General features: G+C 65.3%; 43 protein-coding genes and 2 tRNA genes. 10 read left to right on the top strand and 35 right to left on the bottom strand.

What is annotated here, in order from left to right:
* Positions 1–126: 126 nt before the first annotated feature.
* Positions 127–948, bottom strand: a complete 822-nt coding sequence (locus JDO7802_RS17995; protein WP_144430601.1) for a hypothetical protein — start codon at positions 946–948, stop codon at positions 127–129.
* On the bottom strand, positions 945–2,903 hold the full coding sequence (parE, locus tag JDO7802_RS11545) for a DNA topoisomerase IV subunit B (RefSeq protein ID WP_055085716.1): 1,959 nt from the start codon (positions 2,901–2,903) through the stop codon (positions 945–947). Before parE ends, JDO7802_RS17995 begins: the two co-directional genes overlap by 4 nt.
* A 186-nt stretch (positions 2,904–3,089) precedes the next feature.
* Between parE and galE the strand changes: the two genes are divergently transcribed.
* Entirely contained in the window at positions 3,090–4,106 is a 1,017-nt protein-coding gene (galE, locus tag JDO7802_RS11550; RefSeq protein WP_055085718.1) for a UDP-glucose 4-epimerase GalE, read from the top strand.
* Positions 4,107–4,189: 83 nt separating this feature from the next.
* Here the strand turns inward: galE and JDO7802_RS11555 are convergent, their stop codons facing one another.
* From JDO7802_RS11555 to JDO7802_RS11575, 6 genes are read right to left on the bottom strand one after another with little or no spacing between them, the layout of a single operon-like run.
* On the bottom strand, positions 4,190–4,714 hold the full coding sequence (locus JDO7802_RS11555; protein ID WP_055085720.1) for a DsbE family thiol:disulfide interchange protein: 525 nt from the start codon (positions 4,712–4,714) through the stop codon (positions 4,190–4,192).
* Positions 4,711–4,845: a heme exporter protein CcmD gene (gene ccmD, locus JDO7802_RS17660; RefSeq protein WP_083481135.1), complete on the bottom strand. Its 135-nt coding sequence runs from the start codon at positions 4,843–4,845 to the stop codon at positions 4,711–4,713. Before ccmD ends, JDO7802_RS11555 begins: the two co-directional genes overlap by 4 nt.
* Positions 4,842–5,570, bottom strand: a complete 729-nt coding sequence (gene ccmC, locus JDO7802_RS11560) for a heme ABC transporter permease CcmC (RefSeq protein WP_055085722.1) — start codon at positions 5,568–5,570, stop codon at positions 4,842–4,844. The genes ccmD and ccmC overlap by 4 nt, the downstream gene beginning before the upstream one ends.
* Positions 5,571–5,610: 40 nt before the next feature.
* Positions 5,611–6,267 (bottom strand): heme exporter protein CcmB, encoded by a 657-nt coding sequence (gene ccmB / locus JDO7802_RS11565; RefSeq protein ID WP_055085723.1) that lies wholly within the window; start codon positions 6,265–6,267, stop codon positions 5,611–5,613.
* Entirely contained in the window at positions 6,264–6,884 is a 621-nt protein-coding gene (gene ccmA, locus JDO7802_RS11570) for a heme ABC exporter ATP-binding protein CcmA (RefSeq protein ID WP_055085725.1), read from the bottom strand. Before ccmA ends, ccmB begins: the two co-directional genes overlap by 4 nt.
* Positions 6,885–6,908: 24 nt before the next feature.
* Complete coding sequence (locus tag JDO7802_RS11575) at positions 6,909–7,781, bottom strand: MBL fold metallo-hydrolase (protein WP_055085727.1); 873 nt, start codon at positions 7,779–7,781, stop codon at positions 6,909–6,911.
* Positions 7,782–7,984: 203 nt separating this feature from the next.
* Between JDO7802_RS11575 and acnA the strand changes: the two genes are divergently transcribed.
* The 6 genes from acnA to JDO7802_RS11605 all read left to right on the top strand — a co-directional run bounded on the left by acnA (position 7,985) and on the right by JDO7802_RS11605 (position 14,534).
* Positions 7,985–10,777: an aconitate hydratase AcnA gene (acnA, locus tag JDO7802_RS11580; protein WP_055085729.1), complete on the top strand. Its 2,793-nt coding sequence runs from the start codon at positions 7,985–7,987 to the stop codon at positions 10,775–10,777.
* Positions 10,778–11,140: 363 nt separating this feature from the next.
* Positions 11,141–11,347 (top strand): hypothetical protein, encoded by a 207-nt coding sequence (locus JDO7802_RS11585; RefSeq protein WP_055085731.1) that lies wholly within the window; start codon positions 11,141–11,143, stop codon positions 11,345–11,347.
* An 82-nt stretch (positions 11,348–11,429) separates the two neighbouring features.
* Positions 11,430–12,101 (top strand): DUF1223 domain-containing protein, encoded by a 672-nt coding sequence (locus tag JDO7802_RS11590; RefSeq protein WP_055085733.1) that lies wholly within the window; start codon positions 11,430–11,432, stop codon positions 12,099–12,101.
* A 48-nt stretch (positions 12,102–12,149) separates the two neighbouring features.
* On the top strand, positions 12,150–12,845 hold the full coding sequence (locus JDO7802_RS11595; protein WP_055085735.1) for an HAD family hydrolase: 696 nt from the start codon (positions 12,150–12,152) through the stop codon (positions 12,843–12,845).
* 73 nt (positions 12,846–12,918) lie between these two features.
* Complete coding sequence (locus JDO7802_RS11600) at positions 12,919–13,515, top strand: heme NO-binding domain-containing protein (RefSeq protein WP_055085737.1); 597 nt, start codon at positions 12,919–12,921, stop codon at positions 13,513–13,515.
* Positions 13,512–14,534 (top strand): GGDEF domain-containing protein, encoded by a 1,023-nt coding sequence (locus tag JDO7802_RS11605; protein ID WP_055085739.1) that lies wholly within the window; start codon positions 13,512–13,514, stop codon positions 14,532–14,534. The genes JDO7802_RS11600 and JDO7802_RS11605 overlap by 4 nt, the downstream gene beginning before the upstream one ends.
* A gap of 36 nt (positions 14,535–14,570) precedes the next feature.
* Here JDO7802_RS11605 and JDO7802_RS11610 read toward each other — a convergent pair.
* From JDO7802_RS11610 to JDO7802_RS11635, 6 genes are all read right to left on the bottom strand, one after another.
* Positions 14,571–14,642, bottom strand: a tRNA-Glu gene (locus tag JDO7802_RS11610).
* A 99-nt stretch (positions 14,643–14,741) separates the two neighbouring features.
* Positions 14,742–16,502 carry a single-stranded-DNA-specific exonuclease RecJ gene (gene recJ / locus JDO7802_RS11615; RefSeq protein ID WP_055085741.1) on the bottom strand — a complete coding sequence of 587 codons (1,761 nt, stop codon included), beginning with the start codon at positions 16,500–16,502 and terminating at the stop codon, positions 14,742–14,744.
* 1 nt (position 16,503) lies between these two features.
* Entirely contained in the window at positions 16,504–17,463 is a 960-nt protein-coding gene (gene glpX / locus JDO7802_RS11620; protein ID WP_055085743.1) for a class II fructose-bisphosphatase, read from the bottom strand.
* Between the two features lie 77 nt (positions 17,464–17,540).
* Positions 17,541–18,596 carry an L-glyceraldehyde 3-phosphate reductase gene (mgrA, locus tag JDO7802_RS11625; RefSeq protein ID WP_055085745.1) on the bottom strand — a complete coding sequence of 352 codons (1,056 nt, stop codon included), beginning with the start codon at positions 18,594–18,596 and terminating at the stop codon, positions 17,541–17,543.
* Between the two features lie 20 nt (positions 18,597–18,616).
* Entirely contained in the window at positions 18,617–19,903 is a 1,287-nt protein-coding gene (locus tag JDO7802_RS11630) for a homoserine dehydrogenase (RefSeq protein ID WP_055085747.1), read from the bottom strand.
* A gap of 82 nt (positions 19,904–19,985) precedes the next feature.
* On the bottom strand, positions 19,986–20,285 hold the full coding sequence (locus tag JDO7802_RS11635) for a hypothetical protein (RefSeq protein ID WP_055085749.1): 300 nt from the start codon (positions 20,283–20,285) through the stop codon (positions 19,986–19,988).
* A gap of 96 nt (positions 20,286–20,381) precedes the next feature.
* Between JDO7802_RS11635 and JDO7802_RS11640 the strand changes: the two genes are divergently transcribed.
* Positions 20,382–20,984 carry a TetR/AcrR family transcriptional regulator gene (locus tag JDO7802_RS11640; RefSeq protein ID WP_055085752.1) on the top strand — a complete coding sequence of 201 codons (603 nt, stop codon included), beginning with the start codon at positions 20,382–20,384 and terminating at the stop codon, positions 20,982–20,984.
* Between the two features lie 8 nt (positions 20,985–20,992).
* Here JDO7802_RS11640 and efp read toward each other — a convergent pair whose 3' ends face one another.
* Positions 20,993–21,556: an elongation factor P gene (gene efp / locus JDO7802_RS11645; RefSeq protein WP_055085754.1), complete on the bottom strand. Its 564-nt coding sequence runs from the start codon at positions 21,554–21,556 to the stop codon at positions 20,993–20,995.
* A gap of 456 nt (positions 21,557–22,012) precedes the next feature.
* Here efp and JDO7802_RS11650 point away from each other — a divergent pair, with 456 nt between their 5' ends.
* Positions 22,013–22,342 (top strand): DUF6280 family protein, encoded by a 330-nt coding sequence (locus tag JDO7802_RS11650; protein ID WP_055085756.1) that lies wholly within the window; start codon positions 22,013–22,015, stop codon positions 22,340–22,342.
* An 81-nt stretch (positions 22,343–22,423) separates the two neighbouring features.
* On the opposite strand, the gene JDO7802_RS11655 is transcribed toward JDO7802_RS11650, so the two are convergent.
* The 3 genes from JDO7802_RS11655 to JDO7802_RS11665 form a co-directional block, all read right to left on the bottom strand.
* Positions 22,424–23,080: a hypothetical protein gene (locus JDO7802_RS11655; protein ID WP_187298131.1), complete on the bottom strand. Its 657-nt coding sequence runs from the start codon at positions 23,078–23,080 to the stop codon at positions 22,424–22,426.
* Positions 23,081–23,284: 204 nt separating this feature from the next.
* Entirely contained in the window at positions 23,285–24,679 is a 1,395-nt protein-coding gene (locus tag JDO7802_RS11660) for a TolC family outer membrane protein (protein WP_245624178.1), read from the bottom strand.
* Positions 24,676–25,269 carry a protein-L-isoaspartate O-methyltransferase family protein gene (locus tag JDO7802_RS11665; RefSeq protein WP_306455360.1) on the bottom strand — a complete coding sequence of 198 codons (594 nt, stop codon included), beginning with the start codon at positions 25,267–25,269 and terminating at the stop codon, positions 24,676–24,678. Before JDO7802_RS11665 ends, JDO7802_RS11660 begins: the two co-directional genes overlap by 4 nt.
* A 201-nt stretch (positions 25,270–25,470) precedes the next feature.
* Here JDO7802_RS11665 and JDO7802_RS11670 point away from each other — a divergent pair.
* Positions 25,471–25,544: transfer RNA gene (locus JDO7802_RS11670), tRNA-Cys, on the top strand.
* 119 nt (positions 25,545–25,663) lie between these two features.
* Here JDO7802_RS11670 and JDO7802_RS11675 read toward each other — a convergent pair.
* The 17 genes from JDO7802_RS11675 to JDO7802_RS11755 form a co-directional block, all read right to left on the bottom strand.
* A complete protein-coding gene (locus JDO7802_RS11675) occupies positions 25,664–27,412 on the bottom strand; it encodes a SulP family inorganic anion transporter (RefSeq protein WP_055085764.1) in 1,749 nt (582 codons plus the stop codon).
* The gene (locus JDO7802_RS11680) at positions 27,409–29,082 is read right to left on the bottom strand and encodes a bifunctional protein tyrosine phosphatase family protein/NAD(P)/FAD-dependent oxidoreductase (protein WP_055085766.1); all 1,674 of its coding nucleotides are present in this window, start codon (positions 29,080–29,082) and stop codon (positions 27,409–27,411) included. Before JDO7802_RS11680 ends, JDO7802_RS11675 begins: the two co-directional genes overlap by 4 nt.
* Before the next feature lie 10 nt (positions 29,083–29,092).
* Positions 29,093–29,974 carry an MBL fold metallo-hydrolase gene (locus JDO7802_RS11685; RefSeq protein ID WP_055085768.1) on the bottom strand — a complete coding sequence of 294 codons (882 nt, stop codon included), beginning with the start codon at positions 29,972–29,974 and terminating at the stop codon, positions 29,093–29,095.
* A gap of 10 nt (positions 29,975–29,984) precedes the next feature.
* Entirely contained in the window at positions 29,985–30,413 is a 429-nt protein-coding gene (locus tag JDO7802_RS11690) for a DUF6691 family protein (RefSeq protein WP_055085770.1), read from the bottom strand.
* A gap of 3 nt (positions 30,414–30,416) precedes the next feature.
* On the bottom strand, positions 30,417–30,848 hold the full coding sequence (locus tag JDO7802_RS11695) for a YeeE/YedE family protein (protein WP_055085772.1): 432 nt from the start codon (positions 30,846–30,848) through the stop codon (positions 30,417–30,419).
* A 3-nt stretch (positions 30,849–30,851) separates the two neighbouring features.
* Positions 30,852–31,037: a hypothetical protein gene (locus JDO7802_RS11700; protein ID WP_055085775.1), complete on the bottom strand. Its 186-nt coding sequence runs from the start codon at positions 31,035–31,037 to the stop codon at positions 30,852–30,854.
* An 87-nt stretch (positions 31,038–31,124) separates the two neighbouring features.
* On the bottom strand, positions 31,125–31,793 hold the full coding sequence (locus tag JDO7802_RS11705) for a Crp/Fnr family transcriptional regulator (protein WP_055085777.1): 669 nt from the start codon (positions 31,791–31,793) through the stop codon (positions 31,125–31,127).
* 10 nt (positions 31,794–31,803) lie between these two features.
* Positions 31,804–32,424 (bottom strand): ABC-type transport auxiliary lipoprotein family protein, encoded by a 621-nt coding sequence (locus JDO7802_RS11710; protein WP_055085779.1) that lies wholly within the window; start codon positions 32,422–32,424, stop codon positions 31,804–31,806.
* Positions 32,421–33,914, bottom strand: coding sequence for an MlaD family protein (locus JDO7802_RS11715; protein ID WP_055085781.1), 1,494 nt, complete (start codon positions 33,912–33,914; stop codon positions 32,421–32,423). The genes JDO7802_RS11710 and JDO7802_RS11715 overlap by 4 nt, the downstream gene beginning before the upstream one ends.
* Positions 33,914–34,681, bottom strand: coding sequence for an ABC transporter ATP-binding protein (locus JDO7802_RS11720; RefSeq protein WP_055085783.1), 768 nt, complete (start codon positions 34,679–34,681; stop codon positions 33,914–33,916). The genes JDO7802_RS11715 and JDO7802_RS11720 overlap by 1 nt, the downstream gene beginning before the upstream one ends.
* Complete coding sequence (locus tag JDO7802_RS11725; protein WP_055085785.1) at positions 34,678–35,757, bottom strand: MlaE family ABC transporter permease; 1,080 nt, start codon at positions 35,755–35,757, stop codon at positions 34,678–34,680. The genes JDO7802_RS11720 and JDO7802_RS11725 overlap by 4 nt, the downstream gene beginning before the upstream one ends.
* On the bottom strand, positions 35,754–36,656 hold the full coding sequence (locus tag JDO7802_RS11730) for a carbamate kinase (RefSeq protein WP_055085787.1): 903 nt from the start codon (positions 36,654–36,656) through the stop codon (positions 35,754–35,756). The genes JDO7802_RS11725 and JDO7802_RS11730 overlap by 4 nt, the downstream gene beginning before the upstream one ends.
* A gap of 3 nt (positions 36,657–36,659) precedes the next feature.
* The gene (argF, locus tag JDO7802_RS11735; protein ID WP_055085788.1) at positions 36,660–37,661 is read right to left on the bottom strand and encodes an ornithine carbamoyltransferase; all 1,002 of its coding nucleotides are present in this window, start codon (positions 37,659–37,661) and stop codon (positions 36,660–36,662) included.
* Position 37,662: 1 nt separating this feature from the next.
* The gene (locus tag JDO7802_RS11740) at positions 37,663–38,877 is read right to left on the bottom strand and encodes an arginine deiminase (protein WP_055085790.1); all 1,215 of its coding nucleotides are present in this window, start codon (positions 38,875–38,877) and stop codon (positions 37,663–37,665) included.
* Positions 38,874–40,301, bottom strand: a complete 1,428-nt coding sequence (locus JDO7802_RS11745; RefSeq protein ID WP_055085792.1) for a YfcC family protein — start codon at positions 40,299–40,301, stop codon at positions 38,874–38,876. The genes JDO7802_RS11740 and JDO7802_RS11745 overlap by 4 nt, the downstream gene beginning before the upstream one ends.
* A gap of 77 nt (positions 40,302–40,378) precedes the next feature.
* A complete protein-coding gene (locus JDO7802_RS11750; RefSeq protein ID WP_055085794.1) occupies positions 40,379–40,591 on the bottom strand; it encodes a YgaP family membrane protein in 213 nt (70 codons plus the stop codon).
* A gap of 10 nt (positions 40,592–40,601) precedes the next feature.
* Entirely contained in the window at positions 40,602–40,943 is a 342-nt protein-coding gene (locus JDO7802_RS11755) for a phasin family protein (protein WP_055085796.1), read from the bottom strand.
* Positions 40,944–41,008 lie beyond the last annotated feature (65 nt).

The following is a 41,008-nucleotide window of genomic DNA, read 5'->3' on the forward strand; positions in this document are numbered from 1 at the left end:
GGGAACAGGCGGTCAGGAGGACGGGGCAGGAGGAAGGAGCGCATAGGGCGGAATTCAAATAATCGTAGTTGAACCGAGTCTGGAGAGAATTGAACTCTGCTCTTAAAGTGTCAAAGTAAATACTTTCTAGAATTTTCCAATATTCTTGACAATAAGAGGGTCAGTAGGCCCTCTATTTGGAAGCCACCATTTATGTCGTTCAATATTCTCAAGAATGAACGGGAGCGGAAAATAATTTATTATCACCTTCGAGGCATTTGTAATGATGCCGATAGGTAATATATCATGAAATCTCTCCTTCTCGAAAAGAGCAAATACCGGACCACCGCTCATCCCTCGGGGTTCAAAGGGAGATGGATTTTCTAGTCTGAAGGATAAAAGCTCGTTAATTTTTGGTAAAACTGGAAAGCCGAACAAGAAATTTGTTTGTGGGAAGTATGTTGTTCTTCCGTATTCTACTCTGTTTATATTGTCTGCAAAGCCTAACCCAAGCAAAAGGTTTGGTGCCCGTATTTTGGCCGCAGAAGACTGCTCTGAAACATCGTAGAATCTTGAAGCATCGATTAAACCACTTTTCACGGCATTTGTATATTCATAGATAAGGTAATCTTCTGACGAGAGACTGCGTCCGTCTCTGGAAGGCAGAATAATTCGGTCTGGGCTAACAGAAAATTCCTTGCAAGCTGACGGTAGAATAAAATTTAGCGGATCATATTCCCTTACTTGATGGCGTGACGTGATTGCGAAATAGCGATCATTCCGCTTTATTCTAAATCCGCTCCCTGATTTCGAAAAGGGAAATTCCGGATAACCTGAATTCTGATATCGTCCAGGCGTCGCAGCCTTTGAAAGATATTCAAGGGCTGAGTATGCTGGCTCAATTTTTTCATACAGTTTTATAGCTTGTACATATTGAGATGTTCGTGCCTCCCAAAATGGATCCCTCAAACATCCAACTCCCCAGCAAACTTCGCGTTCTCGGAAATATACTGAAACCGCATCTCCGGCTTCTTGCCCATCAACCGCTCGACCAGATCCCCGGTTTCTCCCGGAAAATCCTCGTCCACGGTCACGCGGATCAGTTTGCGGGATTTGGGGTCCATGGTGGTCTCTTTGAGATCCTTGGCGTCCATCTCGCCCAGGCCCTTGAAGCGGGAGACGTCGATCTTGCCCTTGCCGCCCAGGCTCTTGGCCAGCCAGGCGTCGCGCTCCAATTCGTCGATGCAATAGACGCGCTTGGCCCCTTGGGTCAGGCGGAACAGGGGCGGGCAGGCGAGGTAGAGGTGGCCCGCGTCGATCATCGGGCGCATCTGGCTGAAGAAGAACGTCATCAGCAGGGCGGCGATATGGGCGCCGTCGACGTCGGCGTCGGTCATGATGATGACCTTGTCGTAGCGAAGGTCGTCGATGTTGAACTTGGTGCCGATTGCCACGCCAAGCGCCTGGGACAGGTCGGAGATTTCCGCGTTGGACGTCAGTTTGCCCGACGCGGCCCCCAGCACGTTTAGGATCTTGCCACGCAGGGGCAGGAGGGCCTGGGTCTTGCGGTCGCGGGCCATCTTGGCGGAGCCACCGGCGCTGTCGCCCTCGACGATGAAGAGCTCGGTCCCCTTCTTGGTGGAGGACGAGCAATCGACCAGCTTGCCGGGCAGGCGGAGTTTCTTGGTGGCGGACTTGCGGGCCGTTTCCTTTTCCTGCCGACGCTTGAGCCGCTCCTCGGCGCGCAGGACGAGGAAGTCGAGGATCGCCCCGGCGGATTTCGTATCGCCCGCCAGCCAGTTGTCGAACCGGTCGCGCACGGCCCCTTCGGTCATCTTGGCGGCGGCTTCGGTGGACAGGCGGTCCTTGGTCTGGCCGACGAACGCAGGCTCCGCGATGAAACACGACACGAGGGCGCAGCCGCCGGAGGTGAGGTCTTCGCGGGTGATCTGCGCGGCCTTCTTGTTGTTCGCCAACTCGCCGTAGGCCTTGATGCCCTTGAGGATCGCGGCCCAGAAACCGGCGACATGGGTGCCGCCTTCGGGTGTGGGGACCGTGTTGCAATAGGACTGGATGAACCCGTCGCGCGCGGGGGTCCAGTTGATGGCCCATTCGACCTTGCCCGGCTCCCCGAACTTTTCGTTGAAGTCCACGGTGCCCGCAAAGGCGGTGTCGGCGTAGGTCGACGCGGTGCCCAGCGTTTCAGTCAGGTAGTCGGACAGGCCGCCGGGGAAGTGGAAGGTGGCCTTGGTCGGGGTTTCGCCGTCGTCGATTTCGGTGGTCCAGCGGATTTCGACGCCCGAAAAGAGGTAGGCCTTGGAGCGGATGGATTTGAACAGGCGCGCGGGTTTCAGGCGGTGGTTGCCGAAGATCTGTTCATCCGCGTGGAAGGTGACGGTCGTGCCGCGGCGGTTGGGGGCGGCGCCGATCTTGGCGACGGGGCCAAGGGGGAGGCCGCGGGAAAACCGCTGCTCCCACAATTCGCGGTCGCGGGCGACCTGCACGACCATGGAATCGCTGAGCGCGTTGACCACGGAGGCACCGACGCCGTGCAGGCCGCCCGATGTCTGGTAGGCCTTGCCGGAGAATTTGCCGCCCGCGTGGAGGGTGCAGAGGATAACTTCGAGGGCGGATTTGTCGGGGAACTTGGGGTGCGGATCGACGGGAATGCCGCGCCCGTTGTCGGTGACGGTGACGGAATTGTCGGCGTGCAGCGTGACTTCGATGCGGTTGGCGTGGCCCGCGACCGCCTCGTCCATCGAGTTGTCGAGGACTTCGGCGACGAGGTGGTGCAGCGCGCGTTCGTCGGTGCCGCCGATATACATGCCGGGCCGCTTGCGGACGGGCTCCAGTCCCTCCAGCACCTCGATCGAGGAGGCGTCGTAGGTTTCGGGCTGCGCGCCGTTGAGGAGGTCGTCGGGCATGTTGCTGCTCTATCTTGTGTGCTCGCGTGCAGGATACGGCAGATGCGGGGGTGGGGGAAGGCTTTCCGGCGGTGGGACGGACGGGCCATCGGATGGGCGGCATTCGCCTCGGCATCATACCGCCCGGCGGACTTTCCATGGACGGCAGGTGACGCTAGGACGACGGCAACCGACACCGGAGCCCCCATGCCACGCATTCTTCTGACCGGCGGCGCCGGATATATCGGCAGCCATACCTATGTCGCGCTCAAGGCGGCAGGATACGATGTGACGATCCTGGATAATTTCGACAACGCCGATCGCGGCGTGATCGACCGGCTGGCGCGTTTGACCGGGGAAGCGGTCGATCTGGTAGAGGGGTCGGTTCTGGACAGACAGGTTCTGGACGATCTGCTGGGGGCGAAAACCTATGACGGGGCCGTCCATTTCGCTGCCAAGAAAGCCGTGGGCGAAAGCGTGGCCAAGCCGCTGGACTATTTCCAGTACAATATCGGCGGTCTGATCACCCTGACGCAGGCGATGCGGGATGCGGGGGTGTTTCGCATCGTGTTTTCGTCGACGGCGACGGTTTACGGGGAGCCGGAGGTGTTCCCGCTGACCGAAGATCTGCCGCTGTCGTATACCTCGCCCTATGCCTTCACCAAGCTGACGAGCGAGCAGATCCTGGCGCAGGCGGCGCAGGCCGATCCGTGGATCGTTGGCGTGCTGCGGTACTTCAATCCGGTCGGTGCCCATCCCAGTGGCCTGATCGGGGAAGACCCGATGGGCATTCCCGACAATTTGATGCCGTTCATTGCCAAGGTCGCCATGGGCGAGATGGAGAAGCTTCGCGTGTTCGGGGACGACTACGACACGCCGGATGGCACCGCCTGGCGCGATTATATTCACGTCATGGATTTGGCGCGGGCGCATGTGCAGTCGCTGGATGCGCTGATGAAGGGGCGGGCGCATACGCTTAACATCGGGACGGGAAATCCGGTGTCGGTCTTGCAGATGCACGCGGCCTATCAGGCCGCCGTAGGTCGGGATCTGCCCTATGAGATTGCGCCGCGGCGGGCGGGCGACGTGCCCAAGCTCTACGCCGATCCAAGCCGCGCGAGAGCCGAGTTGGGGTTCGAGGCGGAGCATGGGCTGGAAGAGATGTGCGAGAGCAGCTGGAACTGGGTGCAGGCGCAAAAGCGGGGCTGGGGGTTCAATTCGTGACGGCGGCGTGATCGTCGGCGGCGAAGGTTGAGTACGCCGCCAGATTGACCGCCCGGATCCAGTCGGCGCGGCCGTAGGGGCCGTCAGCCTTCACGGGCCGCTTCGATGGCTGGCAGGATCGTGTCTTCCATGACCGAGATGGTGATCGGCCCGGCGAAGCGCAGGCGAACAATGCCGTCGCCGTCGACCACGAAGGTTTCCGGAAAGCCGGTAACGCCCCAGTCGATGGCGACCCGGCCGGCGTCGGCCCCGATGGCCGCGTAGGGGTCGCCCAGATCTTCGAGAAACTTGATGGCGTCGACGGGCTTGTCCTTGTGGTTGATGCCGTAGACCGGGACGATGTCGGCCAAGGCCTCGATCTGCGGATGCTCCACCCGGCAAGGCACGCACCAGCTGGCCCAGAAGTTCACCAGCTTGACCTCACCGTCGGCCATCAGACCGGGCGGCAGGGGCGCACGCCCAGGCAGTTCGGTCGTGTCGAGCGCCGGGGCCGGCTGTCCGATGAACGCCGAGCGGATGGCGTCCGGGTTGTCGCGGAACAGACCCGACAGGAAGAACCCGGCAAGCAGCGCGAAGATCGCCACGGGGACGAGGGCAAGCCACCTCATTTCTCAGCCTCCTCCAACCGACGCTTGGTGGCACGGGACGCGGCGACGCTTTGTACCACGAGGCCGATCACGAGCGCGCCCGAGAGCGCGTAGGCCAGCAGGATGTCGAAGGCGTAGGGACCGAGGGTCATGCGAGGCGATCCCGTGCGGTCAGAGTGGAGAGGCGGCGGCGGCGGATTTCGGTGCGTGTGCGCATCAGGACGAGGGCGAGAAACAGCGCGACGAACCCCGCAAGCGAAATCACGAGCGGCTGCCAAAAGACGTCCGCGACGTTTTCTTCGGCGTCCAGCGACAGCGATGCGCCCTGGTGCAGGCCTTGGCTCCAGAATTGGGCGGCATAGCGCGACAGGACGGCGAAGACCGTCCCCACGAGGCAGAGGATCGAGGTCAAATCGGCGGCTGCGTCCGGTTCCTCGATCGCGGACCACAGGGCGGAGTAGCCCAGATAGAACAGGCCGAGGATCAGAAAGGACGTCAAACGCGGATCCCATTCCCAATAGGTGCCCCACATCGGCTTGCCCCAGATGGCGCCGGTCAGAAGAGCCACGATGGTCATGATAAGGCCGATCGGCGCGGCGGCACGTGCGGCCAGCGCGCTGACGTGATGCCGGCGGATCAACCAGATCAGCGAGGCGACCAACATCATGAACCACGCGTTGATGGCGATGAAAGCGGACGGCACGTGAATGTAGATGATCTTGACCGAGTTCCCCATGCGGAAATCCTCGGGCGTGAAGAAGAAACCCCAGATCAGGCCGGTGGCGCACAGCACCGTCGCGGCGGCCCAGACCCAAGGCTGGATCTTGGCCGACAACGCCATGAAGCGGCGGGGGTTCGCGTATTCCCAGAACGACATGATGCTTCCTATTTCGACGCGGCGGGGGCGGCAAGTCGGGTCACCGAAGGTTGATGCGCAATGCCGCAGCGGTGGCGAAGGGCAGGACGGCGACGCAGCCCAGAGTGATCGCCGCAAGCAGGGCGAGCGGGGTGGCGACAGACAGGCCGTCGCCCCCCCGGCGCACCACCTCGGCCCCGAAGACGAGGGTGGGGATGTAGAGCGGAAGCACCAGGAGCGAGAGCAGCAGCGAACCGCGTTTGAGGCCGACCGTCAGCGCCGCGCCGAACGTCCCGAGCCAAGACAGCGCGGGCGTGCCGATCAGGAGAGAGACGACGAGCCACGGCAGCGCAGAGGTGGGCAGGAACAGCAGAAGGGACAGGGCCGGGGCCGCGACCGTCAGCGGCAGACCCGTGGTGATCCAATGGGTCAGGGCCTTGATCGTGGCGACGCCTTCGAGCGGGATCGGCGCGGTGGCGAGCAGGTCGAGGGAGCCGTCCTCCAGATCGAGGGCAAAAATCCGGTCGAGCGATAGCAAGCAGGCCAGCAGTGCCCCCAGCCACAGGATGCCGGGGCCGATGGGGCGCAGAAGGGTCGCGTCCGGGCCGACGCCCAGCGGCACGAGCGTGGCGAGGATGAGAAAGAACGCGAGGCCGAGGCCGAAGCCGCCGCCGGCACGTATGGCAAGGCGCAGATCGCGCGCCAGTAGCGCGATCATTCCAGCGCCTCCGCGAACGGGTCATCGGTGACGGGGGCCGCGTGGCGCGCGGCAAATTGCAAGATGTCGAGGGTGCGCACGTCGGGCAGGCCGAGATCGATATGTGTCGCAAGGATCGCGCTGCCGCCGGTGCCGAGATGTGCGGCGACCGCCCGACCGAACAGCGCGACGTTGGCGGCATCGAGCGAGACGGTCGGTTCGTCCAGCAGCCAGACCTTCCGCCCGGTGAGCGGGAGGCGGGCCAGCGACGTACGACGCTTCTGCCCGGCCGAAAGGTCGGCGGCGCGTCGGTGCAGCAGCGGGGCCAAGTCGAAGGCGGCGACGGCGGGCGCGATGTCAGCGGTGCCAAAAATGCTGGCCCAGAACGTCAGATTTTCGGCCACGGTCAGCTGCCCCTTCAGCCCGTCGGCGTGGGCGGCGTAGGCGCAGATGTCGGGGTCGACCGTGCCGGCGATCGGGGGGGTCAGGCCCGCCAGCGTGCGTAGCAGCGTGGTCTTTCCGGCCCCGTTGGGACCGCGCAGAACCAACGCCTCGCCTGCGGCGACCGACAGGGACACACCACGCAGGACGGTAATCTGGCCGCGGCGACAGGCGAGGTCGGTGATCGTGAGCGTCATGGGGCCGGTCTAGGGCGCGGGCCGTCAGGTGCCAAGGTCAATGCGCAGGCCGTCGGTGCCCAGATGCAGCGGCCCGTCCCAACCTTCGGCTACGGCGGCGTGCCAGTCGGTCGGCCCGAAGTCCGGATCGTCGGATGGCACGAGATGATGCAGCGCCAGCGCGCGGACCCCGGCCTGCGTGGCGATGCGCCCGGCATCGGCGGCGGAGGTGTGGGACAGCCGCAGATGTGTCAGCAGCCGGTCGTCGCCGTTTCCGACGCGAGCCGCTAGGGCGGCGAGGGCAGGGTCCAACATCGCCTCGTGAACCAGAAGGTCGGCACCGCGCGCAAAGTCGGCAAGCGCCGGCAAGTAGGCGGTGTCGCCGGAAAAGACCACGCGGTTCGAAAGACCGGCGAAGGACAGCGCGAAGCAGTCGACCAGCGGCGGGTGCGCGACGCGCATCGCAGTGACGGTCACGGTGTCCAGGGTGGCGACCTTACCGGCGTCGAGCGCATGGATGCGGACCAGGGCGGCGAGATCGGGCCGCCCCTCGTCCGCGATGCGCAGGGCGATGTCGTCCGCCATGGAAGCAAGAAAGGCGGTCCAGTACCGGTCGAGGCCGGGTGGCCCCCAGATTTCCACGTTCGACTTGAGCCCGGCAGTCCAAGCCGTGTGCAGGAGCGGGCCGAGTTCGAGGTAATGGTCGGAATGCAAATGAGTAATGAAAATCGTTCGCAGATCGGCCAGTTCCATCCCCTGATCGGCCAGCGCGCGCGTTACGCCCAGACCGCAATCCACCACGATTGCCCGCCCGTCGAGGGTCAGCAAGCTGGAGGTCGGCATCGGCGTGCCGGGCCGTATCGCGGGACCGCCCTTGGTGCCCAGAAGAACGACATGGTCGGGGTCTGTCGCAGCCATGGTCACCTCCTGTCCGGGTGTCTGGGTCACTGCTGCGGTGGGCGTCTGTCAAGGGGTGGCGATGGGTCGCGCGGGGCGTTTGCGCGCTGTATCGGTGAGGATTATCCAGATTTGTCGTTCGGTATGCCACGGTATACCCTTGATCCCGCCGCGCCGATCGGGCATGACGCAAGCAAATCCTTATATGCCCCGGGAGGCCCTGAATGACTGTCGTCGTCGGAACCGATACCGCCAAGACCCGCCGCACGCTGAGTGTCGGCGCGCAGAGCGTAAGCTACTATTCCATCGCCGCCGCCACGGAGGCTGGTCTGGGTGACTTCTCCAAGCTGCCCGCCGCATTGAAGGTGGTGCTGGAGAATATGCTGCGGTTCGAAGACGGGGGCCGCTCGGTCAGCCTGGACGACATCAAGGCGTTCGGCGAATGGGCCAGCAAGGGCGGCAAGAACCCGCGCGAGATCGCGTATCGCCCCGCCCGCGTCTTGATGCAGGACTTCACTGGCGTTCCGGCTGTCGTCGACCTGGCCGCGATGCGCGATGGGATCGTCGCGCTGGGCGGTGACGCGCAGAAGATCAACCCGCTGAACCCAGTGGACCTCGTCATCGACCATTCGGTGATGATCGATGAGTTCGGCAACCCGCGCGCGTTCCAGATGAACGTCGACCGCGAATACGAGCGCAACATGGAGCGGTATCAGTTCCTGAAATGGGGTCAGACCGCGTTCGACAACTTCCGCGTCGTGCCGCCGGGCACGGGCATCTGCCACCAGGTCAATCTGGAATATCTGGCGCAGACGGTCTGGACCGACAAGGATCATAACGGCGACATGGTCGCCTATCCCGACACGCTGGTCGGCACCGACAGCCATACGACGATGGTCAACGGCGCGGCCGTTCTGGGCTGGGGCGTGGGCGGCATCGAGGCGGAGGCCGCGATGCTGGGCCAGCCGATTTCGATGCTCATCCCCGAGGTCGTGGGGTTCGAGCTGACGGGTCGGATGATGGAAGGCACCACGGGCACGGACTTGGTGCTCAAAGTCGTCGAGTTGCTGCGCGAGAAGGGTGTGGTGTCCAAGTTCGTGGAATTCTACGGCGAAGGGCTGGATCACCTGCCGCTGGCGGACCGCGCGACGATCGCCAACATGGCGCCCGAGTACGGTGCGACCTGTGGCTTTTTCCCGATCGACGACGAGACGCTGCGCTATCTGCGCAACACGGGTCGTGAGGAAGACCGGGTCCAACTGGTCGAGTCCTATGCCAAGGAGAACGGGTTCTGGCGCGGGGCGGATTACGCGCCGGTCTATACCGACACGCTCAGCCTCGACATGGGCACGATCGTTCCGGCGATTTCCGGGCCGAAGCGTCCGCAGGATTACATCACGCTGACCGAAGCGGCGTCGGCGTTCGGCAAATACGTCAAGGGCATCCGGGAGGGCGAAGACGTCTCCAAGAAGGCCGAAGTGCGCTGGGAAGGCGAGGGCGGCGCGCCCGAGCCGGTCGAGATCCCCGGTGACGAAGGCCATCACGCCCGCGGATATGTCATGGCCGACGGTGGCGATTATCAGCTGCACGACGGTTCCATCGTGATCGCCTCGATCACGTCCTGCACCAACACGTCGAACCCCTACGTGATGATCGGGGCCGGTCTGGTGGCGCGCAAGGCGCGGGAGCTGGGATTGAACCGCAAGCCCTGGGTCAAGACGTCGCTGGCGCCCGGCAGCCAGGTTGTCAGCGCTTATCTGGAGGCCGCTGACCTGCAGGAGGATCTGGATGCGATCGGCTTCAACCTGGTTGGTTACGGCTGCACGACCTGCATCGGCAACTCCGGACCCTTGGCCCCCGAAATCTCCAAGGCGATCAACGACGCCGACCTGATCGGCACGTCGATCCTGTCGGGCAACCGCAACTTCGAGGGCCGGATCAGCCCGGACGTGCGTGCCAACTACCTCGCCTCGCCCCCCCTAGTCGTGGCCTATGCGCTGGTGGGCGACATGAACGTGGACATTACCACGGCAAGTCTGGGCAAGGGGAAGGACGGTCAGGACGTCTATCTCAAGGATATCTGGCCCACCTCGAAAGAAATCGCGGATCTGGTCGAGAAGACCGTGACCCGAGAGTCGTTCCAAGAGAAATACGCCGACGTCTTCAAGGGCGACGACAAGTGGCAGGGTGTCGAGGTTCCCCAGCAGGAGACCTACGATTGGCCGGCGACCTCCACCTACGTTCAGAACCCACCCTATTTTCAGGGGATGGGGCCGAATGCCGGGGAAATTCACGACATCAAGGGCGCGCGCGTCTTGGCCGTTTTGGGCGACATGATAACCACCGATCACATCAGCCCGGCCGGATCATTCAAGGAAAGCTCCCCCGCGGGCCAGTATCTGATCGAACGCCAGGTTCCGGTGCGGGAGTTCAACTCCTACGGGTCGCGTCGCGGCAACCACGAGATCATGATGCGGGGCACTTTCGCTAACATCCGCATCAAGAACGAGATGCTGGACGGCGTGGAAGGGGGCTACACCAAGGGCCCCGACGGCGAGCAGACCTCGATCTACGACGCCGCGATGGCCTGGCAGGAGAAGGGCGTTCCGCTCGTCGTTTTCGGCGGTGAGCAGTACGGGGCCGGATCGTCCCGCGATTGGGCCGCGAAGGGCACCGCGCTTCTGGGCGTGAAGGCCGTCATTGCCGAAAGCTTCGAGCGGATCCACCGCTCCAACCTGGTCGGCATGGGCGTCATCCCGTTCGAATTCACCGGTGGCGACAGCCGCGACAGCCTTGGCCTGACGGGCGAGGAAGAGGTGACGATCGAAGGGCTGGGCGACGTCAAGCCGCTCCAGGACGTTCCCGCGTCGATCAAGATGGCCGATGGCACTGTCAAGAATGTCACGCTGAAGTGCCGGATCGATACGGAAGTGGAGATCGACTACATCAAGAACGGCGGCGTGCTGCATTACGTGCTGCGCAATCTGGCATCGACCGCGCCCATCGCGGCGGAATAGGCCGATCAAAATCGCATATTGCGGGGCCCTCCGGGGCCCCGTTCACGTTGTGGGATGTGCGATCATCGGAGATGGTCGGGGCGAAGACGAAGACTCGGCGACCTTTGATGTTAGAGGGTGACGTTGCCGAAACGACTTCGAAATTTGCCGCTGGTCTGGTTGCTGATGATGATGACGACGTCAGGGGCGACAGGTCAGATTCTTTAGAAGTCCTTCGGCATGATCGCTCATCAGGTGGGTGGGGCGATGATCGCCGGCGCGACGGAGCTGACGCTTTGGTCCGCGGGGTTCTTCTGACGCAAGCGCACACTGATCCATCCGCATCACGCGCCGCAGGCCTTGATCGTCGAAGGTCCCTACCACATGTCGCGCAATCTGATCGATTTCGCCCGTGTGGCGATCGCGACCGGCTTCGCGCTGCGGCAGGGCGGTGTCCTGGAGATTTGCCCTGTGCCCTTCCTGATTGCCGTTCTTGTTCGTCGCTTTGCGGTCCCCGAAGAAACTGCCCTGCGCGCGGCGTTCGACGGGCCAGCCGCGGCTTACCTTAGGGACACACGCCGCTGGTTGTAACGCCCTGCCTCACCACGTGGTGATTGGAATTGGCGGTCGGGGGCGTCTAGGTAGGCCGGACACAAAACGGAATCATTGCCCCATGCGCCTTGCCGCCGCCGCCCTCACGACCCTTGCCCTTGCCGTGCCTGTCGCGGCCGATCCTGTGGTGGTGGAGCTTTATACGTCGCAAGGGTGTTCCTCATGCCCGCCCGCTGACGAAATGCTGGGCAAGCTGACGCAACGCGACAACGTCATCGCCCTGTCCCTGCATGTGGATTACTGGGACTGGATCGGTTGGAAGGACACCTTCGCCGCTCCTGCGTTTTCTGAGCGTCAGCTGCGCTATGCCGAGGCTGTCGGGTCCAACACGCGCTATACCCCGCAATTCGTGATCGGCGGCATCGACCGCGTGGCCGGACCGTCGGGCATGGAACTGAGCGATCTGATCCAGGCCCACGACGGCGCAACCGGAGATGTCCTGCAAGCCGACGGATCGGACGTGCGGGTCGCTGCGACCGGTACCAAGGGGCAGCTGATCGCCGTGACCTACCTGCCGGAGGCGACGGTCGGGGTACTTCACGGGGAGAATGCGGGCCAGTCGATCACCTATCACAACGTGGTGCGCAGCTGGACCGTCCTTCAGGAGTTGGACGGGTCGGTGACGACCGTGCGCGTACCTGCCGCCCCCGACGGTGAGAAGCGGGTCGTGCTGGCGCAGGCCATCGTCGACGGCAAGCCCGCCACGATGCTGGGGGCCGTGAAGCTGGATTGACGTCCGCTTCAACTGGACGGTCCGATCGGGCCGGGCCAGGGTCCGGCGATGATACGCGCGATTCTCTTCGACAAGGACGGCACGCTGACGGATTTCCGCGCTACGTGGGAACCGTGGATGGGCGGCATGATCCGTGATCTGGCCGACGCAAGCGGCGCGGACGCCGCGGACATCGCTGATGGGTTCGGCTTCGACCTGCGGACCGATACGATCCCGGCGGACGCGCCCTTCGTGACCGCCCCCGGATACGTGACAGTCGAAACCGTGTCGCGACGTATCGGCTGGCCAAAGGCGCGCCTGTCCGATTGGTTGGACCCGCGGTCCGGGTCGGTCGAGCAGGTCATCGTGCCGGGGGCCGTGGATGTCCTGCGGCAGCTGCGGGACGATGGGCTGAAACTGGGTGTCCTGACCAACGCAAGCGAGGCCGAGGCGATGCGCCATCTGGCGCACATGGGTGCCACGCCGCATCTGACGCGCATCATCGGATACGACAGTGGATTTGGTGCCAAGCCCGATCCGCGCGGTGCGGCGCATTTCGCCGACGCGCTGGGGTTGGCGCGACACGAGGTTCTGCTGGTGGGCGACGGCATGACGGACATGGACGCGGCGCGGGGCGCAGGTCTGATGGCCGTCGCCGTCCTGACGGGGACATTGGATGCGGTGGCGCTCGCCCCCCATGCGCTTGCGGTGCTGCCGGATGTCACCCACATCCAGGCTTGGTTGACCGAGCAGCAAACAGCGTGAGAGCCGGTCCGCTTTAACCCGGTCTTCAGGGTTTTTTGATTGAAGGGCCCCGAGTCGACACACAGGGGGCCCGATGCACGGTCTGATCTGCAAATCGCTGGAGGAGTTCGTGCGCGATCAGCACGGGGAGGCCGTGTGGCGGCAAATCTGCCTGCGATCGCGCGCGCCGTCCGGCGGGTTCGAGGGGCTGCGCAGCTACGACGACGCGCTGATGGAAGTGGTATTCGCAACCGCCTTCGATGAACTGGGGCAGAGCCGGTCAGGCCTGCTTGAGGATATCGGCCATTGGATCTGCACCCATCCGCCACTTGAACCGGTGCGCCGCCTGATCCGGTTCTCGGGCACCAGTTTCGTCGATCTGATCTACTCGCTTGAGGATATCCACGACCGGGCGCGGATCGCGCTGCCCGGTCTGGGTCTACCTAAATTCAGCATGACGGAGCCGACGGCGAACACGTTTCGGATCTGTTCGGTCTGGCACATGGAAGGCGGCGGCGCGGTGTTGACCGGCATCCTGCGGGCGATGGCTGACGACTATGGTGCCCTTGCGCTGATCGAACCGGGTCAGAGCGACCGCAAGAACGGCAAATGGCATGAATTCGTCGGTGTGACGATTTTCGATCAAGCGCATCAGGAACCGCGGGAATTCACCCTGGGGCAGGGGGTATGACCGTCGTATCCTTCGATCTTGCGGCGCTGCAGGGCATCTTTCCGATGATGATCCTGTTCGACCACGATTGCGCGGTGACGGCGGTGGGGCCGACGTTGGAGCGAATGGCCCCTGGGGCCTTGGGACAATCGTTGCGCGATGTTCTGGGCTTCGTCCATCCGCCCGTCGTGCCCGACGCCAAGGGCATATTCGACACGAAGGGTCGCCGTCTGCGCGTCCAATTGCTGGCGGAAACGAACGTTCCCGAAGGGGAGGATCCGGTGATCCTGCGCGCGGTCGTCATTCCGCTGACCGACGGTCGCGGTATGGTCAAGCTGACGTTCGGACCGGATCCGGCCCTTGCATTGCGGCGGCACCGGTTGACCGCGCGCGACTTCGCCGTCACGGACCCAATGGTCGACTATCTCTATCTGATCGAAGTGCACGGCCTGTTGCATTCCGAATACGAGCGATTGAGCGACAGATTGGATCTGGCGCGCGACGCGGCGGAACGTGCGGCGGTCACCGACAAGCTGACGGGGTTGCACAATCGGCGCGCCATGGATGCCCACCTGACGAACTTGACGACGTCCGCCGTTCGGCCCTTTGGTTTGATGCAACTGGATCTCGATTACTTCAAGGCGGTCAACGACACCTATGGGCACGTCGCCGGTGACCGCGTTCTGGAAGAAGTGGCCGGCATCCTACGCGAAGAAGTGCGGGCGGAGGACATGGTCGCGCGGATGGGCGGTGACGAATTCATGCTGGTCTTCGACAATTGCACCGACGTCGATCTGATGTGCCGCATTTCCGACCGCATCATTGGCCGCCTGGAAAAGCCGATCGCGTGGGAGGGCCACAGCTGTCGGATTTCGGGCAGCATCGGAATCACCATGTCGAGCTACTACGATCAACCGGACCCCGACCGTCTCGTTTCCGACGTGGATGCGGCGCTCTATGCCGCCAAGCGTGCGGGCCGGGCCCGAACGACGGTCTTCGACCCCCAAAGCCCGCCTGACGATGTGGAGGCCGTTGGATGAGGGTTTGGAAAGTTGATGCGGAAATACATCAGCGCGCAGCCCGTAGGGGAATCGAACCCCTCTTTCCAGGTTGAAAACCTGGCGTCCTAACCGATAGACGAACGGGCCAGCGCGCTGACGTGAGGGGTGTTTAGGGGACGACCCCAAGGCCTGCAAGCGAATTTCGCACGGATTTCGATGCTTTTTCGCCGCCCCGAAGACGGCGGTTCAAGCGTCCGTTTCCGAGACCAGCGCGATGTCCTCGAGCTTGAGCTGAACGTTCTCGCGGCCTTGCCAGCGGTTCAGTTCCAGCCGTCCGGCGACGTGCATCGGTGCGCCGGCCGCCCGGGTGACGGCGTCTGCAATGCCACTCGAAGTGGCGCGGAACGCAATGGCGTCCAGCCGCCCCGGCCCGCCCCCGGTAAAGGTGACCTTGAGGTGCCCCTCGCCGACGGGACGCGCATGGGCGACGCGCAGGTCAGGAAAAGCGAACCGCGGGGCAGAGGCGCCCTGACCGAAGGGACCGGCACGCTCCAACTGACCGACCAGGTCGTTCGTCGCAGCACGGGGCATCAGCGTGGCATCTATACGCAGGTCGCGCGGGCCAATCGTGGCCGCGCCTTGTCGCGCCAGAAGGTCCGACAGCCGCTCCATCGCTGCGTCGATCTTGTCGGGCTGCACGGTCAGGCCCGCTGCCATGCGGTGACCGCCACCCTTGATCAAGAGGCCTTCGGCGGCAAGGCGCTGGATCGCCCCGCCGATGTCGACTCCGGCGATGGAACGGGCAGAGCCTTGTCCAATCCCGTCGGGTCGGATGCCGATCACGACGGACGGTCGATTCAACGCATCCTTCAGGCGCGATGCGACGATGCCGACGACGCCGGGGTGCCAGCCTTCGCCACTGGCCCAGGCGAGGGCGGCGCCGGCTTCGACACGTGCGGTTGCCGTTTCCAGCGCGATCTCCGTGACCCGGGCCTCGATGTCGCGGCGTTCGGTGTTGAGCAGGTCCAGTCGCTCGGCCAGCGCCTGCGCCTCGGCCGGGTCGTCGGTCGACAGCAGGCGCGCGCCGAGATCCGCCGCGCCGATGCGGCCACCGGCATTGATCCGCGGTCCCAGAAGATAGCCGAGGTGATAGGCGGTCGGGGGGCCATCCATCCGGGCAACATCCGCAAGCGCGCGCAGGCCGGGGCGGTGCCGATCGCGCAGCACCCGGAGACCCTGCTGCACCAATGCGCGGTTCACGCCCAGTAGGGGGGCCACGTCGGCCACCGTGGCCAGCCCGACAAGGTCGAGCATGGCCATCAGATCGGGCCCCTTGCCCCCCGCCGCGCGCACCATGCGGTTCGCTTCGACAAGGCACAGAAAAACGACGGCGGCGGCGCACAGGTGGGCAAGCGTGCCGTCTTCGTCCTGCCGATTTGGGTTCACCACGGCGAGCGCAGGGGGAAGGGTGTCGCCGCCAAGATGGTGGTCGAGGACGATGACATCGGCCAGCCCTTGGGCAGCGGCCAACGCATCGTGGGACAGGGTCCCGCAGTCGACACAAACGATCAGATCGTGATCGCGGGCCAGCGCGCCGATCGCGGGCGCGTTCGGCCCATAGCCTTCGTCGATACGGTCGGGCACATAGACCGTAGCGGTGCGCCCCTGTGCGCGCAGCCACCAGATCAAAAGCGCGGCGGACGTGCCGCCGTCGACGTCATAATCGGCAAAAACGGCAATCCGCTGCTTGCCCGTCACGGCAGCCAGCAGGCGCGTTGCCGCCTTGTCCATATCGCGCAGCGTCAGCGGATCGGGCAACAGATCACGCAGCTTGGGGTCGAGGAAGCCTGCGGCATCCTCGGGCAGGACCCCGCGCCGCGCCATATGACGGGCGAGGGGCAGCGGCTGCCCGGTCTGCGCGATCGCTTCGGCCAGGCGATCCTGCTCCGCATCCAGCCCGATCCAGCGTCGCCCCGTCGCCGATGTCGTGACGCCGAGCCAGCTCACCTCAGGTCGGATTGCGGTAGGTCATGCGCCGGACGGATCCGGTCTTGGACCGCATCAGCACCGTCTCGGTCGTCAGGTATCCGGGTTCGCGCTTGATGCCCGCCAGGATCGAACCGTCGGTGACACCCGTTGCGGCAAAAATGACATCGTCCGTCACCAGATCGTCGCGGGTATAAACCCGGTCGAAATTGGTGATACCCGCCTTCGATGCGCGGCCGCGTTCGTCTTCGTTGCGAAACAGCAGGCGGCCGAACATCTGTCCGCCCATGCATTTGAGCGCGGCCGCGGCCAACACGCCCTCGGGCGCGCCGCCCGACCCCATGTACATGTCGATGCCCGTCGTCGCGACCTCGGCGCAGTGGATGATGCCCGCGACGTCGCCGTCGGTGATAAGGCGGATGGCACAGCCGGTGGAGCGCAACTCGGCGATCAGATCCTCGTGCCGGGGACGTTCCAGAACGCAAACCGTAATGTCATCGGTGGAGCAGCCCTTGGCGGCGGCCAGCGCATTCACCCGTTCGGCGGGCGACTGGTCCATGGTGACGACGCCGTCGCGGAAACCGGGGCCGATGGCCAGCTTGTCCATATAGACGTCTGGCGCGTGCAACATCGATCCGCGCGCGCCCATCGCGATCACGGTCAGGGCGTTGGGCATGTCCTTGGCGGTCAGGGTCGTGCCTTCCAGCGGGTCGAGCGCGATGTCGACCTCGGGGCCTTTGCCGGTGCCGACCTCCTCGCCGATATAAAGCATCGGGGCCTCGTCCCGCTCCCCTTCGCCGATGACGACGGTGCCCGCGATGTCGAGCTTGTTGAGCTGTTCGCGCATGGCATTGACCGCAGCCTGATCCGCGGCCTTCTCGTCGCCCCGTCCGATCAGCTTGGCGGAGGCGAGGGCGGCGGCTTCTGACACGCGCGCCAGGCCGAGAGACAGCATGCGGTCATTGAAATCGGTCTTGGTCATGGAACATCGTCCTCGGTGTGGGTCGCCGCCGTGTTAGCGGGCGACGACCCTGGGGGCAAATGCGATAGCGCTAGCGGTCAGACCCCTTCGGAGGACGCAGCCCAGAGGTTCAGGCCCTTTTCGCCCGAAAGCGCGTCGATGCGCGTCAGTTCGTCGTCGGTGAAGGTCAGATTGGCGACGGCCCCGGCGCAATCGACGACCTGTTCAGGCTTGGACGCCCCGATCAGCGCCGTCGTGACGCCCGCGCGCAGGACCCAGGCGATCGCCATCTGGGCAAGCGTCTGACCGCGGGCCTCGGCGATGTCGTTCAAACCGTTCAACGCCTGGGTCATCTCGGGCGTGATGACGCCGGCGTCGAGCGATTTTCCTTGGGTCGCGCGGCTGCCGTCGGGCACGCCGCCGAGGTACTTCTTCGTCAGAAGACCTTGGGCCAGCGGCGTGAAGGCGATGGACCCGATCCCTTCGTCTTCGAGCGTATCGAGCAGGCCGTCGCGTTCGACCCAACGGTTGAGCATGTTGTAGCTGGGCTGATGGATGACGCAGGGCGTGCCCAGGTCGCGCAGGATGCGCGCTGCCTCGCGGGTGCGGTCGGTATTGTAGCTGCTGATCCCGGCATAGAGCGCGCGGCCCGACCGGACGATGTGATCCAGCGCGCCCATCGTTTCTTCCAGCGGCGTGTCCGGGTCGAAACGGTGTGAATAGAAGATGTCCACATAGTCGACGCCGAGCCGTTTGAGCGATTGGTCACAGGACGCGATCATGTACTTGCGGCTTCCCATTTCACCGTAGGGGCCGGGCCACATCAGATAGCCGGCCTTGGACGAAATGATCATCTCGTCCCTGTAGCCCGCGAATTCCTCGCGGAGCATCTGTCCGAAAGCACTCTCGGCCGAGCCGGGTTTCGGGCCGTAGTTGTTGGCCAGATCGAAGTGCGTGATGCCATGGTCGAACGCGGTGGTGCAGATGTCGCGCTTGGTCTGATGGGGCGTATCGTCCCCGAAATTATGCCAGAGCCCGAGGGAGATCGCGGGCAATTTCAGTCCCGAGCGTCCGCACCGCCGATATTGCATCGTTGCATAGCGGTTGGCGGCGGCGCGGTACGGACCTTCGAAAGTTCGGGTGGGTCGGGCCATGGGAATGTCCTCCGGGTCGGTCAGGGGGTCTGGATCTGCAGCGCCACCGGTTCACCGTTGACGACGCCCGTCCCGGTCACGCCGGTCAGCGCATGGGTCATGTCGGCGGGTGCGCAGGGATGCGTCACGATCAGGACGGGGGCGTCATCGCCGGGATGGTCGTACTGCCGCATCCGGTCGATGGAGATGCCGGAGCGGCCAAGCTCCGTCGCGACCTTGGCCATCGCCCCAGGTTCGTCGCGCAGGGACAGGCGTATATACCAGGCGCATTGCGTCGCGGCATTGGCCCGGATCGCGGGGGTCAGCGTCGCGGCCGGCTGACCGAAGGGCGCTATCGTCAGGCCGCGCGCGATGTCGGCCACATCGGCCATCACGGCGCTAGCGGTCGGGCCTTCGCCCGCACCGGCCCCGCGCATGACGATCTGGCCGACGGCATCGCCTTCGATGACGACCATGTTCGTGCCCCCCTCCAACTGCCCGAGGGGGCTGTCAGCGGGCACCAAGGTGGGGCGCATCGACTGTTCGATGCCGGCTTCGGTTCGCCGTGCTTCCCCAAGCAGTTTGATGCGGTATCCCATGTCGCGGGCGCGGTGAATATCGTCGATGGAGACCCGCTCAATGCCCTGAAGCTGCACGCCCTCGAAGTCGACGCGACTGCCGAAGGCGATGGCCGACAGGATCGCCAGCTTGTGGCCGGCGTCGATGCCGCCGACGTCCAGTGTCGGATCGGCCTCCAGGTATCCCAACGCGTCCGCCTCCTTGAAGACCTCCGCATATGGCAGCCCCGACGATTCCATGCGCGTCAGAATGTAATTGCAAGTGCCGTTCATCACGCCCGAGATGCGGGTGATGACATTCCCGGCAAGCCCCTCGGTCAGGGCCTTGACGCAAGGGATCCCTCCGGCGACGGCGGCTTCGAACCGCAGGGGGGCGTCGTTCGCCTCGGCCAGTTCCGCCAACGCCTGACCATGGATCGCGATCATCGCCTTGTTGGCGGTGACGACGGGTTTGCCCAAGGCGAGCGCGGCTTCGGTCGCGGCCTTGGCAGGGCCGTCGGACCCGCCCATCAGTTCGACGAACAGGTCGACATCGTCGCGCTTGGCCAGCGCGACGGGATCGTCCTCCCAAGTGTATCCAGACAGATCCACCCCCCGATCCCGGTCGCGCGTGCGGGCAGAGACGGCGCTGACTTCGATGGCGCGACCGGTCCGGGCGGACAGCAGTGCGCCATGCTCTTCTACGATTTTGACGACGCCGACGCCGACCGTTCCAAGACCGGCGATGCCGAGGCGAAGGGGCGTGGTCATGGGCGGCGTCTCCGGTTGGCGAATGGGGGCAGGGACGGGTTAGCGGCTGGGACGGCGGGGCGCAACGCGAAGCGGCCGGGCGTTAGATGTCGACGGCGCGAAGCTCGGCCGCGCGCTGCCGCAGGCGCTGCCCCCGCGTGGCAAGATCACCGGTCGCCGGGGCCGTGATACGCGCGCCGCGCAGGCCCGCGCCGCGCGCCCGAAGCGACGCTTGCGCTGCGGCGGCGCGGGACGCGCGGGTGCCTTCGGCCAGAAGCGGGTCGAGGGGCAGGAGCCGCGGAAAACCCTGTGCCTGCGCCTGCGCGCTGATCGCCGCGTTCGCGGGTGGCAGACCCGGATCGCAGGCAGGCAGAAGCAACAGGAGGAGCGGCGCATATCTCATGGCCGCGACCCTAGGGGCCGGTGCGACGGGCGGCAAGATCACCGCGACCACCGTCCGGGTCTTGGAATTGAACGGTCGTTCGGTCTATTGAAAGGCATGGCAAGACCAAGCGGATCAGATGCCGGCGTGACCGGCCCGCGCGTGCGTGCGGCGGCGGAACGTCTGTTCGCGCGCCACGGCTACGCCGCCGTCTCCATGCGGCAGATCGCGGCGGAGGTGGGCATCGGGGCAGGGGCGCTTTACCATTACACGCCGGACAAGCAGACCCTGTTGCGCGACATGATGCGCGATCACCTCGTCAAGCTGACGACGGCCTGGGCGCAGACCGATCCCGGCGGTGATGCGGTGACGCGGCTGGACGCCTTCGCGCGGTTCCACATCCGGTTTCATCTGGACCGACCCGACGCGGTCTTCATCGCCTACATGGAGTTGCGGTCGTTGGAGCCGGACGCCTTCGCCGAGATCGAGGCGCTGCGAAAGACATATGAAGCCGTTCCCGAAGCCCTGCTGCGCGCGGGCTCCGCGACCGGCGTGATGCAGGTCGCGGACGTGAAGCTGGCGGGCATGGCGTTGATCGCGATGCTGACCGGCGTGAACACCTGGTACCGCGACGGCGGCCGGTTGGACCGGTCGGCGGTCGAAGACGTCTATGCGCGCATGGCGTTGGGCATGGTCGGCGTGCAGACGGTCAACGCCTGAACGATGGCTCAGGCGCGTTCAGCGTATTCCATCGTCTCGGTGTTCACGACGATATCCTCGTCCTGGCCGACAAAGGGCGGCACCATGACCCGGACGCCATTGTCCAGGACGGCGGGCTTGAAGCTGTTTGCGGCGGTTTGCCCCTTCACGACCGGTTCGGTCTCGACGATCTTGCAGGTCACCTTTTGCGGAACCGTCGCGTTCAGCGCCTCGTCGTCGTAATACTCGATCTTGACCATCATCCCATCCTGCAGAAAGGCGCGCCGTTCGCCCAGCAGTTCGGAGTCGATCTCGATCTGTTCGTAGGACTCCAAGTCCATGAAGACGAGCTTGCCGTCGGTCTCGTAGAGGAATTGCTGATCCTTCTGGTCCAGGCGAACCCGCTCGACCTTGTCGGCGCTGCGGAACCGTTCGTTCAACTTGGAGCCGTTGCGCAGGTTGCGCATCTCCACCTGTGCGAAGGCCCCGCCCTTGCCGGGTTTCACATGATCCACCTTAACGGCCGACCACAGATGGCCGTCATGTTCCAGGATGTTGCCGGGGCGGATTTCGTTGCCGTTGATCTTGGGCATAGGGCGACTTTCGATTGGGCCGGAGGATTTGCGCGTCTGATATCGCGCGCCGCAGCACCGCACAAGCAAGGCTGACCGGCGACAGTCGGGTCGGATCGGGGTTATCGATGCCGATGCAGCATGAAAAACGCCGCAATTCGGTCAAACAGGCGCTGCGTTTCCCCGCGAGTTCACGTTCTGAGAAGTGTAGCAACAGACGCGGTCGCAGAGCGAAACGCCGCGACAAGGCAAATTTCCGTAAAAGTGTCTAAAACATGACGAAACCTTGAACGGATTCGGCCGCAACCCATATTGTGCCAAGAAATATGCCGATCCGGGGCTGAATCCGCGAAGTTTCGCCGAAAGTTGGGTGGATTTTGCAAGTAAGGTATTCCGAAAACGCATAGCCCGAATCGAATATGCGTGCTAGGACGACACACCGGGGAAGATGCAAGAACAATGAGTGGAGAGAGCGGGATGACTAATTTCGTCGATGCAACGGCGTTTAACTTCGAGCAGGGGCAACGGGCACGCAAGCTCTTCGCCGCTGTTGTGCTCGCCGCTCTGGACGATGCCATCTCGGACGACAAGAAATTCGGCAACGGTCCCGAACAGATCGCCCGCTGGGCACGGTCGCGCGACGGTCGTGAAGTCTTGTCATGTGCCGGGATCGACCCGAACGAGCGCGTGGTTTCCGGTCTCATGGAATTCGTGAGTCGTGGCGTGCGCACTTCCGTCGCGCTGTCGCGCGAGGAGAGCGAGCGTCGTCAGGCCGCCGAGTTGGCCGAGGCTGCAGAAGCCGCCTAAGCGACCAAAATCGTTACGAAAAAGGCGTCGCAGGGATCTGCGACGCCTTTTTCGTTTGCCAAGAAGAGTTAAGGCGCTCGTTTATTCGAATTCGTCGGACGCAAGCATCTGGCGGATCTCGCGGCGGACCAGTTTGCGCACATTGCGCGTGATCCGCTCTCCCAATTCACCCGCAAGTTCCTGACCTACGATTTCTGCGATCAAATCGCGCAGCGCGTCGTCTCCGTCCAATAAGCTCGACAAATCGGACAGACCTGTGGGCTTCGGTTGCGGCGCTTCCGCCGAATAGGCCTCGACAGTCAGCGTCTCGACGATGGGGTCATCCTTGAACATCGCATCGGTGCGCGCATCCGCAGGATCGGCCGCGTCGTAATCGGTATCTTCGGCATAGTCTCCGGGCAGGTCTGGTGCCACGACAGCTTGTTCGGCAGGCACGACGGCCAGGTCCGGATCATCGTCAGAGTGTGTGTCGTCGATCCCTTCGCTCTGATCGGCGCTGTCGGAGTCATTGCGCCTATCGGCGTGAAGGTCGGCTGAATCCCTGAACTCCACGATGTCCACGGTGATCGCGGCCAGATCGTCCGGCAGGGCATCGGTCAAATGTTCCGCATCGCGGCCGTCACGTTCCTCTTGGGCAAGTGTCCGGATCATCTGGAAGGGATCTTCGGGCTCGGTCACGCGATGCGTTTCGCCCAGCACCAGCATCGGTCCCTCCGCGCGCGGGCTGTCCGCCGGCATCGCGGGTTTCGCGGTCGGGCCGCTGTCTGTCGCGACCAATCGACGAATGGACGACAGAACGTCCTCGATATCATGTGGTTGTGACAAATGCCTGACCCCGTGCTGCGTGCCCTCGGGCGGTCTTGCGCCGCGCCAAGCAGATCATAGCACAGGGGACGGGGGGGCCGTCCACCAATGCGGCGCTTCGATTGTTAACTTCCGCGATTAGTTGCGACCGAAACGCGACAGGACTGAGTCGAGGCGATTGCCCTGAGCCGAGGGGCGAACGGTCAGCGGCGAGCGCGGCGCATTGGACACGGCATTGTAGTAGGCCGACAGGTCGTAGCGTTCCACCGACAGGCCCAGATGGTCCGTCGTCAGCAGGCCGATCGATGACAGTACGACATAGACCGCCAGCTGCGCATCGGACTCGGCCTGAAGCAGATCGGTTCGTGCGTCCAAAAGCTCTTGCTCCGCATCCAGCACGTCCAGCGTCGTGCGCGCACCCAACAGCGCTTCTTCGCGGAAGCCGTCGAAGGCAAGCTGCGCCGAGCGGACGCCTTGGCGCGTTGCGGTGATCTGCGCGCGGGCCACTTGAAGCTGTGCCCAGCTGCGGCCCACCGTCTCGACGATTTCCCGGCTGGTCTGGCCCAACTGCGAGCGCGAAGCATTGGCCTGCGCCGTGGCTTGACGTTGCAGCGCCGAAAGCCGGCCGCCGTTGTAGATCGGGATTGAACCGCTGAGCGAGACGGAGCCCGTGTCGACTTCGCCCGTGCTGCGTCCGACCGTGCCGCGCACACCGACGGTCGGCAAACGGTCAGCCGCCCGTGCATCGGCCAGCAGGGTGAAAGCTGTGATGTCGTGCTGCCCGGCGGAGATCAGCGGATGGACCTGCAAAGCAAGCTGCTGCGCGCGCTCCACGGTGTTGGGAAGTTCGGGCAGGGATGGCGGGCTGGACAGGCTGCCCGAAGGGTAGCGGCCGACGGCGAGCCGATAAGCCTCCCGCTGAACGTCGACTTCCCCGCGGGCGGCGGCCAGTAGGGATCGCGCGGTGGCCAGCCGCGACTGCGCGACGGCGACGTCTGTCCGGGTGACTTCGCCCACTTCGAACCGGTCGCGTGCGGCGCTGAGTTGCTGGTTGATCAGCCGCACGTTGCTTTCGCGCACATCCACCGTCAGCACCGCCAACCGCAGATTGAGATAGGCCGAAACCGCATCTAGCAGGACGCCCTGTTCGAACTGAATCAACTCGAACCGGGCGGCAAGCACCGCTTCCTTGGCGGCGGCGATGCGCAGACTGCGCTGACCACCATCGGCGATCGTGTAGTCGAGGACGAGCGACAGGGACCCGGTCGTGCTGGTACTCCGGTTACTGAAATCCACGAAACTCGTCGACTTGGTATAGTTCGATTGGAAATCTACCGTCGGGCGCAGGGCGGACACGGCGATCGCCACATCTTCGTCCGTTGCTTGCAAAAGGAAGCGCTGTTGCTCCAGCGAGGGTGAGCTTTCGTAGGCATGGATCAGGGCGTCGGCCAGGCTTTCGGCGGACGCGGGCAAGGCAAGCACGAGGGCGAGAGCCGTTGCGGCGACCCTCCGGCTGAATTTGGATACGATCACAACACGAACCCCCGCGATTTGGAAAAGCCCGGCAGGACCGGGGCCGTGGCGTTAAAGGCATAGCGCCATCCCAGGTGCCCCTCGATCAACGTGCCGACCCGAACCTCTCCGTTCGCCCCGTCGGCGAACACCGCAGATATGCGCCCGCCTTCGGCCAGTTGCGACGTAAGCGTCTCGGGCACGGTTTCGACCGCGCCTTCGATGACGATAACGTCGAACAGACCCGCCTTGGCGGCCCCATCGACCAGCGCGCCCTGAAGCACCACGGCATTGTCGATTTCGTGCTGGGTCAATGTCGCTTCCGCTTCCGATGCGAGGTCGGCCTCCTCTTCGACCATGACGACCGAGTCCGCCATGTGGGCCAAGACGGCTGCCGAATATCCAAGGCCGCCGCCGATGACCAGAACCTGATCCGTCCGCTGAATATCGAGTGCGTCCAGCATCTTGGCCAGAACCCGCGCTTCCATCATCTCCCGTCCCGATCCAAGGTTTACGGGCGCATCCATATAGGCGACCGGCTGTGCCGGACCCGGAACGAACGCTTCGCGCGGGATGTCGAGCATTGCTGAAATGATCGGAAATTTGGTCACGTCGGACGGCCGGACCTGCGTGTCGACCATGACTGTTCGAAGGGTCTGGGAGGCGACCATAAGAAGTGAACCTGTCGGTTTAATTTCGTTGAGATCCAAAAAGCATGTCTCGTGCCGCGCTGCAACGTCGAATAGGCTGATCGGCGGAGGACTGATGCCTTGCAGGACCGGTGACGAGACGCTAGAGCGTCCCCACCCTGCGGCGAGTTGGCGGAGTGGTTACGCAGCGGATTGCAAATCCGTGTACAGGAGTTCGATTCTCCTACTCGCCTCCATCCCCGATGCATATGTTCGAACGACCCAAGCGGCACGTCTTGCGCCTTGCCGTCGTGCAGCGATCAAAGTGGGGCTGCGGTGCATGTCCTGCGGCCACGCGAACGGGCGGTTTCGAATGTCAGATTACCCGGAGATGGGGCTTGTCGGGGTCCGGTTTCGCAGCGAGGGCGGTGGCGGCATCGTGCTGCGACAGGAAGACTTGTCCCGTCAGAGTATCGAGGAAATGCGATCGCCGAAGTCTGTCCATCACCGGACCCTTCACCTCCGACAGATGCAGCGTCACGTCCATTTCCGACAGGCGACGGTTGATCGCTTCGAGCGACTCCAGCGCGCTCAGGTCGATCTCATTGATCGCGGCACATTGCAGGACCAGATTTCGCACCTTCGGGTCGGTGGCGACGCGGGCGTGGATGAAGTCCTCCAGATAACGCGCATTCGCGAACCAAAGGCTTTCGTCTATGCGCAGGGTTACCGTTCTGGGATCGGTCTGCACGTCGTGGCGCAGGATATTGCGGAAATGCTCGGTGCCCGGCACCCGACCGACTTCGGCGATATGGGGTCGGGCGGCGCGGTGAAGATGGAGGCCGACCGAAAGGGACACGCCCGCCGCGACGCCGACCTCCACGCCGAACCCAAGGGTCAGGACGATGGTGGCGGCCACGGCGGCGAAATCGGCCTTGGAATAGCGCCAGGCGCGTCTGAGCAAGCCGAGATCGACAAGGCCCAGCACCGCGACGATGATGGTCGCGGCCAGGGTCGCCTTGGGCAGGAAGTGGATCAACGGCGTCAGGGTCAGCGCGACAAGGGCAAGGCCGGTTGCCGTGAACGCCCCCGCCGCTGGCGTGCGTGCGCCTGCGTCGAAATTGACGATGGACCGCGAAAATCCGCCCGTGACCGGAAAGCCGCCGGTGAAGGCGGCACCGAGGTTCGCGGCGCCAAGGCCCAGCAACTCCTGATCCGGGTCGATCCGTTGCCGCCGCTTCGCCGCAAGGGTCTGTGCGACGGAAACCGACTCCACGAAGCCGATGATCGAGATAAGGAACGCCGGCAGGAGCAGCTGCCGGATCAAAGCGGGGTCGAACGCGGGAACGGTCAGCGGGGGCAAACTGCCGGGAACGACCCCTACGATTGCGACACCCTGTGCATCGAGGTCGAACCGCCAGACGGCCAGCGTCGTGGCGACGATGGCCAGGACCGGGCCGATCTTGGTCAACGTGTCCGCGGCACCCTCGGTCAGGTGCCGGCGCAGGAGGAGCGGTTTGAGACCGGAGCGGACCCAGAACAGGAACACCAGCGCGCACGCCCCCAGGACCAGCGTCATCGGATCGGTCTGAGGCAAGTTGGACGCGAGCGAGGTGAAGAGATCGGGCAGGCTGTGCCCCTCCGCCTCGATGCCGAGGATGTGGCGCAACTGACTGGCCGCGATCAGAAGACCAGACGCGGTGATGAACCCGCCGATGACCGGATGGGAAAGGTAGTTCGCCAGAAGACCCAGGCGCAGAATACCCAGAGCGATCAGGATGACCCCTGAAAGACCCGCCAGCGTCAGCGCCGCCGCAGCGTAGGCGGCAGTGCCTTGCTGCACCACTTCGCCCAGGGCGGCGGCCGTCATCAGCGACACCACGGCCACCGGCCCGACGGCCAGTGTCCGACTTGTCCCGAATACGGCATAAAGCAGGATCGGAACGATCGACGCATAGAGCCCGGCCTGCGGCGGCAACCCCGCCAGCATCGCATAGGCCAGCGACTGCGGTACCAGCATGATCGTGACGATCATCGCCGCAAGCAGATCCCCGGTCAGGTCGCGCCGGGAATACCGGCGTCCCCAGGCCAGGACCGGCAGGTACTTTTCGATACGCGCGGTCATTCCGCGTCGATGGTTTCTGGCTGGACCAGCCATTCCCGGCCCTTGAGCATGCCCTGCCAGTACATCGGCGGCAGGATCTTCTCCTTGAGCAGCCATGCCGCGCGGCTGGGCCGCGTGCCGTCGATGATCGCCTTCGGAAAGGTCGGCATCAGCGTTCCGCCATAACCGAACTCCGCCAGGACGATCTTCCCGCGCTCCACCGTAAGGGGGCAGGAGCCATAGCCGCTGTATTGCGCCGTGGGCGCGCGACCGTTCATGTCGGCCGACACGTTGGTGGCGACGACCGGGGCCTGCACGCGCGCGGCTGCAGCGGTCTTGGCATTGGGCGTATTGGTCACATCGCCCAATGCCCAGATGTTTTCGTGGGTCCTGTGCCGCAGGGTCGCCTGATCGACGTCGATCCAGCCGCTCTCGTCCACCAAGGGGGAAACGCGGATGAAATCGGGGGCCGTCTGCGGCGGGCAGACATGCAGCATGTCGAACTCCAGCTCGACCGTCGTCGGGGCCGCGTTCGGTGCCTTGACCTGAAAGGTGGCGACGCGGGCGGGCCCGTCGACGGCGATCAGATCGTGATGGAAATCGAGCGTCGCGCCATAGCGGTCGACGTATTCCATCAGCGCGGGGACGTAGTCCTTGACGCCGAACAGGCTTGGACCGGCGGTCGCGAAGGTGATGTCGATGTCCGACAGGACGCCGCGGCGACGCCAGGCATCGGCGGACAGATACATCGCCTTTTGCGGGGCCCCCGCGCATTTGATCGGCATCTGCGGTTGCGTGAAGATCGCGCGGCCGCGGTCCAGTCCGCGCACCAACTCCCACGTGTAGGGGGCCAGATCGTAGCGATAGTTCGATGTCACGCCGTTTCGGCCCAGCGTCTCGACCAGGCCGTCGATCGCGTGCCAGTCGAGCTTCAGGCCCGGACAGACGATCAGATGCTCGTATCGGATCACCCGGCAACCATCCACGATGACGGCATCGGCGTCTGGCTCGAAGGCGGCAACGGCGGCTTTGATCCAGCGCACGCCTGCGGGGATCAACGATCCCATCGTGCGCACCGTGTCCTTGGCGTCGAAGATGCCGCCGCCCACCATGGTCCAGCCGGGTTGATAGTAATGCGTCTCTGCCGGGTCGATGATCGCGATCTGCGCGCGCGGCTGTCGTTTGCGCAGGCTGGCGGCAACAGCGATGCCGGCGGCCCCCCCGCCCACGATGACGACCTCGAAACAGGCATCGGGCGCGTCCGTCGGTGTCTTGCCGCCGTTCGCGATGCGCCGCACGACGCCCCCCATATCATAGCCCGCGTCCTTGGCCGTCCGCAGGATGCGGGGCAGGTCCAAGCGGTCCGCCTGCGACAGCGCCCAGAGCGTTGTGGACCGCGTGCCGGTCCGGCAATAGGCCAGAACCGGGCCCGGCAATCCGGTCAGCGCCGCGTCGAAGGCAGTGGCATCTTCGTCGCTCACCTTGCCGGCGACGATCGGCAGATAGCGCGCCTCCAGCCCGTAATCGGCCGCCGCCGCCGCGACCTCTTCGAAGGTGGGTTGGTCGGGTCCCTCGCCGTCGGGCCGATTGCAGATCACGGCGCGGAAGCCCAGTCGCGCCACCTCCGCCATGTCGGAAGGGGTCAGCTGTGGGCCGACGGACAGCCGGTCGGAGATGGTCCTGACGTCCATTGCCCTCTCCTCAGATGCCGTTGACGGGAATTTTCAGAACGGGGTGCCCGGCGTCGTCCGTCGGAACCTCCCCCGCACGCATGTTCACCTGGAGCGACGGAAGGATCAGGCTTGGCACCGCGAGCGACGCATCCCGCTCGGTCCGCATCTTGATGAAGGCCGCGCGTGTCGTGCCGTCGCCGACGTGGATGTTGTCGGCCTTTTCGGCGGCGACCGTCGTTTCCCAGGCGATGTCGCGGCCACCGGGGCCGTAATCATGGCACATGAACAGCCGCATTGCCCCCGGCAGGGCAAGGATGCGCTGGATGCTGTCGTAAAGCACGCCCGCGTCGCCGCCCGGAAAGTCCGCGCGCGCCGACCCGCCGTCGGGCATGAACAGAGTGTCGCCGACGAAGGCCGCATCGCCGATGATGTGGGTCATGCAGGCGGGGGTGTGGCCGGGGGTGTGCATCGTGATGCACTCCATCTGACCCACGGCATAGGTGTCGCCGTCGCGGAACAGCCGGTCGAACTGGCTGCCGTCACGCTGAAATTCGGTACCTTCGTTGAAGATCTTGCCGAATGTTTCCTGCACGGTGACGATCTCCGCGCCGATGCCGATCTGGCCGCCCAGCCGATCCTGGATATAGGGCGCAGCCGACAGGTGATCGGCGTGGACATGGGTCTCGATGATCCAGTCGAGCGTCAGGCCGCGCGTGCGAACCTCCTCGATCAGCAGGTCCGCGTGATCGTAGGTGATCCGCCCGGCGGCGTAGTCGATGTCCATGACGCTGTCGATGATCGCGCAATGGTCGCTGGCCGGATCCTTGACGATATAGCTGATGGTGTTCGTCGCCGGGTCGAAATGCGCCGACACGTCGGGGTGGATGTCCATGTTGACGGAAGGGGTCATATCGCTCCTTTCAGGCCGCGGGGGCCGGGGTGAAAGTTTGCAGGGCGCGGGCGATCCAGATGCCCGCCGCGACGCTGGCCACGAAAACGAAGACGTCCGGCATCAGCGTGCCCAAAGCCGGAAGCGCGCCGCCGGGACAGAAGCCGGCAATTCCCCAGCCGACCCCGAACAGGGCCGACCCGCCGATCAGGCGCGCATCGAGGTCGGTCTTGGTGGGCAGCATGAACCGCGCTTCCAGCATCGGGCCCGGACGGCGCAGGACATAGCGATAGCCGACGAATGTCACGATCAGGGCCCCGCCCATCACGAAGGCCAAACTGGGGTCCCAGGTTCCAAAGACGTCGAAGAAATTCAGGACCTTGGCCGGGTTTGCCATCCCCGACAGAGAGATGCCGATACCGAAGACGAGGCCGACGAAATAGCTGACGATCAGACGCATGTTCTATCCCCCGATGATATGGCGGATGACGAAGACCGTGACCGCCGTGGTGAACATGAAGGTGAGTGTCGCGACGATGGACCGGGGCGAAAGCCGCGCCATGCCGCAGACCCCGTGGCCCGAGGTGCAGCCCGATCCGACGCTCGCCCCGATCCCGACGATCAGGCCCCCGACGATCAGCATCGGCGTCGGGACCGGGACCTGCACCACCGGCATCGCACCGGTCGCCAGCAGAATGGCGGCCGGCCCGCTGACCATTCCGGCCAACAGCGCCGCGCGCCAGGCGAACTCGGACGTCGATGTGGGCGTCACGATGCCAGACAAGATGCCCGTCGCCCCCATGATGCGCCCCGAAAACGCCATGAGCATGACGGCCGACAGACCGATGAGCACGCCGCCCAGAAGCGATTGCAGGGGGGTGAAGACCGTTTCCATGCCTCACACCTCCCGCAAGGAAAGGGGCGGGGCATTGACGGCCATCAAGCCAAGGGTTTCGTCGGCCAGGGCCAGCAGATGAACGCTCAGGGTGCGAACCATCGCGACACCGTACTCAGGCACGCGCACGCCCTGCGCAAGGGTGGGCAGGATGCTGGTCAGATGATCGATGTGGGGCAGCGTGGCCATGGGTGAAACCTCCGTTCGTTTCAGCCATTCTACCCTGCGACACGGTCCGCCGTCGGTGACAATGTCACCATCGCCTCCGAAAATCCGTCAGTCCTGCGTCAGACGCTCCAACGCGGATCGATCCAGGATGTCGACGGTGCCGCGCTGCTGCGCGATCCAGCCGCGGCGCTGAAATTCCTGTAACTGGCGCGACACGACTTCGCGCGCGGTGCCCAGTTCGACCGATAGCTTCTGATGCGTCGTCCGAAGCTGTCCGGCCCCTTCCGACAGGTCCAGTAATTTCTGCGCCAGACGGATATCGACCCGTTGGAAGGCCACTTCGTCGATGACGAGGAACAGGTCGGTAATCCGCTTGGAAAAGGCCGCGAACACAAAGGTGCGGAAGGCCGACGACTGCGCGACCAGGTCGTCGAAGACACCGCGCGGCACGGCGGCGGCGCGCACGGCGGTTTCGGCGACCCCTTCGGCGGAATAATCGTCATAGGCCAAAAGGCACGCCGTGGTCAGCACGCAGCTTTCGCCCGCATGGATGCGGTACAGGACGATTTCGCGCCCGGTGTCCGACACCTGCTGCACCCGGACGACCCCGTCCAGAAGGAACAGCATGTTCTCGGGCGACTTGCCGGGGCCGAAGACAAGGGTTCCGGGCGCGATGTCCACCATTCGCCCGCGTGCCAGCAACAGGTCGCGGATCGGCTGTTCCAGCCGCGCCAGCCCCGGAAAACGGGCGGTCCAGTCTTCGATGTCGGTCGTCATTGTCACGTCGCTAGCCCCGCGCGTTGTCCGCTGTCCAGTCCGCAAGACGCGGCAGAATGCCGTCCATCGCCCGCTGGAACCCCGGCACAATCGCGCCCGGATCGTCCGTCGCGGCGATTGCGGACCCGATGAAATCGCGCGATGCCATCAACCGCTGGTCGCGGTCGCGGATCAGGGAGGCGGACATCGCGATGCGGATGGGAACGATCGCCGTGTCGGCGCCGGGCTCCGCCTGGAAGGCGTCGATCCGCAAAAGCAGGGCAAGGTCGGGCACCGGTCCGTTTTCGACCGACCCGACATGCGCCAGCCGACCTGCGCCGGCGATGGACCGGATGACCACCGATTGCACCAACGCGGGCACCGCATCCGCCCATTTCGCGTCCGCCAGATATGCGATGGCCAGCGGGTTGGGCTTGATCAGAATGCGGTCGATGTCGATGGCTGCGGGGGCTTCGGGACGCGCCACCACCAGGGTCAGGGACCGGCGCGGGCCCGTGGTCCCGGCCACCGGGGCAAGGTCATAGGTGGGAAGCGCGGGTGCCCCGTTCAGCGCCGTCAACGTGGCGCAGCCGGGAAGGGTGCCGATCAGGCCCAGTGCGACCGCGCGGCGGGTCAGATAGGTCATGCTCATCTGCGATACTCCGGAACGCGCTGTCCCTGCAGCGCCCCGGCGGGGTCGCTCTCGATCCGGCGCAGGAACGCGGTCAGGGCGCGGACGAAGGCGCGTGCCTCGCTTGCCAGCGCGTCGATCTGGGGCAGGGTCGACGTGCCGAAACTGCGTAGCCCGGGCGTGACGGCGGACGCGGCCGATCCGATATCGGACAAGACGGCATCGGCGCGCGCGGTCAGGCCCGGAAGATCGCGGGCGACGACGTCCGCCACCCGGCGAAAATCGCCAAGGGCGGGGCCGACGTCGGTTTCGATCACCCGACCGGCCGCGGCGATGGCGGTTTCGACCGATCCGATCGTCCCGTCCAGACGCTCCAACGTCGGGCCCGCGCGCTCCAGAAGGTTGGTGGCCGCCGCGACGGCCGCGCGGGTTTCGGTGGCAAGGGGGTCGATCTGTTCTGTCGCCTCCGTCAGGCCTTGCGTGATCGCGGAAAGTCCGGTCCGAACCTGCTCAGAGGCCGCGCGCAGGTCGCCCATCGCGGCCGGCAGGTCGTCGCGCAGGGCAGGGGTCAGGGCCGCGACCGTCCCGCTGGCATCGCCGATCAGCGCGGCCCCCTCGCCGGTCGTCAGTGTCGTCACCGCCTCGGCCGCCGCCGCGACGGCAGTCAGGGCGTCGTCCGCCCGCCGGATCAACGGGGCGGTGCCTTCGCCCGCGATCCGCCAGGCGGCAAGCGTCTGGGGCACGTCCGTCGACAGCAAGGTCCCGGTCGCGGCGATAACGGGTTGGGCGGCATTGACGGCCCTGGTCACGGCGACCAGCGCGGTATCGGCGCGGGTCAGCGTGCCGCGGATGTCGCCTTCCAGCGCGGCCACGGTTCCCGCCAGCACGCCGACCTGATCCGCCGCATCCACCAGCCCCGTGGTCAACCCGTCCAAGCCGTCCAATGTCGAATTCAGCTTGCCGGTCGCGGCTTCGGTATTGGCCAGGATGCCGGCGACGCGGGCCTGGGTGCCGGGGCCGGCCAGCAGGCGCAGATCGGCGATCAGCTCCCTGCCTTCGGCCAGCAGACCGGGCACGTCGGTCATCAGCGTCTGCAACCCTGTCCGGCGCGAAGGGATCATCGGCACGTCCCCTGTCCCCCCTTGCAACCTCGCGGCATCGGTCTGTCCACCGATCAATGCGATATAGGATACGCCGGTCACGCCCTGCACGGTCAATTGTGCGACGGTGTCGCTGCGCACCGGCGTCGCCGCGTCCACTTCGATCAGCGCATAGATCAGGGCCGGATTCGCATCGTGCAGGCGCAGCGACACGACCCGCCCGACCGGCAGACCGTTGAACACCACCTCCCCCGACGGCGATAAACCGGAGACGTCGTCGAACAAGATGCCGTATCGTGCCACGTCCCCATCGACGCGCAGCGCCCCAAGCCACAGGAACGCCGCCAGGATCGCGCCGATGCCCAGCAGGGTGAAGGCCCCGATCAGAACGAAATTCGCCTTGATTTCCATCAGCGCTCTCCGGCGGCGGCGCGCCCGCGCGGACCGCTGAAATAATCGTGGACCCAAGGGTGTGGCAACGCGCGCAGCTCTGCGATGGTACCGACGGCCAGCACCTTGCGCTCGGCCAGGACGGCCACGCGGTCGCAGATGGCATGTAGCGTATCCAGGTCGTGGGTCACCAGAAATACCGTCAGGCCAAGCGCATCGCGTAGCTGACCGATCAGGGTATCGAGGGCCGCCGCCCCGATTGGGTCCAGCCCGGCCGTCGGCTCGTCCAGAAAGACGATTTCGGGATCCAGCGCGATGGCCCGCGCGAACCCGGCCCGCTTGCGCATGCCACCCGACAGCTGGGCGGGATGCTTGCCCATCGCGTCCTGCGGCAGACCGACCATGCGGACCTTGATCGCCGCCAGCGTTTCGCGCAGCGCTTGGGGCAGGTCCGTCTGTTCGCGCAGCGGTATCTCCACGTTTTCCCGCACCGTGAGCGAGGAGAAGAGCGCGCCGCCCTGGAACATCACGCCCCAGCGGCGGCGCAATTTGCGGAATGACTGCGGCGTGGTTCCGGTCACGGGCTGGCCCAGCACCTCGATGCGGCCCGCCGCCGGATCCAGCAGACCGATGATCTGGCGCAACAACACCGATTTACCTGTCCCGGAACCGCCGACGACGCCCAGAATTTCCCCCCTGGCGACTTCCAGATCCAGCCCGTCGTGGACGACGTGGTCGCCGAACCGGGTCGTCAGGCCGCGCACGCGGATGATCGGGACATCCGTCATATGCCCACCAGCGCGAAGAAGACCGAGAAGACGGCGTCGGCGACGATCACCAGAAAGATCGCCGTCACGACCGAAGCGGAGGTCAGCCGCCCCAGGCTTTCGGCGTCGCCGCCGACCCGCATCCCGTTGCGGCACCCCACCAGCCCGATGATGAGGGCAAAGACCGGAGCCTTGATCAACCCGACGGCCAGATGCCACGGCCCGGTGCCGTCCGCGACGCGCGCCGCGAACGCCATGGGTGTGATGCCAAGGTCGAGCCATGCCATCGCCGCACCCCCTGCCAGCCCTGCAATGTCCGCCAGGATACCCAGCACCGGAAGCGTCAGGATCAGGGCCAGGATTCGGGGCGCGATCAGCACCGTTTCGGGGTCGAGGCCAAGGGCGCGCAGGGCGTCGACTTCTTCGCGCATCTTCATGGTGCCGATGGCGGCGGTGAAAGCCGAGGCCGAGCGTCCCGCCACGATGATCGCGGTTAGCAGGATGCCCAGTTCCCGCAGGACCGAGATCGCGATCAGGTCGACGACGAAAATCTCCGCGCCGAACTGCTCCAGCTGCGCCGACCCTTGGAAGGCGACGACGACGCCGATCAGGAACGCCATCAGCGTCACGATCGGCACGGCGTCCAGACCCGCGGATTGCATGTGATGCACCAGTGACGTGGCGCGCAGACGTCGCGGCGACAGGGTAAGACGCGCAAGTTCCGCCACGAACCGCCCAAGCGCAGAGATCAGCCCCATACCCTCGCGCCCCAGGTCCCAGGTGGTGTGGCCCAGCGTGGCGACCATCGTCCGAAGCGGACGGCGGACCGCAACTTCGGGCGGGGACGACAGGCTGCGCCGGACCGCGGCGATCAACGCCGTCTGCGCGGGCGTCGCGCCCTGGATCGTAGTCTCGGCCCCGTCGGGACCAAGACTCAGCACGAACCAAGCCCCCGCGGTGTCGAGCCGGGTGATACCGTTCAGAAGGATCCGGCGGACCCCGCCCGACGGCGGTCGGTCCAGCCCTGGCACCGTGCGCAGCGACAGATCGCCCGCGATGTGCAGATCCGTACCGTCCCGGGTGATCGTAACGGTCACGCCCCGGGCTCCGCCGCGATGCGGGTTCCCGCGATACCGTCCAGCATGTCCGCCGCGTCGTCCAACCGCCCGATCACGCCGACGCCGCCAGTGATCCGCGCGAAGGCCGCCGCCGCCTGCACCTTCGGCCCCATGGATCCGTCGGGCAGGTCCATGGCCTCCGCCTCCTCGGGCGTCAGGTGAGGGATGCCGATCGCCTGCGGCGTGCCGAAGCCCTGCATGACGCAGGGCACATCGGTCAGAAGCAGCAACACCTGCGCCTCAAGCCGCTGTGCCAGAAGGGCCGACGACCGATCCTTGTCGACCACCGCTTCCACACCGTGCAGCCGGCCATCCGGCGTCCGCGCGACGGGAATGCCACCGCCGCCGCCGCAGATGACCACGGCCCCGTGATCCAGCAGCAGGCGAACGGCGCGCAGGTCCGGGATGTCGACAGGGCGGGGCGATGGCACGACCCGCCGCCATCCGGTGCCGTCCTTCGCGATGGTCCAGCCTTTGGGGCAAGCCCGCGCGCGGGCCTCGGCCTCCGACCAGGTCGGGCCGACGAACTTGGTGGGGCGCGCAAAGGCCGGGTCCGCCGGGTCCACCAGGATTTGCGTCAAAAGGGTCGCCACGGGTCGGTCGTGGTCCAGCGCGTTCTCCAACTCCCGCTCGATCAGATAGCCGATCATTCCGTCCGTCTCGGCCCCCAAGATATCCAGCGGCCAATCATCGGATTGCATCGCCAGCAGCCCGATCTGCGGGCCGTTGCCATGGGTGACGACAAGGTCGTGCCCGGCCCGCACGATCCGCGCCAGGGCGTCGGCGGCGCGCATGACGTTGGCGCGCTGCGCCTCGGCCGTCAGCGCCTCGCCGCGGCGCAGAAGGGCGTTGCCGCCAAGGGCTGCCACGACAAGCATTGGTCAGCCCCCCAGCGTGGCGACAAGGACCGCCTTGATCGCGTGCATCCGGTTCTCCGCCTGATCGAAGACGATGGAATTTTCGCTCTCGAATACCTCGTCGGACACTTCGATTCCGTCGAGGTGATGGTCGCGGCAAAGCTGCGCGCCGATTTCGGTCTGCGCGTCGTGAAAGGCGGGCAGGCAATGCAGGAACCGCACGTCGTCGCGGCCCGTGCGTTGCAGCATCTCTCTGTCGACGCGGTACGGGCGCAGCCGGTCGATCCGGTCGGGCCAGAGCGATTTATCTTCGCCCATCGAAACCCAGACGTCGGTATAGATGAACCGCGCGCCATTTGCTCCGGCGGACGAATCCTCGGTCAGCAGGATCGATCCGCCGGCGGCGCGGGCGTCCGCCTCCAGCGCGGTCACGATCTGCGTCGATGGCCAAAGGGAGGCGGGCCCGCACAGGCGCATGTCCATCCCCATCCGCACGGCCCCAATTGCCAGGCTGACCGCGACGTTGTTGCCGACATCCCCCAGAAAGCAGACGGAAACACCCTTCAGGTCGGGGCCCGCCACTTCCCTCATGGTCAGCAGATCGGCAAGCGCCTGCGTGGGGTGGAACCGCTGCGTCAGGCCGTTATAGACCGGGACGCCCGCGTGTTCGGCCAGCGTTTCGACGGCGTGGTGATCGTGGCCCCGGAATTCGATCCCGTCATACAGGCGTCCCAGAACGCGGGCCGTGTCCCGGACGCTTTCCTTGCGCCCCATGTGGGTGCCCGTGGGGCCGAGATAGGTGACATGGGCGCCCTGATCGAAGGCGGCGACCTCGAACCCCGCGCGGGTGCGGGTGCTGTCTTTCTCGAAGATCAGGGCGATTTCCTTGCCCGTCAGGCGCGCGACCTCCGTCCCCGATGCCTTGGCGGCCTTCAGGTCGGCGGCAAGACCCAACAGATGCGCGATCTCGGGCGAGGTGAAATCCGCCAGGGTCAGAAGTGAGCGGCCGTGAAGGTTGAAGGACATGTCAGACCTCCGCCGCGTCGCGGGTCAGGGGACACGACAGGCATCTGGGCCCGCCGCGCCCGCGGCCCAGCTCTCCGCCGGGGAAGGTGATGACTTCGACCCCGGCCCGGCGCAGGGCGGTGTTCGTGCGGGTGTTGCGGTCGTAGGCCAGCACGACATTCGGCGCGACGGCCAGGACATTGTTGCCGTCGTCCCATTGCTCCCGCGCGCGGACATAGCGGTCGCCCCCCGTCTCGACGATCCGAAGGCGGGTCTGTCCCAATGCGGCGGCTACAACACCGGCAAAGGGCGCCGGCTCGGGCCGTACGTCCAGCGTACCGGGGGCGGTGCCCGGACGGACACTGTGACAGGCGATGCCGCCGGACACATCGCCATATGTCGTCGCAAGGTCCGGTCCGCACAGGGTGAAGACGGTATCGAGATGCATGGACGCCCGCCCTTTTGGCATGGTGCAGGCGATCACACGCTCCACCTGACCGGCGTCGAACAGGGCGCGCGCCATCTGCCCCACCGCCTGCGGGGCCGTCCGCTCCCCCATGCCGACAAGAATGGTTTGCGGGGTCAGCACCATCAGATCACCGCCCTCCAGCGGCGCGGACCCGGGAACGGGCCAGGGATGGGCGGCTTCGCGAAAGCGCGGGTGATGATCGTGGATCGTGCGCAGGATCGCCGTTTCGTCCGCGCGGACGGGGAAGCGCATCGACCCGCGCAGGACGCCGCCGCCGATCCAGGCGCTGCTGTCGCGGGGGAACATCAGGTTCGGAAGCGGGGCCACCAGCAGGCCGTCCGCCCCAAGGATTGCCGCCGTCAGACCCTTGGCCGGGCCGGGCACCTCCTCGACCGACAGGCCGCCCATCAGCAGATCGGCAAGGGCGTCTGCGGGCAGTTCGCGCGCCCAGGCGCGAACCTCGTCGCGCAGGCCCAGCCCCACGGTGTCGCTTGTGATCCGGGCGTCGATCAGGGCCTTGCGCGCGGGGGCTTTGGCCACCGTCTCGATCAGAAGGTCGCGCAGCTCCACGACCTCGACCCCGCGATACTCCAGCTCGGCGCGGAAAGCGCGGTGATCCGACCGCGCCCGTTCCAGCCACATCACATCGTCGAACAGCATCGCATCGCAGGTCGCCGGCGTCAGACGGGCCTGCGCCGGTCCAGGTTCGCAGACAAGGACGGCGCGCAAACGGCCCGTTTCCGACAGAACGCCGGGCGCGCCGGTCACAGCAACACCCCCAAGGTAAGCGCGCCCATGACGAGAACGATCAAACCTCCAAGAAGAGGAGCCACGAACCGCACCCACCGGTTGAACGGCACCCGGCCAATGGCAAGTGCGCCGACCACCACGGCCGACGTCGGCGTCACCAAGTTCACGATGCCCGAGGCCGATTGGTAGGCCGTCACCGCCAGCGACCGGTCGACGCCCGCAAAGTCGGACGCGGGGGCAAGGATCGGCATGGTCAGGACGGCCAGCCCGGATGTCGAAGGAACCAGGAAGCTGAGCGCCGTCTCGATCCAGAAAAGGACGTTGACATAAACCACCTCCGACACGCCGGTCACCATGCCCTCGGCGGCGTGCAGCAGGGTGTCGGTCATCTTGCCCGCGTCCATCACGACGACGATGCCACGCGCCAGCCCGATGATCAGCGCCACGCCCAGCAGGTCACGCGCGCCGTTTACGAACGCCTCGACGAAGTTCTTTTCGCCGACCCGGCCGGCAAGGCCGATGACGATCGCGGCAGCCAGAAACAACATCGACATCTCGGCCATCCACCAGCCCTGGCTGGCGACGCCCCAGATCATCACCGCAAAGGTCGCGCCGAACAGGGCGAGCACCAGTTTTCGCAGGCCCGTCAGGGAAACGGCGGCTTTTGCGCCGTCGTGGAAGTGCCGCGCATTCGCGTCCCGGCGATCCGCGACCAGCGAACGGGTCGGATCCGCCTTTACGCGCGCCGCATAGCGCATGACCCACCAGGTGCAGATCAGCCATCCCAGGATCAGAATGACGACGCGCAGGCCGATGCCGTCGGTGAAGGCGATGCCCGCCGCATCCGACGCGATCGTGGTGGCGAACGGGTTGATCGTGGACCCCAGGACCCCAACGCCGGCCCCCAGCAGGATGACTGCGACCCCGGTCAGCGCGTCATATCCCGCGGCGATCATCACCGGGATCAGGATCGCGTAGAAGGCCAGCGTTTCCTCGGCCATGCCATAGGTCGTGCCGCCCAAGGCGAACAGCGCCATCAGCACCGGGATCATCCATTTTTCGCGCCCGCGCATCCGGGCCATGGCAGCCGTGATGCCCGCGTCGATGGCGCCGGTCGCGTTCACGACGCCCAGAAATCCGCCGATGATCAGGACGAACAGCGACACGTCGATCGCATTCGCATCATAGCTCTCGGGGTCGTAGAAGCCGGCGATCGGCGCCCGGAGCACGGCCCAGAGGCCCTGCGGCGCGGGATCGACCACCGTATATGTACCCGGCAACGGCACGTCGCGGCCCAGAAGGGCGCTGGCCTGGCGGGTGTATTCGCCAGCCGGCACGAACCAGCTGGCCGCCGCGACCACGATGACCAGACCGAACAGGATCGTGAAGGCCGACGGAAATCGATCGGCAGTCGGGACGGGGTCGGGCGATGCATCGGCCATGGTCGTCTCCTCCGGCGGGGTGGGACTGAACTGCCCCCGGCCGTCATGGGGGGCATTGATGCTTATCAATCGGCGGGTCAGATCCCACAGGTGTCCACGCCGATCAGACGGTAGAGCGGACACATCCGCACGACCGCAGTCACGACGAGGACCGCGCCGACAGCGATCGCACCGTAGGCCCAGAAATCGCTCGACCAGATGGCCGGCAGGTTCAGAAGCGGGGCCACGATCAGGACGAGTCCGATAAGACCCCGTGCGACGCGGTCGGTGGTGCCGATGTTCGGTGTCATGGTATTCTCCTCAGGATGATGTGTCGTCGGTCTGGGCGGCCTTTGCGCCGACCGTCGCGAGGCGTGCGGCTTCGGCCAAATAGTCGTTCATCGCGCGGTGCACGAAGGCCGCGCCAAGCTGTTGGGCTTCCAACGGAGATCGGCAGGTGAAGATCTCGTGCTGTGTCTCCGCGTCATGGGCCAGCCTGTCGGCCACGAACCGAGCCCATTCGCCGTTCATCCGCGTCACGCCTTCCATCCAGGCCGTCGCCATGCGGCTGCCGACCGTCCAGGGCACCGCCGCAGCGGCCATCCCCGCAATCATGGGGTCGCGAACGTCGGACGATGTGTCGGGCGATGTCTTCTTCGTCATATGTCTTCTCCTGCTGCAGGGGCGGGTGTGCGGATTGCACCGTCGCCCGCCGCGACCGCCCGTGC

Source organism: Jannaschia donghaensis (assembly GCF_001403795.1).
GTDB lineage: Bacteria > Pseudomonadota > Alphaproteobacteria > Rhodobacterales > Rhodobacteraceae > Jannaschia > Jannaschia donghaensis.

Excerpts from the sequence above, each read along its gene's own strand:
- JDO7802_RS11655 (WP_187298131.1), bottom strand. The coding sequence starts at position 23,080 with ATGCCGGCGGACAGCCCGCGCGCGGAGGGACCGATGCTGGTGCTGGGC.
- JDO7802_RS11700 (WP_055085775.1), bottom strand. The coding sequence starts at position 31,037 with ATGGCCACGCTGCCCCACATCGATCATCTGACCAGCATCCTGCCCACC.
- JDO7802_RS11650 (WP_055085756.1), top strand. The coding sequence starts at position 22,013 with ATGACTAATTTCGTCGATGCAACGGCGTTTAACTTCGAGCAGGGGCAA.
- JDO7802_RS11555 (WP_055085720.1), bottom strand. The coding sequence starts at position 4,714 with ATGAGGTGGCTTGCCCTCGTCCCCGTGGCGATCTTCGCGCTGCTTGCC.
- parE (WP_055085716.1), bottom strand. The coding sequence starts at position 2,903 with ATGCCCGACGACCTCCTCAACGGCGCGCAGCCCGAAACCTACGACGCC.
- JDO7802_RS11605 (WP_055085739.1), top strand. The coding sequence starts at position 13,512 with ATGACCGTCGTATCCTTCGATCTTGCGGCGCTGCAGGGCATCTTTCCG.
- JDO7802_RS11685 (WP_055085768.1), bottom strand. The coding sequence starts at position 29,974 with ATGACCCCTTCCGTCAACATGGACATCCACCCCGACGTGTCGGCGCAT.
- JDO7802_RS11690 (WP_055085770.1), bottom strand. The coding sequence starts at position 30,413 with ATGCGTCTGATCGTCAGCTATTTCGTCGGCCTCGTCTTCGGTATCGGC.
- JDO7802_RS11595 (WP_055085735.1), top strand. The coding sequence starts at position 12,150 with ATGATACGCGCGATTCTCTTCGACAAGGACGGCACGCTGACGGATTTC.
- JDO7802_RS11710 (WP_055085779.1), bottom strand. The coding sequence starts at position 32,424 with ATGAGCATGACCTATCTGACCCGCCGCGCGGTCGCACTGGGCCTGATC.
- mgrA (WP_055085745.1), bottom strand. The coding sequence starts at position 18,596 with ATGGCCCGACCCACCCGAACTTTCGAAGGTCCGTACCGCGCCGCCGCC.
- JDO7802_RS11705 (WP_055085777.1), bottom strand. The coding sequence starts at position 31,793 with ATGACGACCGACATCGAAGACTGGACCGCCCGTTTTCCGGGGCTGGCG.
- ccmA (WP_055085725.1), bottom strand. The coding sequence starts at position 6,884 with ATGACGCTCACGATCACCGACCTCGCCTGTCGCCGCGGCCAGATTACC.
- acnA (WP_055085729.1), top strand. The coding sequence starts at position 7,985 with ATGACTGTCGTCGTCGGAACCGATACCGCCAAGACCCGCCGCACGCTG.
- galE (WP_055085718.1), top strand. The coding sequence starts at position 3,090 with ATGCCACGCATTCTTCTGACCGGCGGCGCCGGATATATCGGCAGCCAT.
- JDO7802_RS11585 (WP_055085731.1), top strand. The coding sequence starts at position 11,141 with ATGTCGCGCAATCTGATCGATTTCGCCCGTGTGGCGATCGCGACCGGC.
- JDO7802_RS11730 (WP_055085787.1), bottom strand. The coding sequence starts at position 36,656 with ATGCTTGTCGTGGCAGCCCTTGGCGGCAACGCCCTTCTGCGCCGCGGC.
- ccmB (WP_055085723.1), bottom strand. The coding sequence starts at position 6,267 with ATGATCGCGCTACTGGCGCGCGATCTGCGCCTTGCCATACGTGCCGGC.
- JDO7802_RS11715 (WP_055085781.1), bottom strand. The coding sequence starts at position 33,914 with ATGGAAATCAAGGCGAATTTCGTTCTGATCGGGGCCTTCACCCTGCTG.
- JDO7802_RS11640 (WP_055085752.1), top strand. The coding sequence starts at position 20,382 with ATGGCAAGACCAAGCGGATCAGATGCCGGCGTGACCGGCCCGCGCGTG.
- JDO7802_RS11695 (WP_055085772.1), bottom strand. The coding sequence starts at position 30,848 with ATGGAAACGGTCTTCACCCCCCTGCAATCGCTTCTGGGCGGCGTGCTC.
- JDO7802_RS11635 (WP_055085749.1), bottom strand. The coding sequence starts at position 20,285 with ATGAGATATGCGCCGCTCCTCCTGTTGCTTCTGCCTGCCTGCGATCCG.
- ccmD (WP_083481135.1), bottom strand. The coding sequence starts at position 4,845 with ATGACCCTCGGTCCCTACGCCTTCGACATCCTGCTGGCCTACGCGCTC.
- JDO7802_RS11575 (WP_055085727.1), bottom strand. The coding sequence starts at position 7,781 with ATGGCTGCGACAGACCCCGACCATGTCGTTCTTCTGGGCACCAAGGGC.
- JDO7802_RS11590 (WP_055085733.1), top strand. The coding sequence starts at position 11,430 with ATGCGCCTTGCCGCCGCCGCCCTCACGACCCTTGCCCTTGCCGTGCCT.
- JDO7802_RS11750 (WP_055085794.1), bottom strand. The coding sequence starts at position 40,591 with ATGACACCGAACATCGGCACCACCGACCGCGTCGCACGGGGTCTTATC.
- JDO7802_RS11600 (WP_055085737.1), top strand. The coding sequence starts at position 12,919 with ATGCACGGTCTGATCTGCAAATCGCTGGAGGAGTTCGTGCGCGATCAG.
- JDO7802_RS11630 (WP_055085747.1), bottom strand. The coding sequence starts at position 19,903 with ATGACCACGCCCCTTCGCCTCGGCATCGCCGGTCTTGGAACGGTCGGC.
- JDO7802_RS11720 (WP_055085783.1), bottom strand. The coding sequence starts at position 34,681 with ATGACGGATGTCCCGATCATCCGCGTGCGCGGCCTGACGACCCGGTTC.
- efp (WP_055085754.1), bottom strand. The coding sequence starts at position 21,556 with ATGCCCAAGATCAACGGCAACGAAATCCGCCCCGGCAACATCCTGGAA.
- glpX (WP_055085743.1), bottom strand. The coding sequence starts at position 17,463 with ATGACCAAGACCGATTTCAATGACCGCATGCTGTCTCTCGGCCTGGCG.
- JDO7802_RS11680 (WP_055085766.1), bottom strand. The coding sequence starts at position 29,082 with ATGGACGTCAGGACCATCTCCGACCGGCTGTCCGTCGGCCCACAGCTG.
- JDO7802_RS11675 (WP_055085764.1), bottom strand. The coding sequence starts at position 27,412 with ATGACCGCGCGTATCGAAAAGTACCTGCCGGTCCTGGCCTGGGGACGC.
- JDO7802_RS11755 (WP_055085796.1), bottom strand. The coding sequence starts at position 40,943 with ATGACGAAGAAGACATCGCCCGACACATCGTCCGACGTTCGCGACCCC.
- ccmC (WP_055085722.1), bottom strand. The coding sequence starts at position 5,570 with ATGTCGTTCTGGGAATACGCGAACCCCCGCCGCTTCATGGCGTTGTCG.
- JDO7802_RS11745 (WP_055085792.1), bottom strand. The coding sequence starts at position 40,301 with ATGGCCGATGCATCGCCCGACCCCGTCCCGACTGCCGATCGATTTCCG.
- argF (WP_055085788.1), bottom strand. The coding sequence starts at position 37,661 with ATGTCCTTCAACCTTCACGGCCGCTCACTTCTGACCCTGGCGGATTTC.